61 protein-coding genes, 1 pseudogene and 1 riboswitch (2 of these 63 cut by a window edge) are annotated in these 57,671 nt (G+C 36.8%); of the genes and pseudogenes, 51 read left to right on the top strand and 11 right to left on the bottom strand.

Annotated elements, in window-relative coordinates; all coding sequences use genetic code 11:
* The 8 genes and pseudogenes from ACTYA4_RS11615 to spoVIF all read left to right on the top strand — a co-directional run.
* Window positions 1-335 carry the 3' portion of a DUF1360 domain-containing protein gene (locus ACTYA4_RS11615; RefSeq protein WP_443481137.1) on the top strand. The gene continues 25 nt to the left of window position 1, outside the view, so 335 of the gene's 360 nt are visible here — the last part of the coding sequence; its start codon lies beyond the left edge, outside the window; it ends in the stop codon at window positions 333-335.
* 468 nt (window positions 336-803) lie between these two features.
* Window positions 804-1,280, top strand: coding sequence for a sporulation protein (locus tag ACTYA4_RS11610; protein ID WP_443481136.1), 477 nt, complete (start codon window positions 804-806; stop codon window positions 1,278-1,280).
* A 201-nt stretch (window positions 1,281-1,481) separates the two neighbouring features.
* Window positions 1,482-1,961, top strand: a complete 480-nt coding sequence (spoVAC, locus tag ACTYA4_RS11605) for a stage V sporulation protein AC (protein WP_443481135.1) — start codon at window positions 1,482-1,484, stop codon at window positions 1,959-1,961.
* A 1-nt stretch (window position 1,962) separates the two neighbouring features.
* Window positions 1,963-2,973 (top strand): stage V sporulation protein AD, encoded by a 1,011-nt coding sequence (gene spoVAD / locus ACTYA4_RS11600; protein ID WP_443481134.1) that lies wholly within the window; start codon window positions 1,963-1,965, stop codon window positions 2,971-2,973.
* Between the two features lie 39 nt (window positions 2,974-3,012).
* The gene (spoVAE, locus tag ACTYA4_RS11595; protein WP_443481133.1) at window positions 3,013-3,369 is read left to right on the top strand and encodes a stage V sporulation protein AE; all 357 of its coding nucleotides are present in this window, start codon (window positions 3,013-3,015) and stop codon (window positions 3,367-3,369) included.
* 42 nt (window positions 3,370-3,411) lie between these two features.
* Window positions 3,412-4,095 carry a DUF421 domain-containing protein gene (locus ACTYA4_RS11590; protein WP_443481132.1) on the top strand — a complete coding sequence of 228 codons (684 nt, stop codon included), beginning with the start codon at window positions 3,412-3,414 and terminating at the stop codon, window positions 4,093-4,095.
* 222 nt (window positions 4,096-4,317) lie between these two features.
* A pseudogene (locus ACTYA4_RS11585) lies at window positions 4,318-4,386 on the top strand (YjcZ family sporulation protein); the annotation flags it as partial.
* A 208-nt stretch (window positions 4,387-4,594) separates the two neighbouring features.
* The gene (spoVIF, locus tag ACTYA4_RS11580; RefSeq protein WP_443481131.1) at window positions 4,595-4,849 is read left to right on the top strand and encodes a sporulation-specific transcription regulator SpoVIF; all 255 of its coding nucleotides are present in this window, start codon (window positions 4,595-4,597) and stop codon (window positions 4,847-4,849) included.
* Window positions 4,850-4,937: 88 nt separating this feature from the next.
* On the opposite strand, the gene ACTYA4_RS11575 is transcribed toward spoVIF, so the two are convergent.
* Window positions 4,938-7,211, bottom strand: a complete 2,274-nt coding sequence (locus ACTYA4_RS11575) for a UvrD-helicase domain-containing protein (RefSeq protein WP_445505652.1) — start codon at window positions 7,209-7,211, stop codon at window positions 4,938-4,940.
* A gap of 187 nt (window positions 7,212-7,398) precedes the next feature.
* On the opposite strand from ACTYA4_RS11575, the gene ACTYA4_RS11570 reads away from it, so the two are divergent.
* On the top strand, window positions 7,399-7,671 hold the full coding sequence (locus ACTYA4_RS11570; RefSeq protein WP_443481129.1) for a hypothetical protein: 273 nt from the start codon (window positions 7,399-7,401) through the stop codon (window positions 7,669-7,671).
* A 16-nt stretch (window positions 7,672-7,687) separates the two neighbouring features.
* Here ACTYA4_RS11570 and ACTYA4_RS11565 read toward each other — a convergent pair whose 3' ends face one another.
* From ACTYA4_RS11565 to ACTYA4_RS11550, 4 genes are all read right to left on the bottom strand, one after another.
* Window positions 7,688-8,362: a DUF421 domain-containing protein gene (locus tag ACTYA4_RS11565; RefSeq protein WP_443481169.1), complete on the bottom strand. Its 675-nt coding sequence runs from the start codon at window positions 8,360-8,362 to the stop codon at window positions 7,688-7,690.
* A 141-nt stretch (window positions 8,363-8,503) separates the two neighbouring features.
* Window positions 8,504-8,932 (bottom strand): GNAT family N-acetyltransferase, encoded by a 429-nt coding sequence (locus ACTYA4_RS11560; RefSeq protein WP_443481168.1) that lies wholly within the window; start codon window positions 8,930-8,932, stop codon window positions 8,504-8,506.
* A gap of 5 nt (window positions 8,933-8,937) precedes the next feature.
* Window positions 8,938-9,453, bottom strand: coding sequence for a 2'-5' RNA ligase family protein (locus tag ACTYA4_RS11555; protein ID WP_443481128.1), 516 nt, complete (start codon window positions 9,451-9,453; stop codon window positions 8,938-8,940).
* Between the two features lie 578 nt (window positions 9,454-10,031).
* A complete protein-coding gene (locus ACTYA4_RS11550) occupies window positions 10,032-10,757 on the bottom strand; it encodes an alpha/beta hydrolase (RefSeq protein WP_443481127.1) in 726 nt (241 codons plus the stop codon).
* Between the two features lie 232 nt (window positions 10,758-10,989).
* Between ACTYA4_RS11550 and ACTYA4_RS11545 the strand changes: the two genes are divergently transcribed.
* The 16 genes from ACTYA4_RS11545 (at window position 10,990) to ACTYA4_RS11470 (ending at window position 25,910) form a co-directional block, all read left to right on the top strand.
* A complete protein-coding gene (locus ACTYA4_RS11545; protein WP_443481126.1) occupies window positions 10,990-12,834 on the top strand; it encodes an anaerobic ribonucleoside triphosphate reductase in 1,845 nt (614 codons plus the stop codon).
* Window positions 12,831-13,334 carry an anaerobic ribonucleoside-triphosphate reductase activating protein gene (nrdG, locus tag ACTYA4_RS11540; RefSeq protein ID WP_443481125.1) on the top strand — a complete coding sequence of 168 codons (504 nt, stop codon included), beginning with the start codon at window positions 12,831-12,833 and terminating at the stop codon, window positions 13,332-13,334. The genes ACTYA4_RS11545 and nrdG overlap by 4 nt, the downstream gene beginning before the upstream one ends.
* Window positions 13,335-13,526: 192 nt before the next feature.
* On the top strand, window positions 13,527-15,098 hold the full coding sequence (locus ACTYA4_RS11535; protein WP_443481124.1) for an APC family permease: 1,572 nt from the start codon (window positions 13,527-13,529) through the stop codon (window positions 15,096-15,098).
* Between the two features lie 173 nt (window positions 15,099-15,271).
* A complete protein-coding gene (locus tag ACTYA4_RS11530; RefSeq protein ID WP_443481123.1) occupies window positions 15,272-15,691 on the top strand; it encodes an SRPBCC family protein in 420 nt (139 codons plus the stop codon).
* Window positions 15,692-15,693: 2 nt separating this feature from the next.
* Window positions 15,694-16,023 (top strand): ArsR/SmtB family transcription factor, encoded by a 330-nt coding sequence (locus tag ACTYA4_RS11525; RefSeq protein ID WP_443481122.1) that lies wholly within the window; start codon window positions 15,694-15,696, stop codon window positions 16,021-16,023.
* Between the two features lie 357 nt (window positions 16,024-16,380).
* On the top strand, window positions 16,381-16,926 hold the full coding sequence (locus ACTYA4_RS11520) for a GNAT family N-acetyltransferase (protein WP_443481121.1): 546 nt from the start codon (window positions 16,381-16,383) through the stop codon (window positions 16,924-16,926).
* A 36-nt stretch (window positions 16,927-16,962) separates the two neighbouring features.
* Window positions 16,963-17,733 carry an amino acid ABC transporter permease gene (locus ACTYA4_RS11515; protein ID WP_443481120.1) on the top strand — a complete coding sequence of 257 codons (771 nt, stop codon included), beginning with the start codon at window positions 16,963-16,965 and terminating at the stop codon, window positions 17,731-17,733.
* Between the two features lie 22 nt (window positions 17,734-17,755).
* Window positions 17,756-18,592 (top strand): transporter substrate-binding domain-containing protein, encoded by an 837-nt coding sequence (locus ACTYA4_RS11510; RefSeq protein WP_443481119.1) that lies wholly within the window; start codon window positions 17,756-17,758, stop codon window positions 18,590-18,592.
* A gap of 20 nt (window positions 18,593-18,612) precedes the next feature.
* Entirely contained in the window at window positions 18,613-19,323 is a 711-nt protein-coding gene (locus ACTYA4_RS11505; protein WP_443481118.1) for an ABC transporter permease subunit, read from the top strand.
* Complete coding sequence (locus ACTYA4_RS11500; protein WP_443481117.1) at window positions 19,320-20,060, top strand: amino acid ABC transporter ATP-binding protein; 741 nt, start codon at window positions 19,320-19,322, stop codon at window positions 20,058-20,060. Before ACTYA4_RS11505 ends, ACTYA4_RS11500 begins: the two co-directional genes overlap by 4 nt.
* Window positions 20,061-20,134: 74 nt before the next feature.
* On the top strand, window positions 20,135-21,133 hold the full coding sequence (locus ACTYA4_RS11495) for a PLP-dependent cysteine synthase family protein (protein ID WP_443481116.1): 999 nt from the start codon (window positions 20,135-20,137) through the stop codon (window positions 21,131-21,133).
* 50 nt (window positions 21,134-21,183) lie between these two features.
* Entirely contained in the window at window positions 21,184-22,251 is a 1,068-nt protein-coding gene (locus ACTYA4_RS11490; protein ID WP_443481115.1) for an LLM class flavin-dependent oxidoreductase, read from the top strand.
* A gap of 125 nt (window positions 22,252-22,376) precedes the next feature.
* Window positions 22,377-23,552, top strand: coding sequence for an aminotransferase-like domain-containing protein (locus tag ACTYA4_RS11485; RefSeq protein WP_443481167.1), 1,176 nt, complete (start codon window positions 22,377-22,379; stop codon window positions 23,550-23,552).
* A 186-nt stretch (window positions 23,553-23,738) separates the two neighbouring features.
* Window positions 23,739-24,281 (top strand): NADPH-dependent FMN reductase, encoded by a 543-nt coding sequence (gene ssuE / locus ACTYA4_RS11480; RefSeq protein ID WP_443481114.1) that lies wholly within the window; start codon window positions 23,739-23,741, stop codon window positions 24,279-24,281.
* Window positions 24,282-24,412: 131 nt separating this feature from the next.
* Entirely contained in the window at window positions 24,413-25,741 is a 1,329-nt protein-coding gene (locus ACTYA4_RS11475; RefSeq protein ID WP_443481113.1) for an LLM class flavin-dependent oxidoreductase, read from the top strand.
* Window positions 25,742-25,769: 28 nt separating this feature from the next.
* Window positions 25,770-25,910 carry a hypothetical protein gene (locus tag ACTYA4_RS11470; protein ID WP_443481112.1) on the top strand — a complete coding sequence of 47 codons (141 nt, stop codon included), beginning with the start codon at window positions 25,770-25,772 and terminating at the stop codon, window positions 25,908-25,910.
* Between the two features lie 258 nt (window positions 25,911-26,168).
* Here the strand turns inward: ACTYA4_RS11470 and ACTYA4_RS11465 are convergent, their stop codons facing one another.
* The 3 genes from ACTYA4_RS11465 to ACTYA4_RS11455 form a co-directional block, all read right to left on the bottom strand.
* The gene (locus ACTYA4_RS11465; protein WP_445505651.1) at window positions 26,169-26,648 is read right to left on the bottom strand and encodes a hypothetical protein; all 480 of its coding nucleotides are present in this window, start codon (window positions 26,646-26,648) and stop codon (window positions 26,169-26,171) included.
* 157 nt (window positions 26,649-26,805) lie between these two features.
* Entirely contained in the window at window positions 26,806-27,321 is a 516-nt protein-coding gene (locus ACTYA4_RS11460) for a hypothetical protein (protein ID WP_443481110.1), read from the bottom strand.
* 77 nt (window positions 27,322-27,398) lie between these two features.
* A complete protein-coding gene (locus ACTYA4_RS11455) occupies window positions 27,399-27,773 on the bottom strand; it encodes a hypothetical protein (protein ID WP_445505650.1) in 375 nt (124 codons plus the stop codon).
* 538 nt (window positions 27,774-28,311) lie between these two features.
* Here ACTYA4_RS11455 and ACTYA4_RS11450 point away from each other — a divergent pair.
* From ACTYA4_RS11450 to ACTYA4_RS11430, 5 genes are all read left to right on the top strand, one after another.
* Window positions 28,312-29,424: an iron-containing alcohol dehydrogenase family protein gene (locus ACTYA4_RS11450; protein WP_445505649.1), complete on the top strand. Its 1,113-nt coding sequence runs from the start codon at window positions 28,312-28,314 to the stop codon at window positions 29,422-29,424.
* Between the two features lie 68 nt (window positions 29,425-29,492).
* Window positions 29,493-30,521, top strand: coding sequence for an ABC transporter substrate-binding protein (locus ACTYA4_RS11445; RefSeq protein WP_443481107.1), 1,029 nt, complete (start codon window positions 29,493-29,495; stop codon window positions 30,519-30,521).
* A gap of 177 nt (window positions 30,522-30,698) precedes the next feature.
* Window positions 30,699-31,475, top strand: coding sequence for an ABC transporter permease subunit (locus ACTYA4_RS11440; RefSeq protein ID WP_443481106.1), 777 nt, complete (start codon window positions 30,699-30,701; stop codon window positions 31,473-31,475).
* 45 nt (window positions 31,476-31,520) lie between these two features.
* Window positions 31,521-32,297, top strand: coding sequence for an ATP-binding cassette domain-containing protein (locus ACTYA4_RS11435; protein WP_443481105.1), 777 nt, complete (start codon window positions 31,521-31,523; stop codon window positions 32,295-32,297).
* A gap of 79 nt (window positions 32,298-32,376) precedes the next feature.
* On the top strand, window positions 32,377-33,573 hold the full coding sequence (locus tag ACTYA4_RS11430) for an amidohydrolase (RefSeq protein WP_445505648.1): 1,197 nt from the start codon (window positions 32,377-32,379) through the stop codon (window positions 33,571-33,573).
* Window positions 33,574-33,715: 142 nt separating this feature from the next.
* Here the strand turns inward: ACTYA4_RS11430 and ACTYA4_RS11425 are convergent, their stop codons facing one another.
* Window positions 33,716-33,904: a Fur-regulated basic protein FbpA gene (locus ACTYA4_RS11425; RefSeq protein WP_443481103.1), complete on the bottom strand. Its 189-nt coding sequence runs from the start codon at window positions 33,902-33,904 to the stop codon at window positions 33,716-33,718.
* Between the two features lie 37 nt (window positions 33,905-33,941).
* A complete protein-coding gene (locus ACTYA4_RS11420; protein ID WP_443481102.1) occupies window positions 33,942-34,850 on the bottom strand; it encodes a LysR family transcriptional regulator in 909 nt (302 codons plus the stop codon).
* Window positions 34,851-35,001: 151 nt separating this feature from the next.
* On the opposite strand from ACTYA4_RS11420, the gene ACTYA4_RS11415 reads away from it, so the two are divergent.
* The 12 genes from ACTYA4_RS11415 (at window position 35,002) to ACTYA4_RS11360 (ending at window position 47,534) form a co-directional block, all read left to right on the top strand.
* Window positions 35,002-35,130, top strand: a complete 129-nt coding sequence (locus ACTYA4_RS11415) for a hypothetical protein (protein WP_443481101.1) — start codon at window positions 35,002-35,004, stop codon at window positions 35,128-35,130.
* On the top strand, window positions 35,127-36,158 hold the full coding sequence (locus ACTYA4_RS11410) for an LLM class flavin-dependent oxidoreductase (protein ID WP_443481100.1): 1,032 nt from the start codon (window positions 35,127-35,129) through the stop codon (window positions 36,156-36,158). Before ACTYA4_RS11415 ends, ACTYA4_RS11410 begins: the two co-directional genes overlap by 4 nt.
* Entirely contained in the window at window positions 36,155-36,415 is a 261-nt protein-coding gene (locus tag ACTYA4_RS11405; protein ID WP_443481099.1) for a glutaredoxin family protein, read from the top strand. Before ACTYA4_RS11410 ends, ACTYA4_RS11405 begins: the two co-directional genes overlap by 4 nt.
* Before the next feature lie 325 nt (window positions 36,416-36,740).
* Window positions 36,741-37,919, top strand: coding sequence for a hypothetical protein (locus tag ACTYA4_RS11400; RefSeq protein ID WP_443481098.1), 1,179 nt, complete (start codon window positions 36,741-36,743; stop codon window positions 37,917-37,919).
* 106 nt (window positions 37,920-38,025) lie between these two features.
* Window positions 38,026-38,976, top strand: a complete 951-nt coding sequence (locus ACTYA4_RS11395; RefSeq protein WP_443481097.1) for an NAD-dependent epimerase/dehydratase family protein — start codon at window positions 38,026-38,028, stop codon at window positions 38,974-38,976.
* Entirely contained in the window at window positions 38,960-39,895 is a 936-nt protein-coding gene (locus tag ACTYA4_RS11390; RefSeq protein WP_443481096.1) for a lysylphosphatidylglycerol synthase transmembrane domain-containing protein, read from the top strand. The genes ACTYA4_RS11395 and ACTYA4_RS11390 overlap by 17 nt, the downstream gene beginning before the upstream one ends.
* Window positions 39,892-41,352 carry an alkaline phosphatase family protein gene (locus ACTYA4_RS11385; RefSeq protein WP_445505647.1) on the top strand — a complete coding sequence of 487 codons (1,461 nt, stop codon included), beginning with the start codon at window positions 39,892-39,894 and terminating at the stop codon, window positions 41,350-41,352. The genes ACTYA4_RS11390 and ACTYA4_RS11385 overlap by 4 nt, the downstream gene beginning before the upstream one ends.
* Before the next feature lie 2 nt (window positions 41,353-41,354).
* Window positions 41,355-42,143, top strand: a complete 789-nt coding sequence (locus ACTYA4_RS11380) for a glycosyltransferase family 2 protein (RefSeq protein ID WP_443481094.1) — start codon at window positions 41,355-41,357, stop codon at window positions 42,141-42,143.
* A gap of 59 nt (window positions 42,144-42,202) precedes the next feature.
* On the top strand, window positions 42,203-42,952 hold the full coding sequence (locus ACTYA4_RS11375) for a hypothetical protein (protein ID WP_443481093.1): 750 nt from the start codon (window positions 42,203-42,205) through the stop codon (window positions 42,950-42,952).
* Window positions 42,953-42,983: 31 nt separating this feature from the next.
* Complete coding sequence (locus ACTYA4_RS11370; RefSeq protein WP_443481092.1) at window positions 42,984-43,934, top strand: FTR1 family iron permease; 951 nt, start codon at window positions 42,984-42,986, stop codon at window positions 43,932-43,934.
* A gap of 46 nt (window positions 43,935-43,980) precedes the next feature.
* Window positions 43,981-45,438, top strand: coding sequence for a hypothetical protein (locus ACTYA4_RS11365; RefSeq protein ID WP_445505646.1), 1,458 nt, complete (start codon window positions 43,981-43,983; stop codon window positions 45,436-45,438).
* 44 nt (window positions 45,439-45,482) lie between these two features.
* On the top strand, window positions 45,483-47,534 hold the full coding sequence (locus ACTYA4_RS11360; RefSeq protein ID WP_443481090.1) for a molybdopterin-dependent oxidoreductase: 2,052 nt from the start codon (window positions 45,483-45,485) through the stop codon (window positions 47,532-47,534).
* A 77-nt stretch (window positions 47,535-47,611) separates the two neighbouring features.
* Here ACTYA4_RS11360 and ACTYA4_RS11355 read toward each other — a convergent pair whose 3' ends face one another.
* A complete protein-coding gene (locus ACTYA4_RS11355; RefSeq protein ID WP_443481089.1) occupies window positions 47,612-48,004 on the bottom strand; it encodes a (2Fe-2S) ferredoxin domain-containing protein in 393 nt (130 codons plus the stop codon).
* 530 nt (window positions 48,005-48,534) lie between these two features.
* A riboswitch (cobalamin riboswitch) is annotated at window positions 48,535-48,714 on the top strand.
* 184 nt (window positions 48,715-48,898) lie between these two features.
* Between ACTYA4_RS11355 and cobJ the strand changes: the two genes are divergently transcribed.
* The 9 genes in view from cobJ to ACTYA4_RS11310 are tightly spaced (at most 34 nt apart) and all read left to right on the top strand, a layout consistent with a single transcriptional unit that may run on beyond the window.
* Complete coding sequence (gene cobJ / locus ACTYA4_RS11350; RefSeq protein ID WP_443481166.1) at window positions 48,899-50,521, top strand: precorrin-3B C(17)-methyltransferase; 1,623 nt, start codon at window positions 48,899-48,901, stop codon at window positions 50,519-50,521.
* Between the two features lie 34 nt (window positions 50,522-50,555).
* Window positions 50,556-51,464, top strand: coding sequence for a sirohydrochlorin chelatase (locus tag ACTYA4_RS11345; protein WP_443481088.1), 909 nt, complete (start codon window positions 50,556-50,558; stop codon window positions 51,462-51,464).
* The gene (gene cobK / locus ACTYA4_RS11340; protein WP_443481087.1) at window positions 51,461-52,255 is read left to right on the top strand and encodes a precorrin-6A reductase; all 795 of its coding nucleotides are present in this window, start codon (window positions 51,461-51,463) and stop codon (window positions 52,253-52,255) included. The genes ACTYA4_RS11345 and cobK overlap by 4 nt, the downstream gene beginning before the upstream one ends.
* Window positions 52,256-52,268: 13 nt before the next feature.
* Entirely contained in the window at window positions 52,269-52,916 is a 648-nt protein-coding gene (locus tag ACTYA4_RS11335) for a precorrin-8X methylmutase (protein WP_443481086.1), read from the top strand.
* 5 nt (window positions 52,917-52,921) lie between these two features.
* Window positions 52,922-54,031, top strand: a complete 1,110-nt coding sequence (locus ACTYA4_RS11330) for a cobalt-precorrin-5B (C(1))-methyltransferase (protein ID WP_443481085.1) — start codon at window positions 52,922-52,924, stop codon at window positions 54,029-54,031.
* Window position 54,032: 1 nt separating this feature from the next.
* Window positions 54,033-55,223 (top strand): precorrin-6y C5,15-methyltransferase (decarboxylating) subunit CbiE, encoded by a 1,191-nt coding sequence (gene cbiE, locus ACTYA4_RS11325; RefSeq protein ID WP_443481165.1) that lies wholly within the window; start codon window positions 54,033-54,035, stop codon window positions 55,221-55,223.
* Between the two features lie 2 nt (window positions 55,224-55,225).
* Entirely contained in the window at window positions 55,226-55,927 is a 702-nt protein-coding gene (gene cobI, locus ACTYA4_RS11320) for a precorrin-2 C(20)-methyltransferase (RefSeq protein WP_443481084.1), read from the top strand.
* Window positions 55,924-56,697 (top strand): precorrin-4 C(11)-methyltransferase, encoded by a 774-nt coding sequence (cobM, locus tag ACTYA4_RS11315; protein WP_443481083.1) that lies wholly within the window; start codon window positions 55,924-55,926, stop codon window positions 56,695-56,697. The genes cobI and cobM overlap by 4 nt, the downstream gene beginning before the upstream one ends.
* Window positions 56,694-57,671: the 5' portion of a cobalt-precorrin 5A hydrolase gene (locus tag ACTYA4_RS11310; protein WP_443481082.1), read on the top strand. Its footprint extends 147 nt past the window's final position; 978 of the gene's 1,125 nt are visible here — the first part of the coding sequence; it begins with the start codon at window positions 56,694-56,696; the stop codon falls past the right edge of the window. Before cobM ends, ACTYA4_RS11310 begins: the two co-directional genes overlap by 4 nt.

The following is a 57,671-nucleotide window of genomic DNA, read 5'->3' as shown; positions in this document are numbered from 1 at the left end:
TTTTATTAATCCTTGCAAGTTTCCGGATCACAAGACTAATGGTGTATGACACAATTACAGAATTTATCCGAAATATAGTATTAGAGGAAATAACAGAAAAAAACGAAGCTGGTCAAGATGAAATATATTATGTTCCAAAGTCAGGTAAGGTTAGAAGTTTTTTTGGAGAACTAATTAGTTGTTATTGGTGTACAGGAGTTTGGTCTGCCATTTTTTTAACTCTATTATATTTTCTGTTTCCTGTTGTCTACACTCCTTTTGTGCTTGTGTTCGCCATTGCAGGTGCAGCTGCACTTATTGAAGCTTTGCTGCAAAGAGTGCTACCAGAGGAATAAGCAAACTTTAGGAATATAGGCAAGATGTTTACACAAGCTTATTTTATTAAACATAGTATATGGTAGCGTTTGGATAATGTATGCTTGGAGGGATAGGGAATGTATCATAAAAAAAGTGAAAAAAGTTCAGAAGCAGTAAAAACAATACCACAAAAGAAAAAGAAAAAAAAATCAGGCTGTGGATGCGGGAAAAAATCGTCCAAGTGAACTCGTTTCAGCAATCGGCAACTTTTGTTGTAGCACTAATTCACTTGAGTTGAAAATCTTCTCTACTTCACTTATTGGCCTGTTTTCACACTAAAAAAGAATGGGATAAAAAAGAATTCTTCTGAAAATAGAGGAATTCTTTTTTATGTCTTACAAAAATTGGTTCATTCCGTAAGTAAAAATTTTTCATAAAAAGTTTATTAATAGAAAAAAATAAAAAAAGATTAAACGATACCATTACATATGTAGGAAGGGAAGAATATGACAAATAAAAAAACAGTAATCTTTTTTTTGCTAATAATCAGCATGATTCTGACCGGCTGTGAAAAATACTCTAGTCACAGCAGGTGGGCTTTGTTTAAAATGGTAAATCAACAGCCTGTTGTTATTGGAAAGAATGACCATGAAGCAAATCAAAAAAAGGTAGAACAAATAAAAGAGGAAACAAGTGCAGTTCCTTCTATATATGATGTTGCTGTTATAAAAGGAAAAAAGGATATTTTAGTTGCTTATAAAGTAAAGCATATGTATCGATTGAAAATGAAAGGCATTGAAAAAGAATTAAAAGAAAAACTAAAAAAGAAATTTCCTGATGAAAATTTTACTTTATCAAGCGATTATAAAATTTTTCTAGAGTCAGCAAGATTGTGGGAAAAATTGCAAGATCCTAATTATACGGACAAACAAGCTGATAAAAGATTAAAGCAAATCATTCGTTTAAACGATGAACTGACATAAGGCCTATATATGGATCCTCGTCCCTTGTCTTTACCATCTAACAAGGAAAAGGAAGAATCAAATCTAATAAAGGCGGCGTGAGCGATGCCAATCTAACTTAGTAAGGATAAAAAATATACTACAGAGCACCATCACTCATTTTTTATCCATTACAGTTGGCGTAGCTCCGACCCCTTTTCCCTAAATAAAGGAGGAAAAACAATGCCAAATAAACAAGAGGAGCAAAAAACGCCACAGCAAAAACAATATGAAACATTAGAACAGCAGTTTGAAACAAAACGCCCAGTTGTAAAAAATTGTGTGAAAGCTTTTTTTGTTGGCGGCATCATTTGTACAATTGGGCAATTAATTGCTTATATGTATATTTATTTCTTTCACTTCACAGAACAAACATCTGGAAATCCAACAAGTGCAACGGTTATTTTCCTTTCTATGTTGTTGACAGGATTTGGAATATATGATCGTCTCGGCCAGTTTGGTGGTGCTGGTAGTGCTGTACCTGTATCCGGTTTTGGAAACAGTATTATATCAGCAGCAATCGAACATCGTACAGAAGGATTTGTGCTTGGTGTAGGTGGAAATATATTTAAACTTGCAGGGTCTGTCATAGTATTTGGTGTCTTTTCAGCATTTGTTGTTGCACTTATTAAAACGATTATTATAAAGCTGGGGGGATTTTAAATTGCTTAAAGGAAAACAATCATGGCTTTTTCCTAATCATCCAGTGATTCAATCAACAGGCGTATCTGGTGGACCTTTTGAAGGAAACGGTAATTTAGCAAACGATTTTGATATACTTCATGATGATTTATGGATGGGCAAAGACACGTATGAGCAAGCACACAGATTATTGCTGGAGGAAGCTGCTCAAACTGCTTTGCAAAAAAGTGAAGTGAAGCCACAAGATATAGAGTTTTTTTTAGCTGGTGATTTAATTAATCAAATGACACCAACAAGTTTTGCTGCAAGAACGTTAAAAATCCCATACTTTGGTTTATTTGGTGCTTGTTCTACTTCTATGGAAGGCTTAGCGCTTGCTTCTTTTATCATCAATTATCAAGGTGCAAATAATATATTAACAGGTGCCTCCAGTCATAATGCGGCTGTTGAAAAGCAGTTCCGCTATCCGACAGAATACGGGGGACAAAAACCGCCGACTGCACAATGGACGGTAACTGGTGCGGGAGTAGCTTTGCTTACTGCAAACAATCATCAAGCAAACTTGCCATATACGACTTCTGCAACAATTGGAAAGGTAATTGATATGGCATTAACAGACCCCTTTAATATGGGAGGGGCAATGGCGCCAGCAGCAGCTGACACAATCGCTTCCCATTTTAATGATTTAGGAATTGACGCTTCGTATTATGATTTAATTGTTACAGGTGATTTAGGGAAAATTGGCAGAGAAACAGCGATGGCCCTATTAAAACAAATGGGATGGGAAATAGATGAAACAAAATTTAATGATTGCGGACTTCTTCTGTATAAAGAAAATCAGCCAGTACAGTCAGGTGGAAGTGGAGCAGGATGTTCGGCTTCCGTTTTATATGGCCATTTACTTAATGAAATGAAAAATGGAAAGTATAAAAGAATATTAGTTGTTGCAACAGGAGCTTTATTATCTCCGTTAAGTTTTCAGCAAAATGAAACGATTCCATGTATTGCCCATGCAGTATCCATTGAAATATAACTTTTTAAATAAACAAAAAAAAGCTAGGAGGTGCAAAGGATGATCCCCATGTTTTTTTGGGCGTTTGTAATTGGAGGTTTAGTATGTGTCATTGGACAACTTATGTTTGATGTGGCAAAACTTACGCCAGCTCATACATTATCAACTTTGGTCGTAATTGGAGCGATTTTAGACGGAGTAGGATTATATGAACCATTTGCAGATTTTGCGGGAGCGGGTGCAACTATTCCGATAACCAGTTTTGGGAATGCGCTCGTGCATGGAGCGATGCAAGAAGCTGATGTCCATGGCATTATTGGTGTTTTAACTGGAATGTTTGAGGTCACAAGTTCAGGAATATCTGCCGCCATCGTATTTGGATTTATCGGTGCCTTGCTTTTTAAACCAAAAGGCTGAATATTTATCTTGGTGGAATATTTTTTATAGGAGACGTACGAAATGTCTGAAGTCATAAACACATTCATTCGTTCTTTTTTAATCATCATTGGTCTTTTCTTTATTGCGAAACTTCTTGGGAAAAAACAGCTGTCTAAATTATCTTTTTTTGAATATATAGTTGGAATTACAACTGGTGATATCGCAGGAACCTTATCTATGGACTCAGAATTAAAGATGAGAGAAGGCGTGACTGCAATTATTATTTGGACAACTTTCCCAGTAATTATTAGTTATCTTTCTTTAAAAAGTAAACGATTCCGTAATTTTGTGGAAGGTACTCCAACTATTTTTATTAAAAATGGAAATCTTATAGAAGATAATTTAAGAAAGGAAAAATACAGTTTAGATGAATTGTTAGAGCAGCTTAGAACACAAAGTATTTTTCGGGTGGAAGATGTTGAATTTGCCACTTTAGAAGCGAATGGGGGATTAAGTGTACTTTTAAAAAAGCCAAAGCAGCCAGTATTAGTAGAAGATATCATCGATTCTCCACCTGTAGAAAAAGAACTTTATTCTATTATTTTGGATGGGAAAATAAATGATAAAGCGTTAAATAAATGCAACTTGAGTGAAAAATGGGTAGCAAGTGCGTTAGAAAAAAGAGGTTTAGTTTTAGAAGAAATTTTTCTTGCACAGGTGGATCATAATGGAACCATTACGTTTGACTTTTATGATCAGGAATAGAATAAATAGGTAATATATCCAAATCTACAACAGTTTTTGGCCATATGTCTAATAAGACAATCGTACATTCTTTACTGTATTAGTAGCTTGCCTATACAATGCTACTCACTATCCATATGCTAATAGAGACTAAGGCATAAGTGAGGTGAAGAATATATGAGTTTCGGTGGATGCGGTTACGGCGGTTATGGCGGCGGCTATGGATACGGAGGCGGCTATGGTGGCTCTTCCTTTGTATTGATTGTAGTATTATTTATACTATTAATTATTGTAGGCGTAAGCTTTCTTTAATTAAAAAAACTTGCAGCCAACAACAAAAATAGATTTGTTGTTGGCTGCAGTGTTTAAAAGGTAAAAGGATGTTAGCTATTAAGTTGACATCCTTTTTACTGTGGTTGTGAAAACTTATAGGCATTTTACTTTTTATTAAATGGAAGCTACACCTTTTTTCTTAAGCTTCATACTATATAAAGTAGCTTAAGAAGGAGGAAAAATAAGGATGAACAATAATTTCTTTAAAAATATAGAATCAAAAACTGGTGTAAACATGAAAGATATATTTGAATTAGCTAATTCTTTACAAAATGCTAATTTTAAAGATGAAAAAACAGTTAGAGGCGTAATTCGCCGAGTATCCCAGATAGCAGGAAAGTCTGTGCCTAAAGAAACTGAAGATAAAATTGTAAAATCAATTGTTTCAGACGGGAAACAATTAGACTTTAACACTTTATCCAAAATGATTAATAAAAAGTAACTCAAAATAAAAAGGGGTAGCTCTAGATAGATTTATTGAACTTAGAGAACCCCATTTTTACTTTGTATAAAATGGTTTAGATTTCTTCTTAAATAGAGGGTAAAAAGCGTGAAGCCTTTGCCTTTTTTCCACGTATATGCATAGGAATCGATACATACAGCTCTTGTTGTGCTCGAGTCATGCCAACATACAGAAGCCGCCTTTCTTCTTCCAGCGGTAGAGGATCATCTTTACGTTGTGCTTCTAGTGAATAATCATGCGGAATAGAGCCGTCGACGGTTCCTAATAAATAAACCACTTTATATTCTAATCCTTTGGCACGATGAATCGTACTTAATGTAACGGTGTTGTCTGCATGTAAATATTGTTTTTTTATTTCTGTATTCATCGCTATCATATGTTCTGTATGTGCAATAAATTCATCGATTGCAGAGAACTTTTTTGCAGCTACCTTTAAATCTCGAATATCATCCGATCCTTTATCCCATTGATTTCCTTCATTTCCTCGTTTCGTAATAAACTCGTGAAATCCCAGTTCTTTTTCTATTATTGTGATTGCATCCACTGGGTTCTTATATTTTAATTTATGAAGAACAGAAGGGATTTTTTTTAAGCGGGATTCTTGAAAGGCAAACCCGGTTTTTACAGAAAGGAAGCAATCTAATAAACTGCAGTCCTGTAAGATGCTGGTTGCTTTTATATCCTGCAGAACAGATTTTTTCACAAATAAAGAGGGCAGAATATCTCTTACCGCATCATGGTTATCAGGGTCAATGGTTAGTTTTAAATATCCAATCATGCTTTTTACAATAAAGCGACTATAAAAAGAACCGGTATTTTGTTCTAATTTAAACGGTAGATTGGAAGATGCGAGCCGTTCAAATATAGCTCGACTGCTTGTGTTTGTACGATAAAGAACAGCAAAATCTTTCGGTTCATATCCCTTTTTTATTTTTTCTTGCATATCTGTTACAATCATGGTTGCTTCTTCTTCTTCGTCATATGGATAAAACATCCTTGGTGTTTTTCCAGAGTAGGTAGCAATCATATTTTTTTGACGGCGTTTTTTATTTTTGCTGATGACTGCATGTGCTGTCGTGACAATTTCATGTGCAGAGCGATAATTATAATCAAGAATAATTACTTTTGCATTTGGAAAATCTTTTTCAAAATATAGAAGGTATTTTGGATCACTTCCTCGAAATGCATATATAGATTGATCATCGTCTCCAACCGCATACACGCTTGCTGCTTTTTTCGAAATCAGTTTAATCCATTCATATTGCACTTTATTAATATCTTGAAATTCGTCTAATAAAAAATGTTGAAAGCGATTTTGATACATTTCCAACATATGCGGATTTTCAAGGAAATAGTAATATCCACCAAGCAGCATATCATCAAAATCATATAAGTTTTGTTGATGTTTCCTCTCCTCGTAGCGTTTATAAAGAGGGAGTACCTTTTCTTCCCATTCTGTTGCAGCGGTTATTTCATGTGGAAAAAGCAACGAGTTTTTCCATGTGCCAATTTGCTGTATGGCTGCATCAAAAGGAAACTCTTTTCCATCCAAGTTCAAGTCTTTGCCTATCTCTTTTAATAATGCTTCTTTTTGCCAATCTTTACTTAATAAATTTTGCCGCTGCCATTTATCTGGTTGATGAAAAATTAATATTTGATAAAGAATACGATGGAACGTACCGGAAACAATTTTATTGACGAGCGACTGGGACATATTAGGATACTGAAGCAAACGTTCCTTCATTTCGGTCGCTGCTTTTAATGTAAATGTGACTAACATGATGGATGATGGGTCTACTTCTTTTTCATGTATTAAATAAGCTGCTCTTGTTGTTAACACACGGGTTTTTCCACTGCCGGCACCAGCTACTACTAAAGCTGGCCCATTTTGAATCGCAACAGCTTTTGCTTGAGATGGATCAAGCATTACACCGCTTTTATGAAGCAATTGGAGATAATTCTCTTTATAGGAAGGCTCAGTTGGGACGGGCTGATAAAAGGGTGCTTTTATTTGTAGCTGCTTCGTTTCTTTATAGCCTGTTTTTACTGGTTCACTGCCAATCGTTCGAGATTTTGGAATTCTAAATCCATTTTTTTCTTCATATTCTTTACCTGCTGCTGTTTCTTCTGAAGCGGAAGAGGAAAATTCTTCGCAATCTATTTTGGTTGATAGATGAAAGAAATGGGGAGTCTTCTCTATTCCTATATAAAGCATAACGGTTTCTCCGCAAACTGGGCATGCCAGCAAGCCTTGTTTTCCATCTTCATGAATTTTTTGAAGATCTTGTCTATTAATTGTATGTAAGTGTATTAATTTATTTACGTAAAAAGCTGATAGCATAGGCAACCTCAAATCTATTAATTCTAACTAGTTTTAACAGCGGAGTTCCGCTCTACAAAGATTACAGTTAATCATATCAAAATCATAGGAGAGAGAAAAGAGGGGAAGCGTGCTTAAGCGGTTAAAAATGCTGGGAATAATAATAGTACGTGTTCAACATATAATTTTTTATAGGAGGGAAAGGGAAATGGGTTATATTCTTCCGATTACAAATTATCAGTATGAACAATATACTTTACGAGAAATTGGCAAAAAAACAAACCCGTATAAACAACAGGAGATATCTCGTATATTTCCAATAAACAATCGCTTGCAAAAGGAAACAAAAGATGCGAATGAGAACATTTTTAATCATATAAGCGTTTCTCATTCGAACAATCAAATGCATGAAAATAAAGACATTTCCTTATTAGAAGCACAGCTTACTGGAAAAGGAAGAAACTTTCATGCATTTGTTTAAGAAAAGCGCCGGCGCATTAATAGCCTTGCACATATAATGGTTTATTTTCCTGCCATTCTGCATAAAGAATGTCTTTATAAGAGGAAACTCCTAAAAAACTGAGCTCGTTTTTTAATTTTTGCTCGTCCCAGCCAATGATCGGTAAATTCTCCACGACTATTTCTCCATCGAGAATAATGCTTATCGGCAAGGAAACACTCTGGAGAGGCAAATTTAAGTCTTGTTTAGTAGGTGTGGCATAAGCTTGTTTTCTCATAACGCTAATAGTGCCATCTGTTTCTAAAATAGCATAATAGCATTCCGTGATGGAAAATATTTCTTTAGCTCGAAGAAGATGCTGCAACTGATTTAAATCTAGATGATTTTTTTTCATCTCTTGATAATCAATTTGCCCTTTTTTTATAATTATGGCTGGTTTTCCTTCTAATAGTTTTCGTGTTAATCGCAACTTTTGTGTGAAAATTGCGGTAGTATAAATTAACAATCCCCAGATTCCGACGGCAAAAAGAATTTCCAGCAATCCCGTTTTTTTATCATACATGGCGTTTCCAACTAATTCACCAAGCACTAAAACAGAAACAAAATCAAAGGTAGTAATTTGAGTAATCTCCGTTTTCCCGAGAATCTTAGTTAAAAAAAGAAGGGAAAGAAAACCAATAATAAGCTCTATTACGATGTGAAGAAAATCCAATGAAATCAACCCTTTCCTTACCATTGTAGGCAAATAATAAAAAAATAAACAAAAAACTCTCGTCTAATTTTGACAAGAGTTTTTTGTTTATTTTACAAGTTGATTAACTGAACCGTGATTGAATTTAGGAGCAAAAAACAATCATTCTTTTATTTTTTTCATCATCGTTTTATGAGGAATGCCTGCATCTAAAAATTCTTCTGATACTACTTCATAACCGAGTTTCGAATAAAAAGGAATCGCGTGTGTTTGTGCATTTAATTTAAGTGCAGGTGCTCCATTGTGACTGGCATACTCCTCTATTTTTTTCATGATAGTTTTGCCTGAACCGCCTTTGCGGTTTTCTTTTAAGATGCAAATTCTTTCAATTTTTCCGTACTCATCAAATGTGCGATAACGTCCAGCTCCAACCGGCTTATTGTGATCGTACAAGACAAAATGGATACTGTCTTGTTCGTATTCATCGTATTCTTCTTCTTCTGGTACTTGTTGTTCGTCTATAAAAACAGTCCGGCGAACATAATATACATCTTCTAACTCTTTTTCGGTTTTAGCTATAATTACTTCCAATTTACTCACATTTCCTTTCCTAGTCTAAATGTTTCGTATACTGTCCAGGATTCGTTCTCAAGCTCGTATAATAAATGAAAACGGTCAGCTTGCTCTTCATATTGAAAAGTATTCATCCTCAAACTGCTATACATATCAAGATGCTCATCATTTGTCAGCTGCTGGCCAATTGTTATATGTGGAACAAACGAATCCTTTTGTTGTTCCACTCCAAGTATGCTGGAAAGCTCAATATGTAAATCTTCTAAATCCGGGGTAGGCTCTATTTTTAAATAAACTTTATTTTCGACAGGTTGAAACGTGCTAATTTTTAAAATATTTAGTCCAATAGTAGGGAAGTGACTGGCTACTTTCTCTAGTTTTTTACTAATTTCTTTTATTTCTGCAGGATTTGCTTCAAATTCACTAATAAGGCTAATATGCGGTGGAATTAATGCATATTTAGGGTCAAACCGTTTACGTAAAGAATTAGCTTTATCTTGCAACTCTTTTCCTGGGAAAATAACAATACTATATTTCATTTGATTATTCCCTCCATTTTATTAAGAAGCCAACATATATCGTGTTGTCTTTATTGTTTTATGTAAGATATTATAACAAATATTTTGGTGAAGTTTAAAAAGTTATTATCGTTTTAATATTAAGAATTAGTAAACAAAATTCGTATGGAGACTCATGCCTCGTCTCATCATCTAACAAGGAAAAAGCAGTTTCTAACCTAATAAAGGCGGCGTGAGTGAAGCTACTCCATCCTTTCTAAGGACAAAAACAAACTATAGAGCATCATCGTTTTTTTGCATTAAGGCTGTTTTCATATAGATTGTTGCTTTTAAACTCGCAGACTGAATACACTACGCTTTCCGTGGGCGAGCGTCGAGCCTCCTCGTCGCATACGCTCCTGTGGGGTCTCGTCTTTCTCGCATTCCCACAGGAGTCTACGTGTATTCAGTCTGCTGAGTACTTCTTCTCCAAATTTTTGTATGAAAATTAATTTTGGGTAGAAGGCAACACTAAAGTAAGCCCTCCCTTTTTTGTGAAAACAACAAACTTTGAGAAAACAGCCTTCATTAAAGTAGCGTCAGCTCCGTCCCCTTTACCATTAACAAAGCATTCTTTCTAAGATTGTTTTAAGCGTTGGCTGCCAATGCTTCCAAGTATGATCTCCGTTAAATTCTTCATATGTATAATCGGCGTTTGTTTCGTGTAAAAGCTGTGCCAGTTCCCGATTTGGCGTCAGAAAATCTTCGATCGTTTGAATCGTTGTTTTAACCGATGTTTCTTCTGTACCAATAATATGGAATATTTCAAGAAGGTGGAATCGATCAAATGCTTGAACAGCCTGTAAGACTTCTTTATTTATGAAAGGAGATTGAAGCATTACTTTGCCGAATGTATGAGGAAACTTTAGTGCTGTCATAAGGGAAACAGTTGCACCTAATGAATCGCCAATAAGTCCTCTTCCAAGTCCCATTTGATAAGTTGGAAATTTTTTATCAATAAACGGAACAAGTTCATGTGCTAAAAAACGGATATATGCTTTATTTTTTTGTCCTGAAGGGTGATATTTTTCTCTTCTGTCTTGAACCGTCACATAAGGAATACCAACAATAATCGTATTTTGAATTTTATTTGCTTGCAGTAATTCATCTGCCACTCTTCCAATTCGTCCAAATTGAAAATAATCTTTTCCATCTTGTGCGAAAAGAATATTGTATTTATAAAGTGGTGAATAAGAAGGTGGAAGATATACTAGCAGTTTCACTTCTTCACCTAGTTCTTTGCTTGTAATAAACATTTCTTGTATCGTGCCTTTTGAAGATTGCATGATAAATCCTCCAATTATAATTCTTCATTTTATGCCTAGTTTATCACATACCATCCTAATGAAGCGAAGGTGCAAAAATCCCTCCTAAGCTTTGGGTCAACCTCTTTTTTAACTAAAAAATCAAAAACACTATATATTGTGTACATTCAGTGAAATATTGTCTATATATCGTTGTTGGTGAGGATAACCATTTATAATTACAAGGAAGATAAATCTATTGGAGTGATTAATAATGGGGAATTATTCAGAACTATTAACGGAATTTGATGAAATTGTTCGCAGTGACAATCATGATTTCATACAAGAAAATGCAAACATAGATGGACTTTCACCGATGAGTCATATGATGCATTTTGCTTCCACATCCTCTCGACATTATACAGTTGAAAATCTTTTATCTGCTGAAGCAAAAGAAGCATTTCAACAAGGATACATCCACATTCATGATCTTGATTTTTATTCTTCTGGAACGGCAACATGCTGTCAAATTCCTTTAGGGAAAATTTTGAAAGATGGATTTAATACAGGTCATGGGTTTATGAGAGAACCACAAAATATTATGAGTGCGATGGCATTAACTTCTATTATATTACAGGCAAATCAAAATCAGCAGCATGGTGGACAAGCTATTCCAATGCTGGATTATGATTTAGCTCCTTACATAAAAAAAACGAATGAAAAAAATAAAAGAAAACTACAAGAAATAATGGAGGATAAAGCTTTGATTGAAAAAAAGGCTTGGGAATGGACCGAAAAAGAAACATATCAAGCTTGTGAAGCTTTTACACATAACTGCAATAGCATGCACTCGAGAGGAGGGGGCCAGACTCCATTTGTGTCCGTTAATTTAGGAACAGATACTTCTAGAGAAGGAGCCTTGTTAACAAAATGTTTATTGCTTGCTACACAAGCAGGGTTGGGTACAGGGGAAACGCCTATTTTTCCGATCATTGTCTTTAAAGTAAAAGAAGGGATTAATTATTTTCAAGACGACCCAAACTATTATCTATTTGAATTGGCAATTGAAACAACAAGCAAGCGGCTTTTTCCGAATTTTGTTTTTATTGATGCTCCTTTTAATGCTAAATATTATGATGGGACGCCACAATCCGAAGTGGCAACGATGGGCTGCCGGACAAGAGTGATGGGGAATATCCATGGCAAAGAGCAGGCTGTTGGCAGAGGAAATCTATCTTTTACAAGCATTAATTTACCGCTGCTTGCATTAGAAGTGACGTCGATTGATCAATTTTTTGCCAAATTAGATGCATTCTTAGAAATAACCATTAAACAGCTATATGATCGTTATGTTTATCAAGGGAAAAAAACAGTCGCAAACTTTAAATTCTTATTTACACAAGGTGTATGGGCAAACGGGGAAACATTAAAGATGGACGATTATCTAGAAGATATTTTAAAACAAGGTACATTATCGATTGGTTTTGTAGGGTTGGCAGAATGTTTAACAGCTTTGTTAGGTGTTCATCACGGGGAAAGCAAAGCAGCGTATAATTTAGGATTGAAAATTGTAAAGCATATGAGAAACGCGGCAGATCAAGCGATGGAAAAATATCAATTAAATTATTCGCTTATTGCAACACCTGCAGAATCGTTTGCAGGAAAGTCGCTTAAGATAACAAAAAAGAAGCATGGAGTCATTAAAGGAGTCACTGACCGAGAGTATTTTACGAACAGCTTTCATATTCCTGTTTATTATCAAATAAAAGCAATCGAAAAAATTAAAAAAGAAGCTCCTTTTCATGAACTAACAAATGCAGGACATATTACTTATGTAGAATTAGACGGCGATGCCAGCAAAAATAAAGAGGCAATGAAGGCAATTGTTTGTGCAATGAAAGAAGCAGGCATCGGTTATGGCAGCATTAATCATCCTGTAGATAGATGCTTGACTTGCGGTCATAAAGGAATTATTGATAACGGGTGCCCGAAATGCGGGGAGGAAGAGGAAAGTCAAATTGAACGAATCCGCCGGATAACAGGGTATTTAGTAGGGTCATTGGATAAATGGAATACAGCAAAACGTGCTGAAGAAAGGGAGAGGGTTAAGCATTCATGAGAGTGCTGAATATTATTCATGACAGCATTGTAGATGGCCCTGGCTTAAGGAGCACCGTATTTTTTGCAGGTTGTCCCCATAAATGTACAGGCTGTCATAATCCGCAAAGCTGGAATAAGGATGGCGGAGTAGAAATGTCCATTCAAGCAATTTATGATGAGTTAATGGATAATCCTTTGACAAATATTACTTTCAGCGGCGGAGAGCCGCTTCTGCAATTAAATGACTTGGCTATTTTGGCTGAAAAGCTGAAAAAAGCAGGTAAAAATATATGGTGCTATACTGGATATAAGTGGGAGTATTTGATGGAAGCAAAAAAGGAGCCATTTATGAAGTTATGCAAGGAGTTGGATATTCTTGTAGATGGCCCTTTTGTAAAAGAAAAAAGAGATTTATCCTTATTATATAGAGGAAGCAGCAATCAACGGGTGATAAATTGCCGGAAAAGCATAGAAGAAAAGAAAATGGTCTTATTAGAACAACAATTAATTTTTTCTTAATATAAAATTAATCCGCTCTCCAATTAAACATTTGATTTGATTGGTTTTTACATAACTATTCAGCAATATGAATAGTTGTTTTTTTTGATATCCAAAAATATACATTGAAAAATAAAAATGATTACAATAAAATCAATAAAGTCGAACGAAATAATAGATTAAGGATTTAATATTAGTTAAGAGAGGTACATCATGAATCAAGAACAATATTTGAAAAAGAAAATGGGATTTTGGTCGCTTACGGCATTATCCCTTGGAGGAATAATAGGGTCAAGCTGGCTCTTTGGTCCGTGGGCAGCAGCGAAATTAGCTGGTCCTGCAGCGATTATTTCTTGGGTGATTGGCGCAGTTGCCATTACACTCATAGCGCTTATTTATGCTGAATTAGGAAGAGTTAAGCCTGAAACAGGTGGTTTAGGGCGCTATCCCCTATATTCTCATGGAAAAATGCTTGCTACAGTAACTAGTTATTCTATCTGGCTTGGCTACTGTGCTACTGCACCTGTGGAATCGGCAGGAGTTATTCAATACGCTAATCAGTTCTGGCCAGGGCTGTATGATGCAGCAAAGGAGCAACTTACTACAACAGGCATGCTCGCATCAATGTTATTAATGATATTCTTTATTATATTTAACTATTTTGGTGTGAAGCTATTTGCTGTCACAAACACTGTAATCACCACTATCAAATTTGTAGTACCTGTTTTAACAATCATTGCTTTTTTTATGACAGGTTTTCATGCCGAGAACTTTACAAGTCAAGGGTTTGCCCCTAATGGGTATAGTGCTGGTTTAAGTGCGGTATTAACAAGTGGTATATTTTTTGCTTATACAGGATTTGGGAACGTTATTATGATGAGTGGAGAAGTGGTTAAACCTAGACGGAATATTCCACTAGCTTTAATCACTTCACTGGTAGCTGCAGCAATATTATATGTTCTGCTGCAAATTGTTTTTATTGGAGCAGTTCCACCAGATATGTTGGCTAATGGCTGGAGTGGAATTAAGTTTGATTCTCCATTTGCTAATCTAGCTCTTATGGCAAATATGGTTTGGTTATCTTGGATCATTACTGCTGATGCCATGGTTTCTCCAACAGGCTCAGCGCTTGCTTATACAGCGGGTACGTCAAGACATGTCTTTGGCATGGCGAAAAGCGGGTTCCTGCCATCTTTCTTCGGAACAATTAACAAAAGATTTGGCGTTCCAACTCGTGCACTTACTCTTAATTTCTTTATTGGATTATTATTCTTATTTCCTTTAAAGAGTTGGACTGCAATTGTTGCAATTGTAGGAGCAATTGGTATATTTAAGTATGCTTCAGCATGTGTAACCGTTATGGTTTTCCGTAAGGTTGGTTTGACAAAAAATAATGGACTTCCAGGTATGAATATTATTGCGCCATTAGCCTTTGTTTTTGCTACACTTCTTATTTATTGGACAAACTGGAGCAGGGTGCAGCTTGCCATTACCGGATTAATTTTAGGAGTTGGCGGCTACTTAGTCATTCATTTTATCAAGAAACATAAAATAGAAGAATTCTTTGGTGGCCTATATCTTGTTGTTTACATTCTTCTCCTTGTTGGGTTGAGCTACTTAGGGAATTTTGGCGGTCATGGAATCGTTCCAGAACCATTTATGTCTGTTGTTGCAGCAATAGTAGGATTGGTTTTTTACTATTTTGCTGTATATAACGGTGTATGGTATATGCGTAAAAAAGGGAATATTAAAGAATTGCAAGAGAGTGTATCTGATATATCTTAAAAATTCTGGGGCTGTCTCAAAAGTCGGTTTAACCGACTTAAGGGACAGTCCCTTTTTGCGTTAGAAGAGCATACATGACAAATCTGAAGTAAAGTTGACATATAACCAAAAGGTGTTATATTATAAATGAAACCAAAAGGTGTCATAATTTTAGAAAGAGTAGGTGTTTTTCTATGGGTGAAAAAGTGCAAGATATTGTGCAAAAAATTAATTTAAATGCGCCGATTGAAAAAGTTTGGCAAAAAGTAGCGACTTCTGAAGGAATAGCTGCATGGTTTATGCCTAATGATTTTCAATTAGAGCTAGGGCATGAATTTTATTTGCAATCTCCCTTTGGTCCGTCTCCTTGTAAAGTGATTGAGGTAGAAGCACCAACGAAATTATCTTTTACATGGGATGTTGATGGGTGGGTTGTTTCTTTTCTTTTAAAAGAAATAGACAGCACGACAACAGAATTTACAGTTATTCATGCTGGATGGAAAGAAGCAGATGAAATCGTAGGGAAAGCGAATGAAAAAGCATCAATTATCCGCGATCGCATGAACATGGGATGGTCGCAAATTGTCATTAGGCTGAAAGAGACTGTGGAATAATCATGGCTAGTACAGCAAAAAAGCATGATGTTTATCAGGCAATAGCTGATCCTACGAGAAGAGAAGTGATGGAATTATTATCGGAAAAGGAGCTACCTATTGCCGATATTACGAGCCATTTTCCGATAAGCCGGACCGCAATTGTCAAGCATCTCGCTATCCTATCAGAGGCAAAACTAGTCCGTTCAAAAAAAGTAGGCAGAGAAAAACTGTATACACTATCCCCAGAACCGTTGGCAGATGTAAAAGAGTGGATCTCTTATTATGAACGCTTTTGGGAAAATAAATTATCTATTTTGAAACATATTGTGGAAAATGAAAAAAACATCTAAAAAAACATAGGTAATTCGATAATCAAAAAGACGACTCTAAAATTCAATTTCTGAATTTTGGAGTCGTCTTTTTTTGCAGCTATTTAGAAAAGAAGTTTTTTATGATTATTTAGTTTTACTGAAGTGTCACTTTATTATTACTAATTGGTCAAGAGTGTTAAAAAACATTATAGTGTATATATCCGATACGAATACATGGATTAATAGAAAGATATAACGGAAGGAGTAATTCATTTACAGACAAAGGTTAAAAATTTCACATCGTAGCTTGGTTTTACTAAGGTTACATGTTAATGTAATATCTTTTCCTTAAATAAGGAAATAACCAAAAAATATTATATAGATTGGAGAATTTATATGAGTAAAGATATTTTTAGAATAGCGACAGAAGAAGATGCTCCAGCGTTTTTTGAATTATTATCTAGTGCTTTTGAGCCGATTCGCGATTTAGGAATCAACTGGCCATCTGCAAATGCAACAATTGAAACGGTAACTGAAAATATAGTGAAGTCAACTGCTATAGTATTAGAACGCGATGGCAAAATCATATCAACGATTACGATTCGTTTTCCATGGGAAAGCACAACTCCCGTGTCAGGCTATCCTTTTGTATGGTGGTTTGCAACCGCACCGAATTTGAAAGGGCAGGGGGTTGGGAATAAATTGTTAGACTATGTAGAAACGCTACTGCGTGATACTTTCAAAGCTCCTGCTTATACACTGGGGACTTCTGGCAGGAAACATCCTTGGCTTCTTGACATGTACAAACGCAAGGGCTATAAAGAATATTTTCAACATGAAAATGATGGGGATCTTGGTGTACTAATGTATAAAGTGCTAATTCCAGACCGCTTTGATGAAGAGCTATTGGGAACGCCGCCATTTGCCGAGTCAAAAGCTTAATGTGATTCTCTTGCAAAAGAAGAAAGGAGGAATTACATGGGAGAGTTTTTCAAATGGGAGTATGTCTTTTCACTTTTCCCAAAAGTGTTGAGCGCTCTTCCAACAACTTTATTGATTGTATTGTTTGCGACCATTATAGGAAGTGTGTTAGGTATTTTAATTGCTTATATCAGGATAGAAAACATCCCGATATTAAAACAAATTTGTATTCTTTATGTTTCTTTTATAAGGGGGACACCAATTTTAGTTCAAATGTTTATTGTATTTTATGGTCTTCCAAATTTATTAGCTTTAATAGGAATAGACCTTTCTCAATGGAACAAAATATATTTCATTTATATTACCTATGGGTTAAATACAGCAGCATTCTTTTCTGAAATATTCCGTTCGTCCTTGTTAAGTGTTCCCGTTTCCCAGTACGAAGCGGCTGCATCTATAGGATTGACCAAAAGACAGACCTATCAAAGAATACTAATCCCGCAAGCACGTGCATTCGCTATTCCAAATTTGGGAGCATCGATCATAAATCTCCTGCAAGATACTTCGTTAGCTTTTTCTATAGGGATATTGGATGTAATGGGGAAAGTACAGGCATTAGGAGCATTATATTATCGTGTTATTGAGGGTTACTTTATTGCAGCAATCATATTTATTGTTTTAAGCATCCTACTTGAAAAAGTATTTAACATTTTAGAAATTAAATATCGCTATCCAAGCAGAAGTAAGAAGAAGTTAACAGGGTTTTTATTTACAGTTAACAAAAATAAACCCTTGTTATTAACAAATGAAAAAAATAAATCAAACTAGAATACAAATAAGGGGAATTACAATGATGAATAGAACAAAATTTGGTAGATTAAAAGTTATTGGACTAAGTGCTTTACTTGGAATTGTTTTGGCTGGATGCGGAAGCAATGAAACTTCTAAAAGTGAAAGTGCTGGAGCAAATAATAATTCAGATGCAAAAGAAATTATTATCGGGACAGGCAATTCCTATCAACCATTTGCTTATTTAGATGAAAAGGGAAATCCGACTGGATATGAAAAAGCAGTTCTTGATGCAGTGGATGAAAAATTACCTCAATACAAATTTAAATATGAAACATTTGAGTTTAAAAATGTATTACCTGCTCTTGATGCAAATAAAGTAGACTTAGCAGCCCATCAATATGAAGTTAATGATGAAAGAAAAGCGAAATATTTATATGGAAAAGTGGGATACACGGATTATACAGGCTATATAGTGGTAGATGAAAATTCAGGTAATAACTTTCAAAAATTAGAAGATTTAGCAGGGAAAAAAGTGCAAGTATCTACAGGAAGCAACTATGCGTATCTTTTAGAGCAATACAATAAAAAACATGATAAAAAAATTAACATCCTTTATGGAGATGGTTCAAGTGAAATCCGTGTTAAAAATCTTCAAAACGGAACAGTTGATGCTATTTTATCGACAAAATATGATGTAAATAAATTAAATAAGCAGTTTAATGCAAACCTAGTAACATCTGGGGAACCAGCATATGTTTCGAAAACCTATTTTTTATCTAAAAAATCTGATACAAAGCTTCAGGAAGACATTGATGGTGCATTACAAAAATTAATTGATGAAGGGAAGCTAGCTGAAATTTCCAAAGAGGTTTTAGGAGGAGATTACACAAAATAAATCGAAAGGAGTTAGAGAAAATGGATTTTGATTTCGCATTTATGTTTAAAGTATTTTTAGCGGCAGTGAAATATTTACCTACCACTCTACTATTGGGATTTCTGCCACTTATTTTAGGTTCCATTTTGGGGCTTATTATTGCACTAGTACGCTTTTTTAATATCCCTGTCCTTTCGAGTATTTTTAAGTGGTTTGTTACAATTTTTAAAGCAATTCCCGTCGTATTAATTTTATTAGTAGCTTATCTTGTTAGTGCAGATCTTTTAGATAAAATAGCACAAACATTTTCTTGGTCTATACGTTTCAAAGATATTGATCGCAGATGGATAGCGATCTTTGCCCTAACTTTATATGCAACTAGCGGTCTGTCAGAGGTCTTTAGGGGATCTCTGGCAGCAATCCCAAAAGGACAATTTGATGCGGCTTATTCGATAGGATTAACAAAAAGTCAATTAATTAGAAGAATGGTCATTCCACAAGTAATTCCTATTGCTTTTCCGATGATTAATAGTACATTAATTGGTCTCATTAAAACTTCTTCGCTAGTTTCTATGGTTTCGGTAGTGGATATATTGGATGGGGCTATTATTGAAGCTAATGCTAATTATCGTTTCCTTGAGGCATATGTGGCTGTATCTCTTATATATTGGTCTGTATGTGCTGCCATTGAAGGCGTGTCAACAGTTTATGAAAATCATTTCAATCGAGGTAAAAGGAGACGTTTAGTATGATAAAAGTTAAAAATATCTCCAAAAAATTTGGAACAAATGAAATTTTAAAGGGCATTGATCTAAAAGTTGAAAAGGGAGAAGTAGTGGTTATATTAGGACCAAGCGGGTCAGGAAAATCGACTTTTTTGCGATGCTTGAATTTTTTAGAACGGGCAGACAATGGGGAAATTACTATAGGTAATAAAAAAGTAGAATTTAAAAAAGCAAGTTCGAAAGATATTCTTGATATACGCAGAAACACAGCTATGGTTTTTCAGCAATATAATCTTTTCCTGCATAAAACAGCAATTGAAAACATTATAGAGGGATTAATTATAGCTCGGAAGGTACCAAAAGATAAGGCATATAATATTGGTCTGGATTTATTGGATAAAGTGGGGCTGAAAGATAAAAAAGATGCTTATCCTCATCAATTATCTGGTGGGCAGCAACAACGCGTTGGCATAGCAAGGGCATTGGCTATAAATCCAGAGGTTATTTTATTCGATGAACCAACTTCCGCTCTAGATCCAGAATTAGTAGGGGAAACATTAGATGTCATTAAAAAGGTTGCAGAAGAAGGTGTAACCATGGTCATTGTTACACATGAGATGAGTTTCGCTTATGATATTGCTGATAGAGTAATTTTTATGGAAGATGGCGTAATTGTTGAACAAGGTTCTCCAAAGGAAGTCTTTGAACATACAAAAGAAGAGCGGACAAAGCAATTCCTAGGACGCTTTTCGTATGAAAGATAAGACATTATTTTATTGAATGGGTAAATCAACCGATTAATTCCTATTATTCTTATTTATTAAGGAGGATAAAGTGTATGAGTCAAATTGTTACGAACAAAATTAAAAAATCTATTACTGAACTTGTGGGCAGAACTCCTTTATTGGAAATCGTGAATTACGAAAAAGAAAATCAGTTAGAAGCAGAGATTATTGGAAAACTAGAATATTTAAACCCTTCCAATAGTATTAAAGACAGAATTGCAAAGGGAATGATTGAAGACGCAGAGAACAGAGGATTATTAAAAAATGGCGCCACAATACTAGAAACAACAAGTGGTAATACGGGGATAGGTTTGGCAGCAATTGCTGCAGCTAAAGGTTATAAGCTTAGAATTTACATGCAAGACGGTGTAAGTGAGGAAAGAACAAAAGTTATAAGAGCATATGGATCAGAAGTCATTCCATTTTCCGATGTACCTGAACTAGTTGAGGCTATTGAAGAAACAGACGGAGACTTTGTTGAAGTTATTAATGTCTTTAGGAAAGCTGTTGTTGAAAAAGAAGAAAATACTGTTTTCTTAAATCAGCTTGGAAATGAAGCAAATCCTAAAGTTCACCGAGAGACAACAGGACCGGAAATTTGGGAGGATACAGATGGTCAAGTAGATATTTTGGTAGCGACAATTGGAACTGGCGGGACACTTAGTGGTGCCGGAGCATACTTAAAGTCGAAAAATCCAAACATAAAAGTGGTAGGAGTGGAACCAGGAATAGCATCCATTGCAACACTAGACAATCCGGATATAGTTGAAATAACTGGTGTACATCGATTCTCTGATGTGGAAGAAGAAAGAGTGCCGGATAATGTTCATCTAGATGTTTATGATGAAGTAATAGAGGTGGAAACGAGCGAAGCTTATGAAGCAGCAAGAGCAGTAGCAAAATCAGACGGGATTTTGGTTGGGACTTCCTCAGGTGCGGCAATTTGGGCGGCAACACAGCTTGCAAAACGCCCCGAAAATAAAGGAAAAAGAATTGTTGCAATTCTTCCAGATACCGGATTGAGATATTTATCAACTGACTTATTTGAATAGAAAGAAAAAAGGGGTCTGACCCCAAAATAGGAATTGGGGGTCTATGGCAGATGAAATTAGCTTTATTTACACTTGTGCAGAATCTCCCAAATGCATTAACTGGGGAAAAATTGACGACACAGCAAAAATTTCAAAATGTATTAAAACAAGCAGTTTTTGCTGAATCACATGGCTTTGATGCCTTTGGAATAGGAGAGAGGCATGGTGAACCATTCTTATCTTCTTCTCCGCAAGTTATCCTTACAGCCATTGCCGCTAGAACTTCGAAAATACGTCTGTTAACCACCGTTACTGTTCTTAGCGTATTAGATCCAGTGCGTGTAGCGGAAGATTATGCCACCCTAGATCATCTTTCAGGTGGGCGGCTGGAATTAATCATCGGTAAAGGAAATGACCCGCGCCACTATCCCCTTTTTGGTATTACTGAAGAAGAGCAATGGGAATCGCTTGCGGAGAGATATGACCTTCTAAAGCGATTGTGGACGGAGGAAAATGTCACCTGGAAGGGACGTTATCGTCCTGCGTTGAATAATGTAACGACTCAGCCGAGACCCTTTCAGCAGTCTATTCCAGTATGGCATGGAAGTGCATCAAGCATGCTCTCTGTTGAACTTGCTGCAAAATATGGAGACCCGATATTTTCATCAAACACCTTTCATCCTCAGGCAAAGTACAAATCCTTGATTGATCACTATCATGAACGGTGGGCCTATTATGGTCATAATCCAAAGGGTGCTGTTGTCGGCTCAGGTACAGGCAGTTTGTTCTTGGCTGATACAATGGAGGAGGCAATCAAGCGCTATCGTCCATACTATCATGCATTTAATAATACAGATGCAGCGAAGCATAATCAATCACCGTTTAAGAGCCTTGAAGATAACATGAAGAATGGACCAGTTTTAGTCGGCAGTGCGGAGAGTGTAATAGAAAAAATACTAAACTATCATGCTGCTTATAAAAACCAAGTATTAAGTATTAGTGTGGATGGATTAACAGAAGAAGAACAGCTAGAGCAGATCGAGCGATTCGCAGCAGATGTTGCACCAACACTAAGGCGTGAGATTCCAAGCACGATATGGAGCAACGAACCTCGAACACTTATAAAAAACATTTATTAAATGTCAAAGCTATAAGTGCTGATGGTGAAATTAATCTTTCTAAAGTAATGTAAGGGAGAAGATTATCTATGACAGAACAACTACCAAACTATTAATATTCTAAGCTTTTACCAGAAACACCTTCTATTGGAGGTACGACGGTAACTGAACCTAATCACGTCCATTTATCATTTGGATTCCCGTCAACCCCTCTTTTTCCAATCCGCACATTAGCGCAATCCGCTTCTGAGTCGATTTTAGAAAATGGTCATAAGGCGCTACATTATTCAGGAGGATTAGGACCCGCAAAGGTACGACAATGGATTAAAGAACAAGTGGAAAAAAGTAAGATTTTCGTTGAGGCAACGCAAATTTACCCGACATTCGGGGCTATGCAAGGTATCGATTTAACGACACGTGTTCTAATTAATCCAGGTGATGAGGTTTGGGTTGAAGGTCCAACGTTTTTTAATGGTTTACAGTCATTCCGTTTAGCTGGCGCCCAGATTAAAACATTTCCTCTAGATGAAGAGGGTGTACAAGTGGACATTCTTGAACAGTCATTAAAGGATGCTAAAGGGAAGAATCAACCAATTCCTAAGTTCTTCTATTGCATGCCTAATTTCCATAATCCAGCTGGTGTAACGCTATCGATAGAGCGTCGGAAAAAATTAGCAGCGCTTGCTTATGAATATAACTTTTATATTTTAGAGGATAATGCATACGGTGATTTAAGCTTTACACATGAATATTTACCGTCTATTTATTCATTTGCCCCAAAGCGTGTTATTTACTTGGGTACATTCTCTAAAATTATCGCCCCTGGTCTTCGATTAGGTTGGATGATTGCGAATGAAGAAGTGCTGCAAAAAGTACACACATTAGCACTAGGCAGCCAAACAAGTCCATTTACACAAGAAATTGTTACTGCATTACTAGAAAAAATTTCATATAAGGATCATTTGAAAAATTTAATTGATACGTATCGCTCAAAACAAGATGCGATGGTCAATAGTATTCAGAAGTATTTCGGAGATGAAGTCCATTTTATCGTACCAGAAGGTGGGTTCTTCCTATTGTTAAACTTTAAGCCAGAGGTAGATACAGCAAAGTTTGTACAACAAGCCTTTGAAAATGGTGTAAGTGTGATAGAAGGGCGTTCATTTTATGTTAACGGTGAAGGGAAAAATCAAATCCGTCTATGTTTCTCTTACTGCGATGAGCAACAAATTGACCGGGGAATCAAAATACTAGCAGAAGCTTATTTCGCGTCGATTAAAGGACAAAGATTTATAAAAACGAAGCTTAATTCTTCTTATTGACCGTAAAATACGGGTTTGTGATGTGTTTTAATCAAAGTTTTATTTCTAAATTTAATACAGGTAAATTTAGGATTATTAAAGTGTCACTTTAGAAATACAAAATATACATTATAGTCGGGTTGGCTTATAATAATAACCAATTAATCATATAGGAATAAATGAAATGAAAAAAGGAGAGGATTGTTCATGACAAAAGTTGCTATTTTAGCTGGAGGTAATTCTGTTTATTCGAGGCTGACAGGTTTGATTGATTTTAGTACAAATTATTTAGAAGAACATGGGATTGATTCAGAGGTGATTCAAATTCATCAATTACCAAGCGAGGCGTTAATAACTGCTGACTACAACAACGATAAGATTAAGGAAATAAATCAAATCGTAGAGAAAAGTGAAGTTATTGTTATTGTAACACCTGTTTATAAAGCTTCTATTACAGGGATTTTAAAAACCTATCTAGATTTGCTCCCACAAAATGGATTAAATAATAAAATAATTGTGCCACTCGTTCTTGGCGGATCTTTTGGTCATTTATTGGTGATAGATTACGCACTAAAGCCAGTTCTTTCCGCATTAGGTGCAACGAATATTTTAAAAGTTGTTTATACAGTTGATACGCAAATTACAAAGCTGGAAGGGAATCGTTTTGAACTAGAAAAAACGGTAAAAGAGAGGGTAATCAACACGCTTAACGAAGTATTAAGCCAGATTCAGCAGCCTGTGAAAGAATAATTGATTAGGAGATTCGCAGGAGAAAAGAATGAAGAGAAGCAGTTTTAGAGTATATAACAGTAAATTAAAAAAATAATTTTTTTATTAAAAACCAACTAAACTTATAAGAATACTTTTTGGAGGGGATTTTAATGGCTAAAAAGAAACATGTGAAATTTGGGTTGATTATACATGGTGTTGGTGGAACGACAGACGGTTGGAGACATCCAGATATCCCTTCCGATGCCAGTGTAAATTGGGATTTTTATATCAATCAAGCAAAGACAGCGGAAAAAGGATTATTTAGTTTTGTTTTTATTGCAGATGGGGTTCACATTAATAAAGAATCACTGCCGCATTTTCTAAACAGATTTGAACCAATTACCATATTATCAGCTTTAGGAGCAGCGACAAAAAATATTGGTTTAGTTGGAACTGTTTCTTCGACGTACAGTGAACCGTTCACTGTAGCAAGGCAATTTCTCTCCCTTGATCAAATTAGCGGTGGAAGAGCAGGCTGGAATGTGGTTACGACTCCACTTGGTGGAGCCGCAGAAAATTTTAGTAAAAGTGGTCTTCCTTCTCATTCACTCCGCTATGAAATTGCAGAGGAGCATTTAGATATTGTTCGGGGACTATGGGATTCTTGGGAAGATGATGCCTTTATTCGAGATGAGCAAACAGGTGTATTTTTTGATCCGGATAAACTGCATGAACTGAATTATTCAGGGAAGCATTTTTCGGTAAAAGGACCATTAAATATTGCTCGGTCAAACCAAGGACATCCCGTTGTTTTTCAAGCAGGTTCTTCTGAAAGGGGGAGGGCGTTTGCGGCAGAATCAGCAGATGCGGTGTTTACGAATCAAAGCGATATTACAAAAGCCAAGGAGTTTTACAAAGACATTAAAGAGCAGGCAATTCAAAAGGGAAGATCAGCTGAAAGGGTAAAGATTTTTCCAGGAATTACACCAATTATTGGACGCACGACTGAAGAAGCGGAGCGTAAATATCATGATTTTATTAGCCTCATACCAATTGAAAATGCCCTTAAATATTTAGGAAGATTCTTTGATCACTTTGATTTCAGCAAATTTCCGCTTGATGAACCATTTCCTGATATCGGCAACATTGGCAAAGAAGCATTCCAAAGTACAACAGATGAGATTAAGAGACTAGCGAAAGAAAACAATTTGACGTTAAGAGAAGTGGCACTTCAAGTAGCAGTACCGAGAAGTAATTTTTTAGGTACACCTGAATATGTTGCAAACTTGATTCAAGAATGGCTGGAGGAAGAAGCTGCAGATGGCTTTATCATTCATACCCTGCTTCCTAATGATTTATCCGATTTTGTGGAACAAGTAGTCCCTATTTTACAAGAGCGCGGGATTTATCCAGAAGCTTATGAACATGACACATTAAGAGGTCATTTAGGTTTAAAGGTTCCTATTAATCGTTACAGTAAAGTACCAGAAAGAAAGTAAATAGAGATGAAAAGGCGGTGAAATAAGTATGAAGAAAGTTCTTTTACGAATTTTAACTCATATAGGATCGAATGGCGCTTTTTTTGGATCCGTTTATCTATATGAGGATTTACCAGGTGATGTTGTGTATCAACTAATGCTGAAAGACTCAGTCTTGCCGCCATACTAAAAGAAAGCTGACACACTCCCATCGCTAAAGCAATGGGGTTCTGAAAAATTCTTGCTTCTCTTCATTCATACATGTACAAGTACATTCACACACTCCACACTCTTATAAGCGGACGGCTTGGGAATGAAGCACTGACATTAATAAACATTATGTTTAAAGGTTTATTCAGAACTTTCACAGCCAAAGCAACCTCTGTTGCCATTTGCGACTGTATCTATGGTCCTCACAGACTCGGTAGGTCACACCGCCATTATTTTTTTAAACTGCTACGGCAGTTTTTTTGTTTTTTAATTGAATGCCTGAATTTAACACCATTACTCCTTGTTTTTCTATTCGTTCTATTTCTTTATCATGTAAAGATTGAAACATTTCAAACGTCTTTTCACAACGTTTTCTATTCGTTTTTGTCCCTGTTCGATTAGAATTCATCAACAGAAACGCCGAGTATAAATCTCGTTGAATTCTTGTCCCATCATTAAAGATGTGCCATCTTTCTTTCAATTCTTTTTTCTTATAATTATTTGTCTTATGATTATACTGACTAGCTTTGAATGTTCTTGTATTTACCTTCTTAAACATTCCGCCTTGAGCTGCTACTTTTCGTTCAAGTATACTCATAAACATTGCTGGAGCTCGATGTCCAATACTTTTTCCAAAACGCTTTTTACGTTTGTATTTTCCTGTTTTTTCACTGATTTCTGTTTTCTTAGAACGCTTTTGCAAACTCTTTATATTCATTTCTTCCCAGTAATGTTCATCTCCGAAAGATAGAAGTCTATTAGCTAATGTACGATGAGATTGTTTTCTGGTATCGGCTTGTTTTCGGTATAACTCTTTCCGTTTCGATTTTAATTTCAAATAACGTTTGGAGTAAATCCATGTCTTTTTTCCTTTTTTAATTGTTCGGATTCATCGCTCGTTTGGAACGATCCATTTTTCTTTGAATCAATCGAATTTTCCTTGATTGATTCATCACATTCTCAGCTAAATTCGTTAAGAGAACGTTATTCTCTCCAACGACTGCGATAGAAGAAGTTCCTAAGTCTCCGCCAACACGACCTTTTCCAATTTGATGCCTGAATGAACCATCTTTCTTTCGTTTCGCTGGAGGAAATCCTTGAACGATTAATTGGGTAAAATAACGAGTTTTCCCGCGAATGACACGCTTTACAATACGAACATATTTTACTTTATGGAAAGATTTTTTTAGCTCGCCTTTTTTCGTTTTGTATGCAAATTCAACGCTGTTTTCGATGTTAGACAATGCTTCCTGCACGTACAAATCATTTTCTTTTATGATTAAATGTATATTTGTTTTTCCAAAAACAATGGTTCCATCTCGATAAAACCAGCCGGTATTGTTTTTCTTCCCTTCAAAACTAAACATTTCTCCGCGTTTAATAAAGTTCACTCTCTTGGATTCACCCTTCAATTTCTTACAAAATGTATTCCAAGCACGAGTAGCAGTCTTCTGAGCAATATCTGCATTTAATGTATTTCCAAAATGGTTCCGAATGGTTTTAAGAAATCGTGCATCGCATACTCTGTTAACTCAAATTGTTCTTGTATATCAAATATTTTCCTCATGATTTGCTTTTTCTCGTTTTGATAGAATGGAATGTTCTTTTTATTTCCTTGCGTTTCATAATAGGAAACTTTTTTACAAACAGTACGAAGACACCTTCTTAATTTTTTATATTTTTTTGTCCGTTTCATTTGTTTTTCCCGTTTTAATAGTTCTCCAAGACACGAATTATAAATGACGCGACTCACTTCTAAATTGCTTTCTATATCTTTAATAATAGAAGGATTTGTCCATAATTCCATCGTTAATACATAGGAAGGCGTTATCTCCTTTGCCATTTCAATCCTCCTTACCGAACATTCGTTCGCATTTCGATTATAACAAATAAACTAGAACAAATGCACCTTTTAACAAAATGTTCAAAAAAAACAAATTCCTTCCACGCCTGAAGGAATGGGCTTCCTTTGCCTAAAATTCTGTGAAGTTGACATGAGACAAATCAGTTACCGTGTGGCTTCCATGTTTATTGTCATTTTCGGTTCTTTATTTTCCATATTTTAATGTTTTTAAATAAGAGCCAGAACGTATCTACTTGCAAGTGGATACGTTTTGGTTCTTTTTGTTTTTAATAGTATTAAATATTTCTTCTAATTTACACTACTGGGTCTCCAGCGAAATAATCTTTGAAACTCCTTTTGTAATTTATGTGTTTTCTATGTCTTTTCTATTAAAAATAGTAAAGCACCTCTTCATTTTTACTAATTATACTTTTATTAAGTGTTGTTGTATGATGAATACACATCAAACTAATCCGATTTGTTTAGTTGGTTTAAAAAGTGAATACCAAGATCTAAACCAAAAATAGGAGGGTTTTATATGTCCAAAATAAAAGCGCCGAAAGAGTATATACAGAAAGAAAATATTATTTATTCTGCAGGTGAATATATAGGGAAACTTGGAAAAAAGGCGATTGTTATAGGAAGCTATACCGCTTTAGCAGCGGTTGATTCGATTGTGTGGGAAAGCTTAGAAAATGCAGGAGTCGAGTATCAAGTACATGTTTATTCTGGGTATTGCACAGAAGAATCGATTCAAGCTATTACAGGGATTGCAGTTGAATTACAGGCAGATGTTATTGTAGGGATTGGTGGTGGAACTGTTTTAGATAGTACAAAGGCAGTCGGCGAAAATATTGGTGTACCGGTTGTCACGATACCAACCATTGCGGCTACATGTGCAGCATGGTCCGCCTTAACAGTTCTATACAACGATAAAGGTGCAGCAGTAGGGTATAAAATTTTAAAAGAATCTCCCCATACCGTGCTAGTCGATCCTAATATTTTGGTAAAGGCTCCTTCTAGATATTTAGCTGCAGGTATTGCGGATACGATTGTTAAATGGTATGAAATTGCACCACATATAAGCAATGAAGGAAATGATGTTGCGTTTCAAACATCCTTAACGACAGCAAAATTAGCATTAGATATTCTTCTTGAAAACGGGGCAGCAGCACTTCAGGACAATAAGAAGGCTAGAGTAACGAAAGAATTTACAAAAGTTGTAGATGCAATCATTATGTTGGCAGGGATGGTTGGAAGCATAAAAACAGAAAAGCCTCGTGCAGCAATTGCTCATTCTATCCATAACAGCATCACTGCTATTCCAGGGACAGCTAAAAGCTTGCACGGAGAAAAAGTTGGTTTCGGACTAATAGCACAACTTATATTAGAAGGAAAACCGGATGAAGAAGTAGCTGAATTGATTTCTATCCTGCACAAATGGGAAGGTTCCATCACATTAGAGCAGCTTGGAGTACAGCATGAGAAACAGAAACAAATTAATCGAATCGCCGCAAGTGTCAAAATTAGAGAAGAAGCAATAAGAGTATTGGACTTTGAAGTAAACGAAGAGACATTAATAAATGCAATAGAGAAAGCAAATGCATTTGGTGAAAAAATAGTAGAAAGAGCGTTAAATACATCTATATAAAATGTTTATTGCTTTAAAACCGAGTTAATAGATAAGTTTAGTTGTGTTGAAATTTAGGGGGAGAAAGTATGAAGAAGAAAATCATGCCAATTATTGCAACAATCGCTTTAGCAGCGGGTGTTTTAGCAGGATGCTCCAATGATAGTACAAAAACGAGTGCAACTGGAAAGGAAACGAAAAACGAGTTAAGTGATGTAACTTTGCGGGTAGCAGAGACAGGATGGGGCACTTATCAAAATGCACTTAAAGAAGCTGGTCTTGACGATACACCATACAAGGTTCAATACAATGTGTTTCAAGGTGGAAATTTAATACTGGAAGCAATGAATGCTGGTCATGTGGACCTTGGAACTTCAAGTGAAATTCCACCAATTTTTTCTTCCTTATCACAAAATGGAGACAATTCAAAAGTAATTGCGATCATTCAATCGAGTACATTGAATCAGGAACTTGTTGTACCACAAGGGTCCAGTATAAAGGATGTTTCCGAATTAAAAGGGAAAAAAGTAGGTTATGTCAATAATACAACAGCTCATTATTTTCTTATTAAAATGCTAGAAAGCGCTGGGTTGACATGGAATGATATTAAGCCTGTACCGTTAACAACTTCGGACGGTTTAGCAGCATTATTAGGAAAAAATATTGATGCTTTAGCAAGCTATGGGAATGCGATTGTTTCTGCAAGACAGCAGCATGCAAAAACGATTGCTAGTGCAAAAGATATTTTATCAGGCAATTTCCAAGTGAATGCATCAGTGGAAGCTATTAAAGATCCAGGAAAACATGCGGCTATTATTGATTATCTGGATCGATTAAATAAAGCATATGAATGGGAACGCAATAATAAGGAAGAATGGGCGGAAATAGTAGCGAAAAATACAAAGCAGCCAGTAGAGCAAGCATTGCAGATATTAAAAGAAGGGGAAGAGCAGCGTCCATCAACTGTTATTCCTCTGTCAGAAGCGAATACCGATTCGCAGCAGGATATCGTGGAAACATTCAAAAAGGTTGGCTTAATAAAGGAAAATATTGATGTTTCTTCCTTTTGGAATCATGATTTTGATCAAGAGCTTACAGACGAATTATCTAAAAATTAGTATAAGAGGATGTTCAAAAAGGCACCAAATGATAAGCGTCGAACCTCTTCGTTGGCTTGCTTTTCCGCTACTCACGTATCTAAAAGCATACGCTGTGTTGCTCAAAGCTACGCCGCCTCGATCTTCTTGCTTCTAATTTGTTACCTTTTTGAACACACACTATAAGGAGGAATTTCGGTGAAGAAGAAAGTAAGAATTTCTTATAAAATTTTGCCATGGATTGTACCTGTAATTCTTCTTCTTTTATGGCATGTACTTACAACAAGTGGAACCATTGGCGTACAAACCTTTCCAGAACCTTTAAAGGTGTTAGGTACATTTATTGCTTTAGTAAAAAGCGGGGAGTTAGCTGACTATATTGGCGATAGTGCAAAAAGAGCTTTCAGTGGATTTATTATAGGGGGAAGCGTCGGCCTTCTCTTAGGTTTAGTGAACGGATTAAGTTCAACGTCTGAAAAACTTTTGGATTCAACGATTCAAATGGTGCGGAATATTCCTCATCTTGCACTTATTCCGCTAGTGATTTTATGGTTCGGAATTGCGGAGCCGGCAAAATTAGTGCTTATTTCATTAGGGGTATTTTTTCCGATTTACTTAAATACGTTTCATGGTATTCGCTCCATTGAGCAGGGATTAACGGAAATGGGAAAAGTGTATAATTTAAATCGTTTTGCTTTATTCTGGCATGTTATTCTGCCTGGGGCGCTGCCTTCTATCTTAGTAGGTGTGAGGTATTCTTTAGGCGTGATGTGGCTCACGTTAATTGTTGCTGAAACAGTTGCAGCTGATTCAGGGATTGGATATATGGCAATGAACGGAAGAGAGTTTATGCAAATGGATGTAATTGTTTTAAGTATTTTAATATATGCCGTTCTTGGAAAACTATCAGATACGATTGCTAAATTTCTGGAGAAAAGATGGCTGCAATGGCATCCTAACTTTTCAAAAAATTAATTAATACAAATGGAATAAAAAATGATAGGAGGCAGGAGCTATAAAATGAGTGGAGTTAATGTGAAAATTCAAGGACTGGACAAAAGCTTTGGCGAGGCAAATATAATAAAAAATATTGATTTGACTATTAATAAAGGCGAATTTATTGCGATTGTCGGGAAAAGCGGTTGCGGAAAGAGTACGCTGTTACGATTGATAGCTGGTTTAGAACAGCCGTCTAATGGAGAGCTGCTTACAGAAGGGAAAAAAATTCAAGGATATAATGCAGAAACAAGAGTGCTGTTCCAAGAGTCAAGGTTATTGCCATGGAAAAAAGTAGTCGAAAATGTAAGAGTTTGCGCTGTCAATAAGAACAAGGAAGATGCCTATAAAGCTTTAGCATCTGTAGGTTTAGAAGAAAAGGGAAATCAATGGCCCAGGGTATTATCCGGAGGCCAAAAACAAAGAGTAGCTTTAGCGAGAGCGTTGGCAGCTGATCCTAAGCTGTTATTGCTTGATGAGCCTCTTGGTGCATTAGATGCATTAACGAGAATTGAAATGCAAAACTTAATCGAAAACTTATGGAAAGAAAAAGGGTTTACTGCTATTTTAGTCACACATGATGTCAGTGAAGCAGTAGCTTTAGCTGACCGTGTGCTTCTAATAGAAGAAGGGGGTATAGCGATGGATGTTTCGATTCCATTAGCAAGACCAAGAATTAGAAATAATGAATTTATCTACTACGAGAAGATGATATTAGATCGAGTTTTAGGAAAACAAGAACTGAACGATAATCATTTGCCAAAATTAGAGTATTCCTCGTTAAAGTCTAATATACTTTAATTGAATTCATGGGGATATTGGGCTAGTAATAGCTTGAAATAGAAGACTATTATTTTATGAAGAAAAGGAGAGGAAACCGTTGGTTCTAGATATTTTTACAAAAAATGAAAGTGAATTAGAACAAAAATTAATTGATGTCAGAAGAAATCTTCACCAGGAACCAGAATTATCGAATGAAGAAGTAAAAACCACCTTAAAAATAAGAAAGTGGTTAGAAGAAGCGGACATTGACATTTTGGACCTGCCTCTTAAAACGGGAGTTATTGGGGAAATAAGTGGGAATGTTGCTGGTCCTACAATAGCAATACGTGCAGATATTGACGCACTTCCAATTCATGAACAAGCAGATATTCCATTTCCATCAACAGTTCCAGGTGTCATGCATGCTTGTGGACATGATTTTCATACTGCTGTTATATTAGGTGCTGCTTATTTATTAAAGAAAAGGCAAGAAAATTTAAAGGGAACCGTTCGAGTACTTTTCCAGCCAGCTGAAGAAACAGGGCATGGAGCAAAAGCAATTCTCGCATCAAAAGGATTAGAAAATGTAGAAGCAATCTTTGGATTGCATAATGATCCACTTAGCGAGTTAGGTGTATTAGGAACAAAAGAAGGGGTGCTAACCGCAGGTGTAGATCGATTTGAGATAGAAGTAAAAGGGAAAGGCAGCCATGCTGCAAAACCGGAGGAAGGAATAGATCCTATTATTATAGCAGCGGAAATTATCTCAAGATTACAAACGATTGTAAGCAGAGAGACGAAATCTAGTGAAAGTGTTGTAATAAGTGTGACACAAATACATGGAGGCAACACGTGGAATGTAATACCTGAATCAGTCTATTTAGAAGGAACTGTCCGCACCTTTAAAGAAGAAATAAGAAAAACGATTCCGGCAAAAATAGAAAGGGTGTTAAATGGAGTCGCTGCAAGCTATGGCGGAGAAGCACGTTTAATATGGCATCCTGGACCACCATCTGTTCAAAATGACAAAGAATGGACGCTCTTCGCGAAACGCATTGCTGTGCAAAATGGCTATAAAGTGGTCGAAGTAGAACCGACTGCAGGTGGTGAAGACTTTGCTTTTTACCAGCAAAAAATCAGAGGTGCTTTTGTCAACATTGGAGTAGCGGGAGAATACGGGCTTCATCATCCGAAATATTATTTAAATGAAGAAGCGATATTGCCTGCAAGCTATTACTTTGCAGATTTAGCGGAACAAGCATTAGTAGAACTATACGGGCAGTCCTTATCTGCTAAGTATATCCCACAAGTATGAATAGGTATCAATAAATAATCCATTATCTTCCTAAAAGTTATAGGAGGATAATGGATTATTTTTAATAGAAATTATTATTCTCGGCACTGAAAAAGCACTGGGTTTAGACGGACGAAGGAGCAACCGCTTGTTTAAGCTTTGATTAACTTCCTTTTCTCCAAATAAGTGAACCTGCCCCAAAATGTGGATGTGTACAAAATTCAAATTGATGATATTTTTCTTGTAGTTCTTTAAGGGACAAGTTGTTTAACGTCGTGATGTTATCGTTTCCAAAGCAGACTAATTTATTGATGAGCATTCTTCTTTTTTGACAAAGGTCTTCATTACTCATTTGATGATCCTCCTAAAGAAAATTTCATATTTATACTCTAGATAGCCAAAGGCTTTTTCATTGAAGATTTTTCGGTGAAATAATCTTCAATGACTTGAAGCAAGTTGGTAGAAGCTTTGCCAAAACTGCTATTATTTCTTCTTAGTAGCCCAATTACTGGTGCTGCATCCAGATCCTTAATCTCCACTATTTTTGTTCCTGGTATTGGGGAGGAATGGGCTATTCGTGTAAAAAGGGAGATGCCTATTCCTTTCTGTACATAATGTTTATGGGCCATGCTGCTGCTTAGCTCTAATTTCTTATAACTTGTTCCAATTGCTTCTACAATTGATTGTTCAATTTTGATCCGGATTGGGCAATTATTCGGAGTAAAAAGTAGTGTTTCATCCTGTAGATCTTTTAGATTAATTTCATTTTTATCAGCTAACCTATGAGACTCAAATACTAGTAAAACAATGTCGTCATAATATAAAGGTTTATAAACGTTTTCCATCGTTACTTCCGGTGCACCGCAAATGGCAAAATCAATTTCGTCGCGATAAAGCATCGTGCTTAATGTATTAGCATCTGCCACATATATAGACACTTCTACTTTTGGATGCTCCTTTAAGAAGTTAGATAGTATGTGCGGAAATTCTAGACTAGCTGTTGGTTCAGATACACCTATGCGAATTAAACCTGCATTGCCGCCTTCTAAATCTTCTAAAGTTTTATCTAATCGGTCGTACTCCCTTAATAAAGCATTCGCTCGTTCATAAAAAAGCCGACCTGCCTCAGTCATTTTGAGCGTTTTTCCTCGATCTAATAATTTTTCGCCGATTTCTTCTTCCAAATGCTTAATATGTAGGGTGATGGTTGGCTGAGAATAATTTAAGGCTTCGGCAGCTTTTTGAAAATTGCCTAATTTAATGATTGTTGTAAAGGTTCTGATCGCTCGTATTTCCAATTTATTTACACCTCTTTATATGAAATTTAAAAATTTTAAAGTACAGATTTACTTTTACTGATTATACATATGCAAATATTTGTTTTATTATAATCTATATCAACAACTATTCCAAGTTGTTTAGATGGAATTGTGGAAGGAGAATATAATTTTGGGAAAAATAACAAATTTATCAGGTGATTTTATAATGGATACTCAAAATAAAAATTATTTAGAGGGAGGGTTTCAAATTCAGCCCGAATATGACTTTATTCAATCGGCGGGGAGGGTGAAAAAATGACTATAAAGTTAAGCATTCTTGATCAAAGTCCAGTAGGAGAAAAGGAAAAAGCAGAACAAGGTTTGCTGAACACAGTCCGGCTTGCTGAAGCAGCTGATGATTTAGGCTACCATCGTTTTTGGGTATCTGAACATCATAACAGTGAAGAAATTGCCGGATCTGCGCCTGAAGTTCTTATTGGATACTTATTAGCAAAAACGAAAAATATAAAAATTGGCTCAGGCGGGGTGATGCTGCAGCATTATAGTCCTTATAAAGTGGCAGAAGCTTTTCATGTTTTATCATCGCTGGCTCCCAATAGGGTAGATTTAGGCATTGGCAAGGCACAGGGCGGATTGAATTTATCTACAAAGGCTTTGCAAGAGGACAAAAAAGAAACACAAAAAAGCTTTGAACAAAAGATTAAAGAGGTAAAAAATTTTATATCAAGCGAATATAATCTTTCACCTGCGGAGTTAAAGGCAACTCCTGTTCCAACAGTAAAACCAGAGCTTTATTTGCTTGGAGGAAGTGTTGAAAGTGCAGAACTAGCTGCAAAATTAGGGATTTCCTATGTGTTTGCCTTTTTTATAAATGGAGAAGAAGCTGTATTAAAAGAAGCAAGAGCAAGATTTCAACAACTATCTCCTAAAGATGCAAAAAACACTTTCATTTTATCAACGACTATTGCAGTTGCTGAAAGAGAGGAAGAAGCACTTGACTATATAAAACAAAAGGAAACAATTAAGGTAACTTTCTCAAACGGGAAAAGTTTGAATGTGGGCACAAATGAACAAGCAGAAAAATTAATAAATGAAAGCGAAGGACTAGATTATCAAATAAAAGTGCAAAAGGCAGGCTATATTGCAGGTACAAAAGAAAGTGTAAGAAAAAGAATTGTTCAATTATCAGAACAATATGAAATAGATGAAATAATTGCTTTGACACCTATTGAAGATATAGAGAAACGAATTAAATCCTTTAGATTATTAAAAGAAGCAATTCAAACAGATATAAAATTGGAAATAGAAGGGGCAGAGGCAATATGAGTCAAACAAAAAAAGTAGTCGTATGGAGTAAAGTAGGCTGCAGCTATTGTGAAGAAGTAAAGTCTTATTTAACAGAAAATAATATAGAATATTCCAATATTGATGTAACAGAGAATGATATATTAAGAGATGTATTAGAGGTGAAATATGGTATTAGATATGTACCAGTTGTAGAAATCAGCAATGGGGAAAAAGAATCGTATAAGGCAGTATTTAAAGTTGATTTGGAGGCCTTAAAGGAGGAATTGGAAGTATAATAAACAAAGAATTTATTGTTTTGTAATAGGTTGAAAAAAAGTATTGAATAAATTACATTATAGTAAAAAATGCTTGGGTTAAGTTCATAACCGAAGCATTTTTTGGTTGATTTCACTATTATTTCCATTAAATTCAGCAGCATACTTACAGTAGATACCAATAATGGATTCTTATAAAAAAATATTATTACTTTTCAAAAAATTATCTCACAACTCATTGACATTGAGAATCATTCTCCATATAATCAAATTCATAAATGAAAATCAATTTCAATTAAGTAATTATTTTATCTATTTTTTATTAAAACAGAAGAGGGGAAACGAAATGAAAAAGAGAGAATTAAAATCTATTTTTGCCAGTTTTATCATGGCTTCAGCTTTTTTAACAGCTTGTGGAGCACAGGATAATGCAGAAAAGCCAAAAGAGGAAAAACAAGAAGAGACAGCAGCAAAGGAAGAATCTAAAGCTTCAGAAGAAGTAGATTATGCTTCCGTTTATACAGAAGCTATTACAGAATTAGATAAAGCCAAAGAAGGAAAAGAAGTTGATTTCGGGAAAGTATCCGAGCTTTATACAAAAAATCTTCAAACCCTTGTTCAAAACCGCGATGCAGAGTTTGAAGCAAAGAGCGACCAGCACATAACAGCTGCTCTTCAGGCAGGCAAAGACAAATCAATGGATCCTGTCGTTGTAAGACAGATTTTCGATAAATTAATGCAAAAGGTTTTCTATACAACAGTTAAACATGAATTTACTGAAATTGAAGAAAACTGGGGCAAAAAGGATGAAGTAAAAGAAGAAATAGAAGAAGCAAAGGAATTTTATTCTATCCTGCAAACAACGGTTGAAAAGCGTGATGCTGCCTATGGAACGAATATGGTTTCCGTTATTGACGGCGGATTCAATGAAATTGAAAAAGCTGCAGAGTCAGGTGATCAGCTAGGCTTCTTATTAGGAAAACAAGTGGTAGATAAAACATTAATGAAAACATTCTATTTGGCAACAGGTGCAAAGCCTAATGGTTATGCGACAAAAGCTGCTGCAGCTGCAAAAGAAAACGCAGAAGAGGCTAAAATTGAACAAGCAGAAGGCTGGGCATTTTACCAATCTATTTTCACATACGTGGACAAGCACTCTGCAGAGGAAGCAGCATTTATAGAGAGCCAATTCAATTTAGAAAATGATGTAGCAAAGCTTGACCCAGAAGCTGTAAATAAAGCATTTGTACGTGGATTTTCCAAAATTGCCTTGGATGAATATAAGGAAAGTGTAGAAACTTGGGGAGAAGATAAGTCAGCTGTTACCGCATTGGAAGGTGCATTGTTTATTGATGTCATTGGGGAAGATATCAAAGGACTTATTGGTGAAAAAGACTATAAAACTTTAACCGAGCAGGCTCAACAATACCTTGAAGCAGCAAAGGCGAAGGATAAAAAGGCAGGAGAGCCAATCTTAGCAGAAATCCAAGCTACATTGCAAAAAGTTATTGAACAAGCGAAATAAACCATTTACACTAATGGAAAAACCTTGTCATTAAACAAGGTTTTTCCTGTTGAATAAAACGTCTATAATTGGAATAATGAAGTCCAATAAAATAGATAGAGGTGTTATGTTGAAGATTATCATTACAGGTGGTGCAGGATTTATTGGCTGCCATCTAGCAAGAAGATTAATAGCAGAAAATCATGAGGTCCATATCATCGATTGTCTGCATCCATACTATTCTAAAGAAAGAAAAAGGAAACAATTGAGTACCATTGACTCTTTGAGCAAGGATCGATTTACACTATTGGACCTTTTAAATAGGGAAGAAACAATTGCTTTCTTTCAATCTATTTCACCAGATGCGGTTATCCATTTAGCAGCCTTGCCTGGTGTTGCTTATTCGATTGAAAGGCCATTAGAATATGTGGATTATGATATTAAAGCAACCATCAATGTTCTGGAAGCCTGTGGACAAAGTGGTGCTAAGCAAATGATTTTTGCTTCTTCCTCATCTGTGTATGGAAACCAAAAGGGGCCATTGAAGGAAGAGCTGGCTACCGGCAACGTGATTTCACCGTATGCTGCCTCCAAATATTCCGCAGAGTCTTTTTGTCATGTATATCGACATTTATACGGATTTGAAACGAAGATCTTACGTTTTTTTACTGTATACGGACCTTGGGTTCGCCCAGATATGGCACTCGGGATCTTTTTAAAAAAGCTGCTTAAGAATCAAGAAATCACACTGTTTGGTGAAGATCGAATTCGTGATTTTACCTATATAGATGACATTGTTGACGGCATTTATTTATCGTTGACTCAATTACATAAAAGCGAAGTAATTAATCTTGGTTCAGGCAACCCAATTTCCATGCTCTCCTTATTAGATGAATTAAAGCGATATTTTCCAGAGATGAAGATTAGGAAAGAAAAATCTCGTACAGGAGATGTTGTACAAACATGGGCCGATATTGATAAAGCAGCAGATTTTTTCGAGTACAAGCCTAAAATAAGTTTTGAGAAAGGTTTAGCCGAAACCGTAAAGTGGGCGAAGGAAAATGAAGATTACCTTTAAAGCGGTAAAGTTAATATGTTCCTTATTGGTTGTAGGTTTCTTTTTTTATCTGACATTCTATTACTTTGATGGTAGATGGATTTGGAATGGTATAAAGGCTATTATACAATCGCCATTCACTCTGACTGCAATATTATTAGTATATTTTCTTTCTTTTTGTTTGAAATCCTTAGCTTGGAAAGTTTATTTAAATGGACGGCCTAGGTTTTCGACATGTTTAGTGGGAATTTTATATAGTTTGTTTGTGAACCATTTATTGCCCATCAAAGCAGGCGACCTTGTCAGAATAAAAATCTTGAGCACCAGGGATGACATAAGCGGGGAGGATGCGGTCCATTCTGTTATTGTTCTAAGGCTGCTGGACATGATCTGCTTAATAGCCTTTACAATGGCTGGTCTTTTTGTGCTTGGAGTAGATTTTCAAATACCTATTCCACTGGTCATAATTGGAAGTGTTGTACTAATTCTTTCCGTGATCGTCGTAGTGCGGTTTTTTCCAGTCTTTTTAAAACGGCACCTTAAACTATTCAAACAAGCGTTTAAAGGCAGAAATGGAATGGTGATCTTTACTGCTATAGGATTAAGTTGGATTTTAGAAGCAGCTGTCTTATACGGAACGGTTATCGTTTACAAGGGAAACTTATCGATTCTCGAAGCTGTTTTTGCCAATAGTGTAACGGTTTCAGGACAAATTTTTCAAATAACACCGGGTGGAATAGCCAACTATGAAAGCTTTCTAGTCTTTGCATTGCGACTATTCGGATTTGCGATTCAAGAAGGTTATACGATTGCTATTGTTACTCATGCTGTCAAATTCTTTTTTTCATATGCAGCAGGGGCAATAGCTATATTTCTATATCGGGTATCATTTAAGACAATGTTAAGCTGGACAAGAGTGAGAGGAGTGAGAAGCAAATGAAAAGTGCATCAAAATTTGAAAAGGTTGCGGCACGATGCTGGAATTTATTAAATGAGGGGAAACCTTTTACACCGATCTTTGTGGTCGGAACGATGCTGTTATTTCACATGGCAGTTTTGACCGATTGGGATTCGTCCTTAGCCTTATTTCAATCGTTTTTGTATGTGATCCCATTGTTAGTTGTTTATTATCTTTTTGATTTTCCGCTTTTTTTACGCAATTATCTTTGGGTTCCTTTTGTTGCCTATTTAATCATATGGAATGATACAAATACTAGTCTTTTATTCTTTTCAATCGGTCTATATTTCTTTTTTACCGTATTCTTTTGGGGTACGCTTTATTATCATTTAAGAATCGGTACGTCGTGGTTAAACTTTACCCGTTTTTGGAAGCTTGTAATGAAAAATAGTGATTCAACAAGCGGAAACGCTCAGGAACAAATTCCTAAGTTTTTACTGTTGTTGTCTCTTTGGGAATTTTTCTATGCAAAATTAGATTCAGGTACTTCAGTTGATTTTACATCTATTGTCATCTTTTATTTAAGTGTGCTTGTCTTTGCTTATATTCTTCATCGCAATCTATTCGATTGGAAGCCAAAAATGTATAGCGGCTTTACAAGAGATCAGTTTGCACAGCCGGAAAAAAGCATTTCTGATAAAGCGATTGTTATTGTGATAGATGGAATGCGCAAGGAGCGTTTTTATGATGCAAATACGCCATTTCTTGATTATTTAAAGGACAACGGTACAGAATATATGAACATGGAAACCGTCTACCCTGCAAGAACGGTCGTTTGTTTTTCATCGATGTTTACAGGAACTTATCCTAAGGAACATGGCATTCACTCCAATATGGTTTGGAAATTAGGAATTAAGGTAGAGAGTATCTTTGATTCGTTAAGGAAGGTTGGCAAAAAAGGAAGGCTGCTTGGAATCGCCCATTTAGTTGATTCGATGGGAAGCGATGTTGAAACGGTAACGGCTGTAATGCATAATGATCAGGCGGATCCGAATATTATGAAGCGGGCAAAAAAAATCATGAAAGAACAAGATCCAGATTTGTTTATTGTACAGATGATTGCAACAGACCAAACCGGTCATAGCCGCGGTGTGCTTTATGATGAATACCTGCAAAAAATACACGAAGCTGACAGACTTATAAAAGATTTTGTAGACTGGCTTACTGAAGAGGGGAAGATGGACAATACAACCCTTTTCATTTGTGCGGATCATGGGCAGGCTGACGGGATCGGCGGCCATGGTCATTTAGATGAAGGAGAAAGATTTGTTCCCTTTTTTATCCACGGACCGAATATTGCTAAAGGAAAGAAAGTGGAAGAAAAACATAGTCTTGTTTCTTTAGCACCGACATTAGCTCATTTACTAGGTGCGCCTTTTCCAAGTCATAGCAGAGGAAAAGTCTTAACAGATGCCATTGAACAGAAGGATGAGATGTAATAATGAATAAACTTCAAGTGATTGTATTTTTGCCAGCCTTTAATGAGGAGGAATCAATCGGAGACGTTATTAAAAATATTCCCCGGGAATTTCATGAAAAAGTGGATGTAAAAGTTTTGGTCATTGATGATGGCTCCAGTGATCAAACTGTTGAAGTAGCAAACAAAGCTGGAGCAGACTTTATTGTCAGTTTTTCGAAAAACCAGGGACTTGGTGCAGCGGTTCGCGCTGGGCTTCGTGAGTGCTTTGAAAGAGGAGCAGACATTGGTGTGATGATCGATGCAGATGGAGAGTATCCTGCTCATCACATTCCTAATCTGTTGCACCCCATTTTTCAAGGAGAGGCAGATTATACAATGGGGTCACGCTTTTTAGGCACCATTAAGGGCATGAAGATTCACCGCCGTTTAGGCAACTATTGTTTTACCTTTCTTCAGAGCTTGTTATTGAGAAAATGGATTCACGACGGACAGTCGGGGATGAGGGCTTTTTCGAGACAAGCCCTTCAACATGCTGAAATTATTCATGATTATAATTATGCACAAGTTCTCACATTAAACCTCGTTCGAAAAGGGTTTCGGATGAAGGAAGTAGCTATTCCATACCAAGTTCGTACAACTGGGGAATCATTTATTACTTTTAAAGGATATTTATCTTCCGTTCTTCCTGTAATTTGGAAGGAATGGAATCGTAAGGTTGAAAAAATTGATATTCATAAGAATGCTTATAATTTAGAAGAATTGGAAAAGTCAGAAAAAGTTCATAAAAACAGCCTGAAAATAGCAAAATAACATTGACATAAATAATGATAATCATTATCATTAACATTATCGATAGGAGGAACTAGGATATGAAAAAGCGAATTATTTTAACTTTTGCAGTTATTTTTCTTTTTACCCATTTGTTTTCTATAACAGCGAATGCTTATTCATATGGTGATCCAAATAAGGAAGAATTAGCTGAAGCATATAAAGAAATGGTGATCGAATTAGATAAAAATCCTCCAGATTTTACTACAGCACGAAAACATTATGAAACCGTTAAAGAAGAAGTCGATATGCATATGGGACCGGATCCATCGAAAATTATTCTCCAAAACATAGAGGATAAAGATAAGGAACAGACGATTAAAAATATGGATGTGCTTCTTGTATTAAATATTGCTCGGCGTTTGGAAAATGTTGAAAAAAATTTCAAAGAGTTTGATACGAGTAAACGATTGTTGGCGAAGGGATTTGCTACATATGAAGCACTGTCTCCGAAAATAGAAGCAAAAAACGCAGATCTTGATAAAGAGCTCAAAGCAGAATTTGATAAAGCTTTAGATTCTCTGGGCAATCCTGGACTTTTTGGAGTAGGGCAAAAAAAAGCTGATTTAGACGCTTTTAAAGCAAGTAAAGAGACAATTCTTTCAAAGCTTCAATCAGAATTTAAGATAAAAAGTTTAGAAGTAGGACATTTTTCTGAAAGTGCTACAGAAACAGAACAAAAAAATAAAGATTGGACAGATTTATCCAATATCCGAAACTGGCTGCCAATCATTATCATCGTAGTTGTTATTGCAGCTGTTATTATCGTGGCAAGACAAAAAAGAAAATAATTATTTTCAATAGGAGAGAGGTGGTCATTTTATGGAAATACAAGCACTGTTAATTACATTTCGTGAGGTTCTTGAAGCGCTCTTGATTGTAGGAATTATCACGACATACTTAAAAAGAACGGATAACAAGAAGTATACAAAATATGTATGGCTGGGAGCCGGGCTAGCTGTATTGGCTAGTTTTGGGGCTGCTATGTTATTTCAACTTGTATTCACTGGCTTTGCGGCAATGGTCAGTGAAATGTATTTGAAAATAAGCATCATGATTATTTCTGCTCTCCTATTGACACAAATGGTATTTTGGATGGCTAGCCATAGCAGAGACTTAAAAGGCAATACGGAAGACAAGATGAGTAAGTTTATTTCAACAGGAAATGTTGTTGGAATGGTCATTCACTCTTTCTTAGTAGTCCTTAGGGAAGGGATTGAAACCGTCTTTTTCTTTGCTGCTATTACTGGCGGGAATATTGGTGCTGCGATGCACGGATGGGGTGCTATTACTGGCGTCGTCATTGCATTTGTTGTTTCTCACCTATTCTTTAAAGGAACAATGAAAATATCGCTTAAGACATTTTTTAAAGTGACAGGGGCATTTATCATTTTAATCGCTGCTGGGCTTCTGGTTCAGGCTATTTCGATGATGCAGGATTTAGAGATTATCGGAAGTGTCATTCCACATCTATACGATTTAACTTGGTTCCTGCCGGAGCATCCGATTGATTATGATCATTATTTGCGAGATCATGGGACAGCACCGTTATTGTCAGGGGAAATTGGCATCTTTTTGAAAGCATTGTTTGGCTACTCATCGATGCCATCTATAGAAGAAGTTATTGCCTACCTTGGCTATTTTGCCGGAATTTATTTATTAACGTCTTATCGATCTACTGACGATGTAAAACAAAACAGTAAAAAAAAGACAAAAGCTTTAAAAAACGCAGTAAGCAATCAAAAGAATAAGCACGTTTATGAAAAGTACTAGGATTTCCTTGTGCTTTTTTCTATATGCTTATTAGAAGGAAGGTCATATGGATATACATAAAAAAGCTGAGTGGCATTACAAAATACTTGTCTTGACAAGTATAGCCGCCATCATCATTTTATTCTTGTACCAATTAAAGCACATTAATGCCTTCGCAGCTTCATGGGATCAGGTGGATTATTCTCTTGCTTTGGAACGATTCGATATCATGGCGATGCAGCCACATTTTCCCGGATACCCTTACTTTATTCTTGGTGGAATGTTTATCCATCAATTCATAGAAGATCAAACAGCTTCCTTAACGGTATTTAATATTCTTTTTTATTTTAGTGCAACCTTTCCGATTTATAATCTGGCAAGAGGACATGTTTCAAAGCCGTTCAGTTTCTTGATTACTGCCATGATATACTCCTCTTCATATATTCTATTAACTGTAAATCAACCGATGTCTGAAGGAGCGGGCTTAGCGGCATTATGGTGGTATTTTTGGAGCATTGATAGAGCCGTTCGAAAGAATGGGCGCCTTGCTGATTGGCTGCCTCTGATTCTTTTTAGTGTATTGCTTGGAATACGTTTATCTTACATACCTTTTGGCGTTGGACTTATTTATTTGTTCTGGAAAAAATGGAACGACAAAACATATACACGGAAGCAGCTGTATATGCGCATCGTGTTTGCTTTCCTGTTTCAGCTCATATGGATAGCGGGCATTATTTTTTCTGAAGGAAGTATTCATGGATTTGTGAAGCTTGCCTTTGCATTTACGAGCGGCCACTTTAATGATTGGGGAAATACGGCGGTTTCAAGCGATCAATCTATTTTGGATCGGGTATTTACATTGATGTTCAACAATCTTTTTTGGCATGGATTATCGTCGCTGTCTATTATTATTGCTATCATCATGGTCTTATTTTTGCTTTATGGTTTATTGCATTTTAAGTGGAGTTTAAAAACATTTTCGTTGGCTTATGTGATGGCTTTAAGCTACTTTATTTGGGCGCTGTTGGCACAAAATGTGGATAAACCTCGGCATATTGTGCCTGTTGTCTTGTTTATCCTATTTATCCTGTTCGTAGCAGTTTTAAAGAAATGGACTCATCCGATAGCAGGCGTTATCTTTATAATCTTGCTTTTTTCGAATTCGGTAAAATCGGTCCAAATGATTGATGAACAAGCTAACGAAATGCCTGCCAGCTATCAATTAGCAGAATACACAAAAAAAATGGATAAAAACTCTATTCTTTACACATGGGAAGAAACAAGGGTATTGGAATACTTGGACTCCCCAATTCATCATAAAAAAATTATGACATACGAGATTTTCTTGCATGATATGAGTTATTATAAAAACAGTCAAATTTTTTTAACGAATAAAGTAATTGAAGGGTTTTCGAAACAAGGGATTGATCTGTCAGGCAAAATCAAAAAAGTAAAAACGTTTCAATCCAATCCTATTTATGACCCTGTTTATCATGAGATTACGTTGTATGAATGGTTTAAGTAGTATAAGGTTTAAAAGGAGATTCTTAAAGGATAAAGGTGATAATCATGCAAAATATTGTTCAGCAAAAGGATGGGATTTTTCCGTCTGTATGTTCACTCGATTGTCCGGATCAATGTGGGTTGCTCGTTCATAAGCAAAATGGAAAAATAATTAAGGTGGAAGGGGATCCGAATCATCCGATTACAAAAGGAAATATTTGTAATAAAGTTCGTCATATGACGGAAAGGATATACGATCCGAAACGCCTTCAAACTCCGCTGAAAAGAGTAGGAGAAAAAGGGGAAGGGAAATTTGAACCAATTAGCTGGGATGAAGCGATCTTAACCATTACAAACCATTGGAAAGAATTAATCGAACAATATGGTTCAGAAAGTATCCTCCCATATAGCTTTTATGGAAATATGGGGAGATTAAATGCAGAAGGAATGGATCGACGCTTTTTTCATCGTCTAGGAGCAAGCAGGTTGGATCGAACGATTTGTCAAGTTGCTGGTTCAACAGGCTACAAATATACAATGGGTGATGCTATAGGGATTGACCCAGAAGAAACGATTAACACAAAACTCTTTTTATTTTGGGGTATTAACGCTGTTAGTACAAATATGCATCAATTGACAATTGCTCAAAAAGCTAGGAAAAAAGGAGCAAAGATCGTCGTTATTGATGTGCATAAAAATCAAACAGGACGTATGGCAGATTGGTTTATTCCTATTTTGCCAGGTACGGATAGTGCACTTGCATTAGGAATCATGCATATTCTCTTTGAAGAAAATATGGTGAACAGGGATTTTTTACAAGAATATACGATTGGATATCAAGAATTGCAAAAGCATGTCCATCAATATGATCCGCAAACTGTATCGGGCATAACAGGAGTACCGGTCGATGATATTTATAAGCTTGCACGGATGTACGGGAAAACATCTCCTTCTTTCATTAGAATAGGCAATGGGTTGCAGCATCATGATAATGGAGGAAATTGTGTACGAACAATTTCTTGTCTGCCTGCATTAACGGGACAGTGGCTTGTTAAGGGAGGCGGGGCAATAAAATCAAATTCAGGTTTTTTAGCTACAAATGCAAAGGCTTTGCAAAGACCAGATTTATTGCTTGATCAAAAAACTCGCGTTATTAACATGAATTCGATTGGACATGCATTACTGCACGCTGATCCGCCAATTCGATCTATGTTTGTATATAGTTGTAATCCTGCCGTTGTTGCGCCAAATGCAAATAAAGTAAAAGAAGGATTAATGAGGGAGAATCTTTTTACAGTTGTTCACGACTTGTTTTTAACAGAAACAGCTGCATATGCCGATATAGTATTACCTGCAACATCAGCATTTGAAAATATGGACTTCTACGCTTCTTATTGGCATCAATATATACAAATTCACCTGCCAGTAATTGAGAACTATGGTGAATCAAAATCAAATGTTGAGGTGATGCGTCTTTTAGCAAAAGGGATGGGCTTCACTGATTCGATTTTCCAAGATACAGAGGAAGAGATGATTGAACAAGCGCTTGATAATGAAAATAATCGTTATTTAGAAGGTATCACTCTTCAATCACTTTTAGATTATCAGTATGTAAAAGCGAGCTCAAAATCCTTATTTCCACTTAAAACGCCAAGTGGAAAAATTGAGCTTTATTCAAAAAAAATGGAGGAAGACGGTTATCTTCCACTTCCAACCTATATTCCACTTGAAAGTGAAGAAGATGGTGGTTTTCTGTATATACCAGCGCCAAATCATAATTTTCTAAATTCAACCTTTTCAAACAATGAAAAGCATGTTTCGATGGAGAAATATCCAAAGCTTTTTATGAACGTTCTAGATGCGAAAGAAAATGGCATTGAAAATGGGGATCTTGTTAAAGTGTGGAATGAACGAGGAGAATGTGAAATTATTGCATCTGTAGGTGAAAATGTTTTGTCTGGAGTTGTAGTATCGCAAGGCTTGTGGGCAGATGAAAAAGATAAGAAGCAGTTAGTGAACAGTCTTACACCTGATCGAATCGCTGATATGGGTGGAGGCGCAACCTTTTTTTCAGGAAAAGTTAATGTGAAAAAAGTAGAGAGAAATTCATTATATTAGAATAAAAACCAATTGTAGAGAAAAAGGAACCTGTCTACAATTGGTTTTTTGTTTTGCTATTATTTTAGTATCACTATTTATAGTGTTTTAGATACTTTTTTCACCTTTTCTGTGTCTTTAAAAACCCCTGTGATGACTTCAGGTTCACGATCAAACCCTTCACCATTAAACGTATGGCTTACTTTTTCTGTAAAATCTTCATTGACAAGAAGCGAGTCAACAAAGAGGGGGGCATCCTCAGGTTTTAAATCTTGATACCATGTTCCTTTCGGATAGTCGATAACAACACATTTATCATGACATCTTCCATTACATCGTGTACGTGTCGTGTGAAGCGCATCGTCAAGTTCTCGGTCTAAGATTTCTTTCCGAATCGCTTGTGTCAGCTCCTCTGCTCCGGCCCGATTACAGCTGCTGCCGTTGCAGATAAGGATATGATGCTTCGTATTGCTTAAGTCCCATGTCGCCATAAATATTTCCCTCCAAATAAAATAAAGTCATCACGATTTAAAATAGTTAATAGTTTTATTTCTTTGTCTTGCTTCATTCTTCCTTTTAAAGCGTAATGGTTACGATTTATGTAATTTTATCTCTTTTCCAAGTCCAACGCAAATATTTAGGAAGAAGCTGCATAATGCTAGTGTAAGAAAAAATAGGGTAATATCGTTAAGTTAAAGCCAGTTAAGAATAATAGATTAATTTAGAATAGTCAATTGTAATTTTACTTTATCAAGATATAGACATCATTTTTAGGATTTCTTTTTTTGCTTACAATTGATAGAATAAACACTATAAACGTAGTAGAAATTATTTAACGGATTTTTCTATTTTAATGGTGTTAACAGGGGCACTTTATTTTTTTAGAAGAAACAATAGAATGGATTATTTGTTTGATTAATGGACATTTAAGAAAAGTTACTTTAAAGTAGTATTAAAGAATAGAAGGCAACAAGTTTTGTAATACAGAAAATGAAACGATTTATGAGATACGAATACAACTACATAATGCTTTAGACAAGGTGCGCAAAAATTGCGTTAAAAGGGAAGAACGGTGAAAATCCGTCACGGTACCCGCCACTGTAATAAGGAGTTTCATTGCAAGTGTCACTGAAAATGTTTGGGAAGACGCAATGGAATGTAGATTTTAAGTCAGGAGACCTGCCTTATCTAAAGACTTCATTAACCTACGGGATATAGGAGGAAGTGCTGTTGAATGCAAAACGCATCGTTTTGTGTGTATTTATTCTGCACTCCTGCTTTGGTAGGAGTGCTTTTTTATTTTAGAGAGAAGAAAATTTTACTTAACATAGGGCTCTATAACAGGAGTATATGATGTTTGAATATTGGCAAGGAGGAGCATGATGATGAAGGGAAAACTACTTGTAATTGGCTTCGGTCCAGGAAGCTTTGAGCATATCACGGATCGGGCAAGAGAAGCGATACAAGAAAGCGATGTAGTCATTGGCTATAAAACATATGTTGAATTAATTGCGGGGTTATTAACAGGGCAAGAGCTTGTCAGTACGGGAATGACAGAAGAGGTAACCAGGGCGCAGGAAGCTGTAAAACAAGCGGAGCAAGGAAAAAAGGTTGCTGTTATTTCCAGTGGTGATGCAGGTGTTTATGGAATGGCAGGCCTTGTTTATGAAGTTCTGATTGAACAAGGATGGAGAAAAGAAACAGGAGTAGAAGTAGAGATTGTTCCGGGCATTTCTGCGATTAACTCTTGTGCCTCTTTATTAGGAGCTCCTATTATGCATGATGCTTGTACAATCAGCTTAAGTGATCATTTAACACCTTGGAGTTTAATCGAAAAGAGAATTTATGCTGCTGCTCAGGCTGACTTTGTCATCGCTTTATATAATCCAAAAAGCGGCAGAAGAACGAGACAGATTGCGGAAGCGCAAAGAATTTTATTAAAGTATCGTTCTCCTGATACACCAGTAGGGTTAGTAAAAAGTGCGTATCGTGACCGCCAAAGTATTGTCATGACCAACCTAAAGGAAATGCTTGATCATGAAATCGGGATGTTGACAACCGTTATTATCGGAAATTCGTCTACCTTTTTTTATGATGATTTGATGATTACACCACGTGGATATCAAAAGAAATATACGCTGAATCAAACAGAACAGCCATTAAAACCGCATCAACGCTTGCGAAAAGAAGCAGAGCCGTGGGCGCTTGACCAAGTGGAAACGGCAGCAAAGAGTGAAGCGGCTGTTGCAGTTGCAGAAGTAAAAGCCTCATCAAAAGAAGTAGCAGAACAGGCATTAAAAGCGATTTTAGGGGAAGAGAAGGATTCTTTCAAAAGCGAATACGTCCATCAGCCTATCCAATCTATTTTTGAACTTGCAGTTAGCCCTGGTGTTGTCAATAAAAAATTCACGCCAAAGCAGCTGATTGTACTTGCTGATATTGTTGGAGAAGAGGGTGTAATGGAGTATACACAGGATCATCATATAAAGCTCCAAATTCCAACTGCCAATCCAGCTGAAATTACAGAGAAATTAACGGCTGCTAATTTTCTGCTTTCTCCAGTAGGAGATGTCCTGACAGTAAAAGCATGTGATTTTTGTGATGGTGAGAAAAGTGATTCTATCCCACATGCAGAAGCATTGCAGCAAAAGCTTGGGGGAATGCAGCTGCCAAAAGAACTGAAGCTTGGTTTTAATGGCTGCGGTATGGCATGTTACGGTGCAGTAAAAGAGGATATTGGCATTGTGTATCGTAAAGGTGCGTTTGATTTATTTTTAGGTGCAAAGACAGTTGGAAGAAATGCACACTCTGGTCAAATTGTTGCGGAAGGCATTTCACCTGATGAAATTGTGAGAATAGTAGAAGCCGTTATACAAGAATATAAAGAGAAAGCGCACCCGAATGAGCGTTTCCATAAATTTTTTAAACGAATAAAGAACATACAAGGATTCCAATATCAAGATATTACACCAAAAATGCAGGTTGCAGAAGCGCCGTGCGGTGATTAAGAAATAATTAAAGTTAAACAAAGGGGGAAACAAGATGAGAGCAATTTTGTTTGTAGGACATGGGAGTAGAGATCCTGAGGGGAATAGCCAAGTTGTGCAATTTATTGAAAATATGAAAGCAGATTGGGATCAATCATTATTAATAGAAACGTGTTTCTTAGAGTTTGAAAGGCCAAACGTGAATCAGGGGATTGATATTTGCGTAGAAAAGGGAGCGAATGACATTGTCGTAATTCCAATTATGCTCTTGCCTGCTGGACACTCAAAAATTCACATTCCAGCAGCAATTGACGAAGCAAAGGAAAAGTATCCGCATGTGCAGCTTACATATGGAAGACCAATTGGTGTTCATGAAGCAACCTTCGAGATTTTAACAACGAGATTAGCAGAAACCGGGGAGGATTTGGATAACCCTGCTTCTGATACAGCAATCTTGCTGACTGGGCGCGGCGGGAGCGATCCAGATGCAAATAGCGATTTGTATAAGATTGCAAGATTACTATGGGAGAAAACAAATTATAAGATTGTTGAGCCAGCTTTTATGGGGGTTACAAATCCGCTTGTAGATGAAGGAATAGATCGCTGTATAAAGCTTGGAGCGAAAAAAGTGATTATTTTACCTTACTTTTTATTCACAGGCATCTTAATTAAACGTTTGGAGGATATGGTAGTTCAATATGAAACTCAATACCCGGCTGTTGAATTTAAGTTGGCAGACTATTTTGGATTCCATCCTAAATTGCAAACTATATTAAAGGACCGTGCCGAAGAAGCACTTCAAGACGAAGTGAAAATGAATTGTGACACATGTCAATATCGCCTTGGTGTAATGGAGCATGTTCATCACCACCATCATCATGACCACGACCATGATCACGATCACCATCATCATCACCATCATAGTCATGAACATGCGGTGCAAAAGGCAGGAGATACAACATGATATTAATGTTGGCTGGGACGAGTGATGCTCGTATGTTGGCAATTAGAATGAAGGAAGTGGGATATAACATTCTTACAACCGTTGTTACGGAAAGTGCAGAAGCCGAAATGAAACGGTCTGGAATCGACGTGCTGACAGGAAGGCTGACAGATGTAGAAATGATGAGCTTAATAAAAGCAAAAGGCGTACAAGCTGTTGTTGATGCAAGCCATCCTTTTGCAGAAGAAGCTTCCAAAAATGCAATAAGTGCTGCAAAACAAGCAGAGGTTCCGTACATTCGATATGAACGTGAATCACAGACATTTGCGTATGAAAAAATGTCTGTTGTCGACGATTACGAAGAAGCGGCGTCATTGGCAGCAACGAAAAAAGGAGTTGTGATGCTGACAACAGGAAGCAAAACACTTCAAGTGTTTACGAAGAAGCTGTTGGAAGTTCCGGATATACGTCTGATTGCTCGTATGCTTCCAATCGCTGAAAATATGGAAAAATGTACGAAGCTTGGGCTTCTGCAAAAAAATATTATAGCGATTCAAGGTCCTTTTACAAAGGAATTTGATCAGGCTCTTTATAAACAATATGGAGTAAATGTGATGGTGACGAAAGAAAGTGGGAAAGTCGGTTCGGTTGATCAAAAAGTAGAGGCGGCGAAAGAGCTTGGCATCGAGATTATCATGATCAGGCGTCCGAGAATTGATTATGGGCATGTTTATTCTCAGTTTTCTGATGTTATTCAAGCCATAAGTGAAATACTGCCACTTACAGCAGAAAAAGAAAAAATTATTCGATAAGGAGTTGGAATGGATGGATTTTAAAACAGAATTTAAACCTATTACCGTGCAGCCACAGCAAATTGAAGGAAAAAGTTTTGAAATGATTGATGAGGAAGTTGGACCGCATTCTTTTACAGATGAACAATATCCGATTGTGCAGCGTGTCATTCACGCATCAGCCGATTTTGAACTAGGACACAGTATGCTGTTTCATCCAGATGCAATCCAAGCCGGAATTCGTGCGATTCGAAGCGGGAAGAAAGTCGTAGCAGATGTTCAGATGGTTCAAGTTGGAGCAAACAAACAAAGAATTGAAAAGTTCGGCGGAGAAATTAAAGTATACATCTCTGATCCGGATGTGATGGAAGAAGCAAAGAGGTTAAATACAACACGTGCAATTATTTCGATGAGAAAAGCGATAAAAGAAGCGGATGGCGGTATTTTTGCAATTGGTAATGCGCCGACAGCGTTGCTTGAACTAATTCGTCTTATTAAGGAAGGAGAGGCTAAGCCTGGTCTTGTCATCGGACTGCCGGTAGGATTCGTTTCTGCTGCAGAGTCCAAGGAAGAGCTGGCGAAACTTGATATTCCGTTTATTACGAATATTGGAAGAAAAGGCGGGAGTACCGTCACAGTTGCAGCATTGAATGCCATTTCTATTCTTGCAGACAAGGAATAAGAAACATGAAAGAACTACCAAAAGATAAAAGCAAGCTACGTGAAGGGTATACAACAGGCTCGTGTGCAACTGCAGCTACAAAGGCAGCGTTAACAGCATTAATTACAAATGAAGCGCAAACCGAAGCAACGATTTATTTGCCGGTTAAGCGCTTTGCCACTTTTCAGATAGAAAGTTGTGAGTTCACAACTGATACAGGGACGGCGAGCATCATTAAAGATGCTGGAGATGATCCGGATGCAACACATGGAGCATTAATTATTTCTGCTGTTTCCTGGTCTGATAACACAGGTATTGTGATAGACGGTGGTAAAGGTGTTGGGCGTGTAACGAAAGAAGGATTGCCGGTTGAAGTAGGTGAGGCAGCGATTAATCCGGTGCCCCGTAGGATGATAAGAGAGGCAGCCGAAGAGGTATTAAAGGAATATGACATTAACCGCGGAATTAAAATTGTCATCTCTGTGCCAGACGGCGAAGAAATAGCCAAAAAGACATTAAATGGACGTTTAGGTATTATTGGCGGTATTTCAATCTTAGGTACAAGGGGAATCGTTGTTCCCTTTTCTACATCTGCATATAAAGCCAGCATCGTTCAGGCTATTAGCGTAGCACGGGCAAGTCATTGCGACCATATTGTCATTACAACAGGCGGGCGAAGTGAAAAATATGCGATGGAGCAATATCCAGAGTTGCCGCAAGAAGCATTTATCGAGATGGGAGATTTTGTTGGGTTTACATTGAAGCAATGCAAAAAGCAAGGTGTTAAAAGAGTTTCCATGGTTGGTATGATGGGGAAATTTTCAAAGGTTGCACAAGGTGTCATGATGGTTCATTCCAAAAGTGCTCCTGTTGATTTTCATTTTTTGGCGAAAGCAGCCAGCGAAGCGGGAGCATCTTCTGCACTAGTGGAAGAAATTAAAAATGCCAACACAGCATCACAGGTTGGCGACATGATGACAGCAAATGGCCATTTGCAATTTTTTGAGACGCTTTGCAAGTATTGCTGTCTTTCTGCTTTAAAAGAGACAGGAGGCGGCATGGAAGTAGATACCTCCCTATATACAATGAAGGGAGAGTTTTTAGGAACGGCGGTGCAAAGTGGTGAAGTCTATTAAAATGATTGGAATTGGTGATGAAGGGAAACAAAGTCTGCTGCCAATGTATGAAAAGTGGATTGATGAAAGTGAAGTATTAGTAGGCGGCAGGCGGCAGCTTTCTTTTTTTGCCGATTACGAAGGAGACAAGGTTGTCATTGAAGGGGGGCTCACTTCACTTGTGGAGCTCCTTCAGTCTGAGACGAGAAGCGTTGTTATTTTAGCATCAGGAGATCCGTTATTTTACGGAATCGGAAGCTATTTATCGAGCAAGATGAGTATTGAAATTTACCCTTATTTAAGTTCAGTACAGCTTGCTTTTGCCAAAATGGGAGAACGGTGGCAGGATGCGTATTTCACAAGCGTTCATGGAAGAAGTATGAAGGGATTGGCACAGCGCATTGATGGCAAAGAAAAAGTAGCCATTTTGACAGATGTAGAAAATTCACCAAATAAAATTGCGGACTATTTGTTGTCTTTTGGTATGACTGAATTCAAGGCATTTGTTGGAGAGAATTTGGGCGGAGAAAATGAAAGATGCAGATGGTTTAATCTTGAAGACATGAAGGGTGTTGAATTTTCACCGTTGAATGTTCTCGTATTAAAGAAAAACGCAGAAGGGCCGTCATGGTCGATTGGCATTGATGACGAAGAATTCATTCAAAGAAAGCCTGATAAAGGGCTGATTACAAAAAAAGAGATTCGAACTTTAAGCATCAGTGCATTGCGTTTAAAAGAAAACAGTATAGTTTGGGATATTGGGACATGTACAGGATCTGTAGCGATTGAAGCGGCAAAGATTGCTCGAGAAGGGCAAATATTTGCGATTGAAAAAAATGAAGCCGACTTGGAAAATTGTCAACAAAACTTGGCCAAATTTCGTGTGGATGCAACGGTAGTGCATGGCAAAGCACCAGAGAAGCTGGATGAATTTCCAGATCCCGATGCGGTGTTTATCGGAGGTACGGCAGGTGGAATGGATGAAATTTTATCTATTTGCTGCAGCCGTTTAAAAGATAAAGGCCGGATTGTATTAAATGCAGTCACCATTGAAAATTTAGCAGAAGCTGCAGCGGTATTCAAAAAGCAAGGGTTTAATACAGAGATTACACTTGCTCAAATTTCAAGAAGCAAACCAATTTTGAATTTGACACGTTTTGATGCATTAAATCCTATTTATATTATTGCTGCAGAGCGACAGGGAGGAGCATAAGCATGCTTGGAACACTATATGGCCTAGGGGTTGGACCTGGGGATCCAGAATTAATCACAGTAAAAGCATTTCGAAAGTTAAAAGAATCACCGGTTATTGCTTATCCGAAAAAGCAAAGAGGAAGCAAAAGCTATGCCCAAAAGATCATAGAAGTATATTTTCAGCCAAATGAAAAGGAAATGCTTGGACTTGTTTTTCCGATGACAAAAGATACAGGAATTTTAGAAAGAAAATGGAGCGAAACGGTTGAAAGCATCTGGGAGAAGCTTCGAGAAGGCAAGGATGTTGCATTCGTTACAGAAGGCGATCCACTTCTTTACAGTACGTTTATACATATGATGCGCCTTATGAAGGAACGTTATCCAGAAGTGCCAATTGAAGTAGTACCAGGTATTTCATCTATGAACGGAGCTGCTGCAAGACTTGGCATTCCACTGGCAGATGGTGATGAGCATGTGGCCATTATTCCGGCGCGAGATGACTATGAAACAATGAAAAAAGCGATTGAAGACCATGATTGCATTGTTTTTATAAAAGTGGCAAAAGTGATTGATTTGATGATTCAAATTTTACGAGAATTAGATTTATTACATAAAGCATCAGTCGTAACAAAGGTTACATCGGACGAAGAGATTGTTTGGAAATTAGATGAGCTTGAAGGAGCAGAACTTGAATATTTATCCTTAATGGTGGTGAGAAAATGAAGCTATACATAATTGGAGCAGGACCTGGAGACCCGGATTTAATTACAGTAAAAGGTTTAAAGCATCTTCAGGAAGCTGATGTGGTACTTTATGCCGATTCTCTTGTGAATGAAGAATTGATCGCAAAAGCAAAACCAACAGCAGAAGTGATGAAAACGGCAGGCATGCATTTAGAAGAAATGGTAGCTGTTATGGTGGAGCGAATCCGTGAAGGGAAAAAGGTTGTTCGTGTCCATACAGGAGATCCTGCTGTGTACGGGGCAATTATGGAACAAATGGTCCTTTTGAAAAAGGAAGGAATTGGCGTGGAGATCGTGCCGGGCGTCAGCTCTGTATTTGCATCAGCGGCAGCAGCGCAGGCAGAACTTACCATTCCTGATTTAACACAAACAGTTATTTTGACAAGGGCTGAGGGAAGAACGCCGGTTCCAGAATTTGAAAAACTGCAGGATTTAGCGAAACACCATTGTACCATTGCCCTTTTTCTAAGTGCCACATTAACGAAAAAGGTTGTGAAGGAGCTTATAAGTGCGGGATGGAGCAACGATACGCCTGTTGTTGTAGTTTATAAAGCATCGTGGCCTGATCAAAAAATTGTCCGGTCTACGCTTGAACATTTAGATGAAGATATGCGGAAAAATGGCATTCGCAAGCAAGCGATGATTTTGGCAGGCTGGGCACTTGATGAAAAAATACATGATAAAGATTATCGTTCAAAGCTTTATGATAAAACATTTACTCACGGATTCCGCCGGGGGGTGAAAGAGTGAGTATAGCATTGCAGGAAGGACAAATCCCTCCGGTTATCCAGAAGGGGGATTATGCAGTTGTTGCCATTACGAAGCACGGGGTCGATATCGCGAGAAATCTCGGACGTTCGTTTCAAAACAGCGATGTGTATTATATGAGCAAATTTGAAAAAGGAGACGAGCAGACGAGAGGCATTCAAATGTTTACAGGTAGCGTCCGTTTGCTGCTTCCTGCTCTTTTCCAATCTTACCAAGGGCTTATTATTATCATTTCACTTGGTGCAGTTGTCCGAATGATTGCCCCTATATTAAAGGATAAGAAAACAGATCCAGCCGTTGTTGTCATTGATGATAAAGGAGAGCATGTCATTAGTGTATTGTCTGGGCATCTCGGCGGAGCGAATGAACTGACAAAAGAAGTAGCTGCTGCATTGGGCGCTCGTCCAGTTATCACAACTGCTTCAGATGTTCAACAAACCATTCCTGTCGACTTGTTTGGAAAGCGGTTCGGCTGGACATGGGAGTCAGCCGAAAAGTTGACTCCTGTCAGTGCAGCAGTTGTGAACGAAGAGCAAATTGCCGTCGTGCAGGAGTCTGGAGAAAAGGAATGGTGGCATTACAATCGTCCTATTCCCGAAAATATTAAAGTGTATAGCTCTGTTTCAGAAGCGCTGGAAGCTGCTTATTCTGCTGCGCTCGTTGTCACGCATCGAAACTTAACAGAAGAAGAAACTGAGATTTTACATAATGGTGTTTTATACCGTCCTAAAGTGATTGTACTTGGCATGGGCTGCAACCGAGGCACGTCTGCTGAGGAGATTGAGGCTGTCATCCATGAAACATTAAAGGAGCTCCATTTTTCATCCAAAAGTGTAAAAGCACTGTGTACCATTGATTTAAAAAAGGATGAAGAAGGCTTGCTTGAAGTAGTCCAAAAAAATGGCTGGGAGTTTGTCTATTATACTCCTGACGAGTTAAATACAATCAACATAGAG

It is taken from the genome of Niallia yueguangensis (assembly GCF_052663115.1).
Note: the sequence above shows the minus strand (reverse complement) of the source record. Positions and strands in the feature narration are given on the sequence as shown.

Excerpts from the sequence above, each read along its gene's own strand:
- ssuE (WP_443481114.1), top strand. The coding sequence starts at position 23,739 with ATGACAAAAGTTGCTATTTTAGCTGGAGGTAATTCTGTTTATTCGAGG.
- ACTYA4_RS11375 (WP_443481093.1), top strand. The coding sequence starts at position 42,203 with ATGAAAAAGCGAATTATTTTAACTTTTGCAGTTATTTTTCTTTTTACC.
- ACTYA4_RS11455 (WP_445505650.1), bottom strand. The coding sequence starts at position 27,773 with ATGGCAAAGGAGATAACGCCTTCCTATGTATTAACGATGGAATTATGG.
- ACTYA4_RS11495 (WP_443481116.1), top strand. The coding sequence starts at position 20,135 with ATGAGTCAAATTGTTACGAACAAAATTAAAAAATCTATTACTGAACTT.
- ACTYA4_RS11475 (WP_443481113.1), top strand. The coding sequence starts at position 24,413 with ATGGCTAAAAAGAAACATGTGAAATTTGGGTTGATTATACATGGTGTT.
- cobJ (WP_443481166.1), top strand. The coding sequence starts at position 48,899 with ATGAAGGGAAAACTACTTGTAATTGGCTTCGGTCCAGGAAGCTTTGAG.
- ACTYA4_RS11370 (WP_443481092.1), top strand. The coding sequence starts at position 42,984 with ATGGAAATACAAGCACTGTTAATTACATTTCGTGAGGTTCTTGAAGCG.
- ACTYA4_RS11515 (WP_443481120.1), top strand. The coding sequence starts at position 16,963 with ATGGGAGAGTTTTTCAAATGGGAGTATGTCTTTTCACTTTTCCCAAAA.
- ACTYA4_RS11445 (WP_443481107.1), top strand. The coding sequence starts at position 29,493 with ATGAAGAAGAAAATCATGCCAATTATTGCAACAATCGCTTTAGCAGCG.
- cobI (WP_443481084.1), top strand. The coding sequence starts at position 55,226 with ATGCTTGGAACACTATATGGCCTAGGGGTTGGACCTGGGGATCCAGAA.
- ACTYA4_RS11385 (WP_445505647.1), top strand. The coding sequence starts at position 39,892 with ATGAAAAGTGCATCAAAATTTGAAAAGGTTGCGGCACGATGCTGGAAT.
- ACTYA4_RS11450 (WP_445505649.1), top strand. The coding sequence starts at position 28,312 with ATGTCCAAAATAAAAGCGCCGAAAGAGTATATACAGAAAGAAAATATT.
- spoVIF (WP_443481131.1), top strand. The coding sequence starts at position 4,595 with ATGAACAATAATTTCTTTAAAAATATAGAATCAAAAACTGGTGTAAAC.
- ACTYA4_RS11505 (WP_443481118.1), top strand. The coding sequence starts at position 18,613 with ATGGATTTTGATTTCGCATTTATGTTTAAAGTATTTTTAGCGGCAGTG.
- nrdG (WP_443481125.1), top strand. The coding sequence starts at position 12,831 with ATGAGAGTGCTGAATATTATTCATGACAGCATTGTAGATGGCCCTGGC.
- ACTYA4_RS11570 (WP_443481129.1), top strand. The coding sequence starts at position 7,399 with ATGGGTTATATTCTTCCGATTACAAATTATCAGTATGAACAATATACT.
- ACTYA4_RS11355 (WP_443481089.1), bottom strand. The coding sequence starts at position 48,004 with ATGGCGACATGGGACTTAAGCAATACGAAGCATCATATCCTTATCTGC.
- spoVAE (WP_443481133.1), top strand. The coding sequence starts at position 3,013 with ATGATCCCCATGTTTTTTTGGGCGTTTGTAATTGGAGGTTTAGTATGT.
- ACTYA4_RS11545 (WP_443481126.1), top strand. The coding sequence starts at position 10,990 with ATGGGGAATTATTCAGAACTATTAACGGAATTTGATGAAATTGTTCGC.
- ACTYA4_RS11410 (WP_443481100.1), top strand. The coding sequence starts at position 35,127 with ATGACTATAAAGTTAAGCATTCTTGATCAAAGTCCAGTAGGAGAAAAG.
- ACTYA4_RS11395 (WP_443481097.1), top strand. The coding sequence starts at position 38,026 with ATGTTGAAGATTATCATTACAGGTGGTGCAGGATTTATTGGCTGCCAT.
- spoVAC (WP_443481135.1), top strand. The coding sequence starts at position 1,482 with ATGCCAAATAAACAAGAGGAGCAAAAAACGCCACAGCAAAAACAATAT.
- ACTYA4_RS11335 (WP_443481086.1), top strand. The coding sequence starts at position 52,269 with ATGGATTTTAAAACAGAATTTAAACCTATTACCGTGCAGCCACAGCAA.
- ACTYA4_RS11380 (WP_443481094.1), top strand. The coding sequence starts at position 41,355 with ATGAATAAACTTCAAGTGATTGTATTTTTGCCAGCCTTTAATGAGGAG.
- ACTYA4_RS11500 (WP_443481117.1), top strand. The coding sequence starts at position 19,320 with ATGATAAAAGTTAAAAATATCTCCAAAAAATTTGGAACAAATGAAATT.
- ACTYA4_RS11425 (WP_443481103.1), bottom strand. The coding sequence starts at position 33,904 with ATGAGTAATGAAGACCTTTGTCAAAAAAGAAGAATGCTCATCAATAAA.
- ACTYA4_RS11365 (WP_445505646.1), top strand. The coding sequence starts at position 43,981 with ATGGATATACATAAAAAAGCTGAGTGGCATTACAAAATACTTGTCTTG.
- ACTYA4_RS11575 (WP_445505652.1), bottom strand. The coding sequence starts at position 7,211 with ATGCTATCAGCTTTTTACGTAAATAAATTAATACACTTACATACAATT.
- ACTYA4_RS11490 (WP_443481115.1), top strand. The coding sequence starts at position 21,184 with ATGAAATTAGCTTTATTTACACTTGTGCAGAATCTCCCAAATGCATTA.
- ACTYA4_RS11535 (WP_443481124.1), top strand. The coding sequence starts at position 13,527 with ATGAATCAAGAACAATATTTGAAAAAGAAAATGGGATTTTGGTCGCTT.
- cobM (WP_443481083.1), top strand. The coding sequence starts at position 55,924 with ATGAAGCTATACATAATTGGAGCAGGACCTGGAGACCCGGATTTAATT.
- ACTYA4_RS11510 (WP_443481119.1), top strand. The coding sequence starts at position 17,756 with ATGATGAATAGAACAAAATTTGGTAGATTAAAAGTTATTGGACTAAGT.
- ACTYA4_RS11610 (WP_443481136.1), top strand. The coding sequence starts at position 804 with ATGACAAATAAAAAAACAGTAATCTTTTTTTTGCTAATAATCAGCATG.
- ACTYA4_RS11465 (WP_445505651.1), bottom strand. The coding sequence starts at position 26,648 with ATGAATATAAAGAGTTTGCAAAAGCGTTCTAAGAAAACAGAAATCAGT.
- ACTYA4_RS11390 (WP_443481096.1), top strand. The coding sequence starts at position 38,960 with ATGAAGATTACCTTTAAAGCGGTAAAGTTAATATGTTCCTTATTGGTT.
- ACTYA4_RS11550 (WP_443481127.1), bottom strand. The coding sequence starts at position 10,757 with ATGCAATCTTCAAAAGGCACGATACAAGAAATGTTTATTACAAGCAAA.
- ACTYA4_RS11555 (WP_443481128.1), bottom strand. The coding sequence starts at position 9,453 with ATGAAATATAGTATTGTTATTTTCCCAGGAAAAGAGTTGCAAGATAAA.
- ACTYA4_RS11330 (WP_443481085.1), top strand. The coding sequence starts at position 52,922 with ATGAAAGAACTACCAAAAGATAAAAGCAAGCTACGTGAAGGGTATACA.
- ACTYA4_RS11520 (WP_443481121.1), top strand. The coding sequence starts at position 16,381 with ATGAGTAAAGATATTTTTAGAATAGCGACAGAAGAAGATGCTCCAGCG.
- cobK (WP_443481087.1), top strand. The coding sequence starts at position 51,461 with ATGATATTAATGTTGGCTGGGACGAGTGATGCTCGTATGTTGGCAATT.
- ACTYA4_RS11470 (WP_443481112.1), top strand. The coding sequence starts at position 25,770 with ATGAAGAAAGTTCTTTTACGAATTTTAACTCATATAGGATCGAATGGC.
- cbiE (WP_443481165.1), top strand. The coding sequence starts at position 54,033 with ATGATTGGAATTGGTGATGAAGGGAAACAAAGTCTGCTGCCAATGTAT.
- ACTYA4_RS11435 (WP_443481105.1), top strand. The coding sequence starts at position 31,521 with ATGAGTGGAGTTAATGTGAAAATTCAAGGACTGGACAAAAGCTTTGGC.
- ACTYA4_RS11590 (WP_443481132.1), top strand. The coding sequence starts at position 3,412 with ATGTCTGAAGTCATAAACACATTCATTCGTTCTTTTTTAATCATCATT.
- ACTYA4_RS11525 (WP_443481122.1), top strand. The coding sequence starts at position 15,694 with ATGGCTAGTACAGCAAAAAAGCATGATGTTTATCAGGCAATAGCTGAT.
- ACTYA4_RS11530 (WP_443481123.1), top strand. The coding sequence starts at position 15,272 with ATGGGTGAAAAAGTGCAAGATATTGTGCAAAAAATTAATTTAAATGCG.
- ACTYA4_RS11345 (WP_443481088.1), top strand. The coding sequence starts at position 50,556 with ATGAGAGCAATTTTGTTTGTAGGACATGGGAGTAGAGATCCTGAGGGG.
- ACTYA4_RS11360 (WP_443481090.1), top strand. The coding sequence starts at position 45,483 with ATGCAAAATATTGTTCAGCAAAAGGATGGGATTTTTCCGTCTGTATGT.
- ACTYA4_RS11400 (WP_443481098.1), top strand. The coding sequence starts at position 36,741 with ATGAAAAAGAGAGAATTAAAATCTATTTTTGCCAGTTTTATCATGGCT.
- ACTYA4_RS11405 (WP_443481099.1), top strand. The coding sequence starts at position 36,155 with ATGAGTCAAACAAAAAAAGTAGTCGTATGGAGTAAAGTAGGCTGCAGC.